Source organism: Streptomyces sp. NPDC058195 (assembly GCF_042883525.1).
Taxonomy (GTDB): Bacteria; Actinomycetota; Actinomycetes; order Streptomycetales; family Streptomycetaceae; genus Streptomyces.
Genome location: NZ_JBHVVM010000040.1, coordinates 1 through 53,214 on the forward strand (window position 1 = coordinate 1; position 53,214 = coordinate 53,214).

The following is a 53,214-nucleotide window of genomic DNA, read 5'->3' on the forward strand; positions in this document are numbered from 1 at the left end:
ATCGCTCGCCTCCACAACCTCACCCTCGCCGGATGACCGGGAAACAACGCTGATCAACCAGCATGCCGTAGATCATTTACGGGACAGCACTTAGGCAACGGATCTTGGTGTGAGTGGTGTTGTGACGGCGCCGGCCATCGTGGCGCCCATGATCCCGGTGTCGAGCACCGCAGCGATCTGCTGGTAGCTCTGGTTCTCCGGAAGGATACGTATGCGGCGGTCTTCGGGCGTCCGGAACCGTCAGGACACGGCGGTGTCCCAGGCCACCTCTCCCACCGGCGTCCAGGCCAGTCCCTGCCCGGTCCACCATCGGCCGTGACTGGCGACGCGGCGCGCAAAGTCGGCCCAGTCTCGGTCCTGCTGGGGCGACCAGGCCACCTCGGCGACGGCGGGCAGCCGCGGGAGCAACATGCGCTGGAGTTCGGCGCTCGTCGTGAGGGTCTCGGTCCACAGCGGGGCCTCGACCCCGACGATCGCGCCGTCCGGGAGGCCGGGCAGATAGCCGGCCGGATCCCAGTCGTACGCGTCGGGCAAGCCGATCCGCGCGGCCCAGTCGGTGCCGAGCGGTGTGTCGCCGTTGTACTTCATGTCCAGGTAGACGCGGTCGGCTGGGGACATCACGAGCCGGGCCCCGCCACGCGCGGCAGCCAGGACCGCCTCTTCGACCGCGGCACCGCCGTGACCGCGCGGGCGCCACACCTGGACGACGTCGACGGTGTCGGGTCCGGCGAGGGCGGCTTCGTCCCAGGCCATGGGCCTTTTGCCGTGGGCGCGTACGATGTCGCCAACCCGTCGCATGAAGCGGGCGTAGTCCTCGGCCCCGATGCGCAGCGCCTCGTCACCGCCCACGTGCAGCAGCGGCCCGGGGGTGAGCGCGGCCAGTTCCCGCACCACGGTGTCGACGAACTCGAACACGCGCTGCGATCCGGTGTCCACCTGGCTCAGCCCCACCTCCTGGACGGTGTACGGGAGGTGGCCGCTCTCGCCGGGCACCGCCAGGTTGGGGTACGCGGTGAGAGCGGCGTTCGTGTGGCCCGGCAGGTCGATCTCGGGCACGACGGTGATGTGGTGCGCCGCGGCGTGCGCGACGATCCGCCGGAAGTCCGCGGCGCTGTAGTGCCCGTCGGCGCCGCCCACCTTGGCGAGGCGCGGGAGGGCGCCGACGGCGATGCGCCAGCCCTGGTCGTCGGAGAGGTGGAGGTGGAGGTGGTTGAACTTGTATGCGGCCAACAAGTCGATGTAGCACAGGACTTGGGGGACGTCGAAGAAGTGTCGGGAGACGTCGAGCATGCCGCCGCGGTACGCGTACCGGGGCGCGTCCCTGATCTCGCCGAGGGGCGGCGCCTCGCCGAGCTGCGCGAGCGTGCGCACCCCGTGCAGCAGTCCAGCGGGGCCGCCGGCGGTGATGGTGACCCCGTCGGTGCCGGACACGAGCCGGTACGCCTCGGGGCCAGCCCCGGCACGGTCGTCGAGTCGCAGTTCGATGCGGCCGCCCGCCCCGGCGCCCGGCGCGACACCCCGCCCGTCGGTGTCGAGCCCGAGCAGCCGGGCCGCGGTCTCGGCCCCTTCCCCCACGACCCGGCGGGGCCGGGGCCCGGTGCCCCCGGCCCACGCGGTGTGCACGGGCCGGGGGATGAGGCCGGTCATTGCGAGACCGGCGGCAGCAGCGCCGCCAGCTCGTCCGGGGCGAACGCCCGCCTGCCGGGGGCAAACTGGAAGGACTCGGCGTACGCGACCTGCGCCGCCCGCTTCTCCCCGTACCGGGCGGTGAGCGCGTCGCGCATGCCCTCGCTCGCCTCGAACCAGGGGCTCCAGTGCTCCAGGATGTAGGCGCGGCGGCCGTCCCAGTCGTCGGCGGGCGGCACGGATCGCTCCTGGCCGTGGGAGGAGAACTCGTAGAACTGGCTGGCGTGCGCGTCGCAGCCGAGCAGCTTGCGCTCCAGGACGGGGGCCAGGTCGAGGGCGATGTCGTGGCGGTGCTGCTCCGCGGTCGCGTAGTCCGGCATCAGCAGGTAAAGCGGGGCCTTGGGCAGGGCGGGGACAGCGGGCAGGACGTTGTTCAGCTCGGTGAAGTGCATGGCATCGGCGAGGATCCGGCCGGCCGCGCGGTTGTCGGGGTGGCCGCCGCCGTCGGGGTGGAAGCCGACGACGACGTCGGCCCGCCAGCGGCGCACCGAGCGGATGACGCGTATGCGCAGGTCGAGCGTCGGCACCAGGGAGCCGTCATCGACGTCGTCGTAGATCTCGTACTCGGCGACGCCGAGCCGCTCGGCGGCGAGGTGGGCCTCGCGGGCGCGGCGGGCGACGAGTTCGGCGGCTCCGAGAATGGAGTGGCCGGCCGAACCGTTGGTCAGGGTGAGGAACTTGACGTGGTGTCCGGCCTCGGCGTACGCGGCGGCAAGACCGCCCGCGTACTCCTCGGGCTCGTCCGGGTGGGCGGCGACGACGATGATCTGGAGCGGGCGGGGGGCGGCGGCGGTGCGGGAGGTCAAGACGGCTCCTTCTGAGCGGGTGTTGCGGTGGCTTTGGTGGGCTGCGGTGCGGTCTGCAGGGCGGTGAGGTGGTCGGCTGAGCGGCGGATGAAGTCCAGCGCCCAGTCCTCGGTGGGCGGTTCGGGGTAGTAGGCGTCGAGGCCGGGCGTCTTGCCGGCCCGCATGCGCTCCTCGGACAGGTCGCAGAGGCGGACGAGTTCGAGGAGGTCGGACATCGGGAGGTCGGGGTGGGCGGCCTGCCAGCGCGGGTCGTGGAGCGGGATGCCGTTCCAGTCGCGGGCCATGGTGTTCTCGATGGTCAGGTTCAGCGGCGGCCCGTCGGCCCGGTGTGCGGCCAGGGCGTCGAGCACGGCGGCGAAGTCGATCACTCCGTCCCCGCAGGCCCGGATCTGGCGCTCCATGCCCGCGTCGGTGAAGGCGAGGACGACGTCGCGCATATGGGTCTGGTGGGTGTAGGGGGCGACGCGGCGGGCCGCAGCCACGGGGTCCTCGCCGCGGACGACGACGTTGGCGAGGTCGAGTGTGACGCCGACGGCGTCCGGGCCGACGGCCTCCACGAGCGCCACCACCTCGTGGGTAGTGATCTCCTCGTGGGTCTCCAGGTTGACCCGGCAGCCGTGGGCCCGCAGCACGGGCGCGAGACGTCTCAAATAGCGCTCGATCGCGGCGAGTTGTTCGTTCCAGGTGACATCGGTGCGGAACCGGTCGACGGCGCGCAGGCCCCAGCTGTGGCGCTGGTAGTTGGCCGTGTCGGCCCAGAGGTCGGTGATGCCGACGGCCGCCGCGGCCTCGATCATCCGGGTCATCCCGAGCAGGTGGTCGCCGTCGCCGAGATCGCGTACGGCGGTCTCCTCGGAGATGTTGTACGGGTTGACCTTGCCGAGACCGGCCTCCAGGTAGAGCCCGTCGGCGTCGGCCCGCGCCCGCAGGTCGGCGAGGCGGCCCGGGTCGAGGTCCGGGCTCATGTCGGTGATCTGCCGGAAGAAGACTCCGGCGTGTCCGAGCCGGCCTGTGGCGGCCAGCACCCCTTCGGGGCCGAGCCGTTCGGCGCCGGGGAACTTGCGTCCGCAGACGCCGACCCGCATCCGTGGGGCGTTCATACCGCGGTCACCTCCGGGGACATTGCGTACTGGTCGGCGGCCCGGTGGCAGCGGCTCCAGCGGCCGTCCGCGACCTCGGTGGCGCCGGGTTCCTCGGTGCGGCAGCGGTCCACGGCGAGCGGGCAGCGAACGGGCACCCGGTGGCGGCGGCCCCGGCGCGGGCCCGCTTGACGGGGACCGCGGCGCGGCGCGGGTCGGGAACCGAGCCGATGAGCAGGTCGGTGTAGGGGTGGGCGGGCCGGTCGACGACGGGGCCCGCGGGCCCGGACTCGACGACCTGTCCCGCGTACATCACGAGGATCCGGGCGCCGAGGTGGCGGGCGCTCGCGATGTCGTGGGTGATGTAGAGGAAGGCGGTGCCGCAAGCTGCCGGATGCGGAGATCTGCGGGCATTGAAAGAATTCTGGTGAGCTCCTCGGCCGCCCCTTCGAGCTGGTTGGTAGCGATTCTGGACTTGACGACGTCAATTCGGGCGAGGGCTTCGTCCCCGTACGAGCGCTCGTGAGCCGGGCCGTTCTCGTAAGCGGATATCGCTTCCTGGGCGTACCTTTCTGCCTCCTTGTATTCCCCGAGGAGGGTGTACGTTCCGCCCACGTAGTAGTGCTGCTTCGCTGTGGGAAAGGAGAGGATTCCCCCGAACTGGTCGAGGTGCTGGTCTGCGGTCGCGGGCTGCTGCTCTCGAGCGAGGCGCACTGTGTTCAAGGAGCTGAGGGCGAGGTCGCGGTTCCCGATGCGGGCCGCTGTCCGGGCCTGGATGGCGGCGATTCGTACGCGGGACTCGCCTGTGGGAGCGTTCTCGAGGGCGCCCTTGGTGTGGTTGACGGCTGAGTGGGGGTGGGCGGACCACTCGGCGATGAGTGCTGCTGTGCCCCGGGTCCAGGCCTTGAGCCCGTTGTGGTCGACGCGGTTCGCGAGTGTCCACGCTGTCTTGTATCTGCGCGTGGGCGGAGCTCTCGTCGCCGAGGGAGTGTTGCCAGCCCCCTGAAAGATTGGCCAGTTCGCTGATCAGTTGACTTGGGTAGCCTCGTTCGCCCCCTCCGCCCTGGTCCGACGGAGGGCCACATCTACCCTTTGTGAGCTCATTAGAGAATGTTCCATTGCAGAGACCTGTCTTGACAGCGAAGGCCGTCTACGCGCCGCGCAACTTCCTGGAGGCTACCTGGCGAATGGTGAACTTTCCGGGCATTCGTTGTGATCATCCGTAGCTCACGGATCGCGGACAGTGTCTCGAAACCTGACCAGTTCGTGACGTTCCAGCCGTAGGTCTCGGCGAAAGCCGAATGATGTGATTCACCATATCCGAAGCGCCGACAATGAACTTCCACAGTGACTAGATCCCACTCCGGTTGCCCGCTTGCCACGGTGTCCCAGTCACAGAGTACGGCGTCACCATTTCCGACATGGAGGGCATTCCGATGCTGCGGATCGCCTTGGATTATCCCTCCCGGGAGCTCGAATCTCACTGCCTGAAGGTCCGACTCAAGCCGGTCAGCATGCTTAGCGAGGAAGATCAGCGATTCCTCGGGAAGGCACGTGATCGCTTCGATCGACCGCCGGATTGCCGAAATGTTGTCATGGGCAGGCAGCGTCACAGGTGGCGTAGGCAGCGTGTGAAGTGCAAGAAGGGGCTTGGCCAGTTGTATAGCGGCGACTGGATGGGACGGCTGGTGCAGGTATTCCCAGAAGGTGATGGCGTGTTGGTCAACAACAACGGGCTGGTCGACCGGGTGCAGGGGAACGGTGGGGAATCCTGCTTCCAGAAGCCAGCGAACGAACGCGACCGTACGCGTCACGTCGTCTACGCGGGATCCGCGCCTTGCGATCTTGACAACAACCTTTTCCCTTTCGAGGAGAATGACCGCATTGGTGTGCCCTCGGAGCAATCGAGCGTCAGAGGAGTCAAGGCCAACGGTCATGCACCCTCGCTTCAGGAGTTGGTGCATTTCAGACTGCGAAAATCCGCCAGGAGCTAGAGACGTGTGTTTCATGAGCCCAGGCTCGCTGACAATACCTGCTGCTGTCACATCTGCCCGGGTGGCAGAGCGAGAATCTCGCGAAGTTCCCGTGCCGCACTGCTTGCTTGCGCACCAGGCGGCAGGGCTCCGATGACTTCACGGGCCCGCTCCTCCACGATCGACGTGCGGTGCTCGGGGATCATCCTGAGGTAGGTAGCACTCGCTAGCTGGCATGCCTCGGTTGGGTGCCGGTCATGCGCCAAGCACAGGGCTGCTTCGAAGTTGAGCAGTGCCGGATCGATCCCGGTCCTTCTCGGGTAGAGCAGGAGCGCCGCCTCCTGGACGCGCCGAGCTTGCCTGGTCCGGCCAAGAGCGGTCAAAGTCCCACTCTCGTAGAGCCGGAATCGTCTCTCCGGGAAGCCGAAGGCGTCATTGTCGATTGGTCCGCCAGCCCCGCTCTGCTCAAAAGCGATGGCAGCGTTCCGTAGGGCCGCTTCCGCACCCTCAACATCTCCCAGTTTCGCCAGGGCGCGTGCTTCCGCCGCAGAGGCGAAGGCCGCGGTCGCGCTGGGGCGGCCGCGACAGATGATCCGCGCCTCCCGGGAGAGAGTCACTGCAGCTTCCAGGGGCCCGTAGTAGAACGGAAGCATGGCGGCCTGTGCTCGAACTCGGGCTCGAAGCTCCGCATTGCCACTGTCGTCTGCGGCGTTACGCGCTGTGGCATACCAGCTCTGGGATCTGGTGAGGTGCCCCAGCTTCATGAGGGCATCGGCCATGAGAGTGGAGAGCACGGCCGTCAGTTCAGACAGCCAGACCTGAACCGCGGCTGGCTGCCGATGCCCAGCCAGGTGCTCAACCTCCGACAGGTGGCCAAGGAGATTCTTGATCATCGGTGCAGGCGGTGTATAGACGTACTGTTCTCGGGACCAAAATACCTGTTCATCGAGCAGGTCGAGTTGGGTCGCCGTGACGGTTCCCACCGCTAAGGTGCGGTCCACCAAGCGTCGAGCTGCATCGACTTGCTGTTCCAGCGAGTCGCCGGCGAATGAATCCTGGGTGACTGCTGCCAGCGTTGGGTGCTGTCCTGTCGGAACCAAGACCGGGGACGAAGTAGGCGCGAAACCCGCTGCGTGCCCAAGCCCCAGGTTCTGAGGCGTGCACTCGTAGAACTCGCACAGAAGCCTGACCGTCGCCGGACGTGGCTGGTGGCGATCAGTCTCCCAATGCCCCAACTGGTCACCGTCCACTCGGGGGCAATCCCTGCGTCCCGCTGCAAGAGCGTTCAATCCACCAGCAGCAAGCTTCAGCGTCAGGCCGCGGGCAAGACGGTGCGCACGCAGGCGGGACACAGCACAGTGGTCATGGATGGTCTGCGCGATCTCGCTGAAGGGCTCACCCTGGCGAGTCAGATCCACTCTTAGCCGCTTCGCGCAAGACAGACTATGAGGTGTGCGCTCCATCAAACCTCCTTGTCAGGACCGCTGCCCAGAAGACTAGTGGCTGCCCGGCAACAATCCTCGAAAATCAGTGACTTCACCATGAATCAGTGACTGAATCAGTGATCTCTCTCCTTCAAAGTGACTGATCAGTGAATCGTCACTGTTGCTCGGCGGCGGGCGCAAGGCAACCCTTGCAGACCTCAGAAGCTCAAGAGGCCGCTCATCAACCGGAAGTTGTCGTCCCGGTCCGTGAGCGTGCGGATGCCGTACCTGAACCAGAGGGCACGGCATCCGTCACTCAGATCCGGGAGGTTGAACGCGTTGACGGCATTGTTGAACCGGCAGTTGCAGAAGGCGTCGCCGCACGGTGGCCGGGCCGACCGGGATTCTCTGGAGTCTTCCTCCGCTGCCTTCAGACTCCGCCGACAGACCTGCCCGAGCTACCCGAGTCGCTACGCACATCAGCGTGGGCGGGTTGCGGCTGAAACCTCGGTGCTGACAGGAGAGTGCATGATCGTCGCCCTGGGCGGTCGCCCCCTCACCGGCAAAACCACCCTGGCAAGGATGCTGGCCAACGCTATGCCCGGCATCCTGCTCGACAGGGTGGCCCTGCAGCGGGCGCTCTTCCCGGAGCTGGCCACGGCCTCACCCGAGCTGAACGACAGGCTGTACGAGTGGCTCCTTCAGGCCGCAGCATGGCAGCTCGACAGCCAGCCGGGAGCTGTGATCGTGCTCGACGGCCGCCCCTTGACACGCAGACGAGATGTCCTGTCGCTGCGCAGGTTCGCGGCCGGCATCGGTCACCCGCTGCACATCGTCGAGTGCGTCTGTCCTGATGTGGTGGCTGCCCAGCGTGCCGAGCAAGCAAATGACCACGAGGCCCCGGTCGGGGGTCGGGACGAGTTGGCGGAGCTGATCCCGGAACCGAAGATTGCTGTCGACACCTCCCTGCCTACCGATCATTGCCTCGAGTTCGTGCTCGGAGAGATTGCCGGGGAGCGAGCGGGCGATCATTCAGAGTCGGCGGAAGAGTCGCGACTCCGGGGAGTTCGCGATGGATAGCTGCTGCAGCTTTACGCGCTGTCCCGGTCCCTAGCTTTCTCCATCAGGACCTGGCCACGATTGGTCCCGCTCTCTCGGCTCCGCTCCAGCACACCCTATGGAGCCCCGCCTACGACGAGGCCGCTCATGCCCGTCCACCGCGTCGTGTAGCCGCTCCTCCATGTAAGGACGTTCTCCATGTGCCGGCATTTCCCTCCCTGCCCCGCCGCCGACTCCAGTGACCGTGACGCCGCCCGCTTGACTGCGCACCACCCCGAGCAGGGCTGGAGCCAGTTGTGCAACGGCGTCGTCCTCTTCGAGGACACCGGGGAGCTGCTGCCCGACGGTCGGGCCATCGCGCCGCGCCGCCCCACGGCGACGTTGGTGGCTCCGCAGCTGCGGGAGGGGTAGCGGTGCTCGGGTATGTAGCACGTCCGCTAGGCCGAGATCTCGGCTCGGAGCTGGGACAGGGCCTGGGCGGCTGTGTGGTTGACCTCCGGCAGGGCGGCCGCGCTCGTTCGGACGACCCGCTGGAGTTGGTGCGGGAGTCGCTGGGCACGGGCCTCCTTTACCGCTTGGGTGAGCAGTTCGGCGGCTCCCTGGCGGTCTCCGCCGAGCAGGCGGACCTTTCCGGTGGTGATGAGCTCGATGACGCGCCATTGCGGTGCGATTGCCGTGGTAGGTGCTGGTGCCCCTCGCTCGGCGTGACGTATGGCCGCCCGGGTGCGGCCGGTGCCGAGCAGGCCCCTCAGCTCAATCTCGTGGAGGGCTACGGGGTTGACGAGGCTGGTGTGGTCGACCTGGTCGAGCAGTGTCTTCGCTTCCTGGACGGTCCGGTCGAACAGCGGCATGTTGCCGAGGTCGCCGACAGCGCGGGCGAGGAGCGGCAGGACCGCAGCCCGGCTTACGGGGTTGGGAGCGAGGGCCGCGGCTCTGGCAAGGCGACTGACGGCGCCGCCGGTGAGGCCGGCTTTGCGGAGTTCGTTGCCGTGCATACGCAGAGCTGTGGTGGTCAGCACGGGGTCGTCGAGGTATCCGACAACGCCGAGGCTTTTGGCCGTCCAGTGGGCGGCGGTGGCAAGGCGCTCTTCGGGAAGGACGTTTCCCAGGGCGGTGCCGAGCCCGAGGCGGGCGTCGGCGAGCAGTCGGAGTGCTTCTCGCTCGGTGTGCCCGTCGCGGGCGCGGGCTTCCAGGCGGGCGACGAGCGGCCACAGCTCGTCGACGGCTTCAGAGGCGTGTCCGGTCTGGCGTGCGAGCTCGGCAAGGCGGACGGTGGACTGACCGAACTGGAGCATCGCCTGGAAGTCAGTGTCGGTGAGGTCGGTGACGCCCAGGACGTGGGGGGACAGCGCGAGGCGGCTGGCGATGTGGCGCAGCGCGGCGACATCGCTGAGGCGGCGTTTGCCCAGCTCGATCGCGGAGACGTATGTCTTGTCGTAGCCGAGGAGGGCGCCGGTCTCAGCCTGGCTCTGGCCGCTGACGCGGCGGTGGAAGCGGATGATCGCCGCGAGGTCGCGGCTGGCGAGGACGCGCTGGGCTTCCGGTGTGGCCCACTGCCAGGCCGTGTACCGGTGCGAGGGCTGCAGCTTTTGGGGGCTGCTGTTGCGGTGCGTGGGCATGCGCGGCTACTTCTTGCGGGCGGTGTAGGTCGCGGCGACGGACCTCTTGTAGCCGTCAGGCATGGTCAGTGCGGGCACTTCGTGTTCGCTGAACAGGCCGATGCGCGAGTGCTCGTGGCTGACGACAGGGATCTGGTCTGGCGTGAGGACTGTGCAGGTGTAGGTGAGGATCAAAACTCTGCGTCCGGGAAGCGGTTCGTAGATCCACGTGTCCAGGAGGCTTCCGGCTCTTACCTTCCAGCCGGTCTCCTCCAGCAGTTCCCGTTCGACGGTCGCTTCGGGGCTGTGGTCGGCGGGGTTCGATCCGGTCGGCGGGCCGATCTCCAGGCGCCCGCCGGGCAGTTCCCACTCGTCCCGCTCGTTGTGCAGCAGGAGAACGCGCGCGTTGTGGTCCAGGGCCACGGCCTTGACCGAGACCGGCCAGAGCGAGGGTCGGTACGACATGCAGATCCCCTGGGGGCGGCGAGCGGATCGGTCCCCCGGACCGTAACAGGTCACTGCTGCGGCTGCGGAACGCGCGCCCGGATTGTCCGAGTCGACAATCTGTCGCTTTACCAGGCCCGGCTTCCCTCCGACTCTGATCACTCTGTGTCCGACTCTCCGAGGAGTACCGCTGTGCTGACGTGTGCCCGTCCTGCCGGACTTCAGTCCCTCCGGGAGCAGCCGATAGTCCCGGGCAATGACGCGGTTGTCGATCTGCTGCGCGAACGCGGTCTGGTCATGGTCGGCGGTCTGTGCTCCCAGGAAGCCGTTCTCTCGTTCTCCCGCCGGTTCATGACCCTGGTGCAGCACCGTGACAGCGGTCCCGACGGTCTGACGGTGATCCAGGACATCGGAGAACGAGCGCAGCTGCCCGGTCTGGCGGGTCTGGGGTGCGGTGACCTTGCCGCGCACACCGAGGGGTCGAGTATGGGCGAGCCGCCGCGGCTCCTGCTGCTGGTCTGTCTGGAGCAGCCGGACAGTGGAGGGGAAGTGGTCCTGACCGATGGGCGGGACGTGCACGCGTTCCTGTCCCGTAGGTACCCGGAGGCTGTGGAACTCATGAGCCGGCCGGGTGTCGCGTACTACGGCGATGGTGGAGGACGTCCGTCGCGGATATTCACTCACCACCCCGGCGGTCGGATTTCCGTTCGATTCCGGCAGGACGCGCTCGCGCAGTTCAACCCGGTGGTGCAGCACTGTCTGCCGCGCCTTCGCGAAGCCATCGAAGCCAGCCAGCGGGTCGTTGCCTTGTCTCCGGGACAGGGATACCTGCTCGACAACTATCGCTATCTCCACGGACGCAGAGCCTTCCGAGGAACGCGCGTGTGTCTGAGAGCCCTGGGAATACCGCGCTTCGCTCTCCGGCCCGGGTTCGACGCATGTGCTGACAGGAGGAATCGGTGAATTCCTATGCGAAATGGCCCCCGCTGGCCAGGGACACTCAGGCGCTGGTCACCGCCTACGAACAGGTCCTGAACTGGCTACTCCGCGTCGAGAATTCGATCGTGTCTGCAGACCGAGCCATCGCTGAACTGACGACGGACCCCAACACCCAGCTGGCCACGTACTGCTCGGCCTTCGATGCCGTCACGGTGCCGCACGCCGTCGGCATGGAGGCGATGGTCCTGTTCGGCCGCCAAAAACTGGGACCTGTGCCCTGCCTGGTCGCGGACTCGAGTCACGTCGTCCTCCTCGTCGAAGCGGGGACCGGACGGCCGCTGTCCGATCTGGCGGATTCCGTGACCGTCGCAGCGGGCCCCGGCGAGTCGCTGGCACTGCCTCCCACGACCGGGCTGCGCTGGGACACATTTCCCTGGAGTACCCAGGACTCCGCACCCTGTCCTCTGCCCGGGGGGCCATCCCTCCGTCCATGCCTGGCCGACGCGCTTCGCCTGCACGCTGGCGCCTGCGTTCCGTCCCCGCCTCTTGCCCCCGCATCTGTCGGTGCATCGTCCGAGATCTCCCGCCAGGGGGCCTTCCCGCCGCTGTCCTCCGCCAGGACGACGTAAACGGGCTCCCGGCCGTCTCTCAAGACGGCCACCGGGGCCGCGGCGGCAGCAACCGCTGTTTGCCGCCGCGGCCCCGGTGACTCCTCATCCATTCTTTCGCGATCCGCCCGGTGTTCCGGGCTCTCCCAAGCTCAGATCGGAATCCCATGCACCGCCGTATCGAGGACTACGCGCTCATCGGAGACATGCAGACTGCTGCCCTGGTCTGTCGTGACGGTTCGGTGGACTGGCTGTGCCTGCCGCGGTTCGATGGCGACGCAGTATTCGCCGGGATGCTTGGTGCCGAGGATCACGGCTTCTGGCGGATAGGCCCCTTCGTCATGGAGGGCGCGCCGGCGCCGTACGCCGACCGGCGCCGGTACCGCGGCGATTCCCTCATCCTGGATTCCGAGTGGGAGACCGCTGACGGCACGGTCCGCGTCACTGACTTCATGCCGCCCCGCGACGGGACGCCGCAGGCCATCCGGATCATCGAGGGTGTGTCCGGCAGCGTGGACATGGTCTCGGAGTACTGCCCACGATTCGGGTACGGGCAGCACCTGCCCTGGATCTACGAGTCCGACGGGCGCACAGTCGCGGTCAGCGGCCCCGACGCACTCTGGCTTGCCATCCCTGCCGAGGCGGAGAGCACGGAGAAGGACGGAACGGTGCGCAGCGCCTTCACCGTTGCCGCGGGCGATCGGCTGGTCTTCACTCTCGGCTGGCAGTCCTCCCACCGCGGGGCTCCCGATCTGCCTGACGGTTTCGCGGCTCTTACGGCGACGGAGGAGTTCTGGCGGGGCTGGGTCGCGCAGTGCACGTATGAGGGGCCCTACCGCGAGGCGGTGGTCCGTTCCCTGATCACGCTGAAGGCCCTGACGTACGCGCCGACCGGCGGGATCGTCGCCGCGCCCACGACGTCGCTGCCGGAGGAGATCGGCGGTGTGCGGAACTGGGACTACCGCTTCTGCTGGCTGCGTGACTCGGCGAACACCTTGTCCGCTCTGCTGCTCACCGGGTACGGGCAGGAGGCCGAGGCGTGGCGGCGGTGGCTGCTGCGGGCGGTGGCCGGTGATCCGGAGCGGCTCCAGATCATGTACGGGGTCGGCGGTGAGCGGGAGATGGCCGAGCGGGAGCTGTGCTGGCTGCCGGGGTATGAGAACTCGCGTCCGGTCCGGATTGGCAACGGTGCGGTTCACCAGCTCCAGCTGGATGTGCCCGGCGCGGTCGTCGAGACACTGTTCACAGCTCACGAGCGTGGTGTGGCGCGGTGCGACGAATCGGCCGTACTGATTGAACGGCTGGTCGGCTACGTCCGGCGGCACTGGCGGGAGCCCGACGACGGGATCTGGGAGGTGCGCGGCGGGCGGCGCGACTTCGTGCACTCCAAGGTGATGCTGTGGGTCGCGGTCGACCGGGCGGTGCGCTTGGTGGAGGACGGGGTCCTGGAGATGGACCTTGCCGAGCTGATGGCGCTGCGCGCGGAGATCCACGCGGATGTGTGTGCGCGGGGCTTCGACCCTGAGCGGAACACGTTCACCCAGTCCTACGGGTCGCGGGAGCTGGACGCCGCGCTGCTGCTGATACCCGCGGTCGAGTTCCTGCCGCCGGACGACCCCCGGGTGGTCGGCACGGTCGACGCGGTCATGCGGGAGCTCGCCACGCCCGACGGCCTGGTGCACCGCTACCGCACTGCCGGGCCCGAGGCCGGCGCCGATGGTCTGCCCGGGGACGAGGGGACGTTCCTGCTGTGCTCGTTCTGGCTGGTCGACGCGCTCGTCCTCACCGGCCGACGCGCCCAGGCACAGGCCCTGTTCGAGCACTTGCTGGAGCTGCGCAGCGATGTGGGTCTGCTGGCCGAGGAGTACGACCCGGTCGCTGGGCGGGGGCTGGGCAATTTTCCCCAGGCCTATTCGCATCTCAGCGCCGTCCTGAGCGCGGTCCGGCTGGCCGGGACCGAGCGGGAAGCGAGTGCGGCATGAGTGTTCTGCCCGTACTCGACCTCACCGACGATCTGCTGGGGACGGGCCGACCGGCCGGTGTGGTCGGCCAGCGCATGCCCGTCCAGCAGATGCTCCTGCCGGGTGTGACGGTGGGGTTCGGCAAGGAGCCCCCGGTCCGTGTACCGCCGGAGTTCGACGCGGTGCGGATCGGCCTTGGCGTGGCGCTCCCCGCGCTCAGATATCTGCTGGACACCGGCGCGCGGGTCGGCCCGTGCCTGGTCTGCCGCCAGCACAGCACCGTGCTCGTTCCGGTCCCCCTGGGGACCGCGGGGCGGTGGACGGCCCCCGGCTCCGAATGCCGCCCCAGCGCCACCCTCAACACTCTGGCTCTCGGTTCGAGCTGCCCGCCCGCGTGCCCTTCACGCTTCTGGATCACCTCGCACAGCCGCGGTAATAGCGCGGCGACGACCGACGGGGACCGGTTGGGCCATGGGTTGCACCATGCGATGGCCCTGCGGCGGTCGCCCGCGGTCCGCGACGGGAGATGTCCGGTCAGCGAGGCACGCTGCGCCTGATCACGAGAGCCGGAGCCGCGGCGACGAGATGACGAGACGTATGTCCGTTCAGGATTCTGACTGATGACGAGAGATCCATGACGATTCAGATAGCCACCCTCAGCGTCCTCCTCGCGGGCGTGCTGGTTTTCGTGGTGCGACTGAGCCGCTCCAGAGCAGAGGCTGTGCGCGCCCTGGCCGAAGCGGAGGAAGCCCGGCAGCAGGAGAAGGACCGGGCCGACACCGCGGAAACGAAGCGGCGCGAGGATTTGGTGTGGGAGGAGAAGCAGGCACACAAGGCGCGGGTACGGCACGAGGGTCTGCTGCGGGCGCTGCGTCAGCTGGTGGATGTGGACTTGCCAGCGGCCCTGCGCGGGGAGGTCGCGGTCGCGGGGAGCAGCGCCGTCGCCGATGAGGAGGTCGCCGCGGTGGTCGGGCAGGCTCTCGAACTGGCGGCGGCCGCCGGGAAGGAGGCCGCGGACCTGGAGACGGTCCGGCTCGCCGTGGTCGCTCTGGCGCGGCGGGTCCAGGCGGCCGCGCACCGGTCGCAGCAGCGCGTGGCCGGGTTGAGTGACGAGAACCCCGGCAATCCGTCTGTGACAGAGGCGTGCATGCGTCTTGACCATCTGGCCGCGCAGCAGGCCCGTCAGGCGGCCAGTCTGACGGTGCTGTGCGGTGAGGCTCCCGGTCAGCAGTGGACGTCGCCGCTGGCTCTGGTGGATGTGGCCCGGGCGGGCAGCGGGCGCATCGAGCCGTACTCCCGCGTCGATGTGGTCGGGGACCAGACCGTGGGGGTTGTCGCGGAGGCGGCCGAGGGCCTGATTCACATGGTGGCCGAGCTGCTGGCGAACGCGGCCCAGTCGTCGCCGCCCTCCTCGCGGGTGATGGTCCAGGTCACCACGGTGCAGCAGGGGGCGATCATCCAGATCGACGACTGCGGGGATGGTGTGACTGAGCACCAGCTGGCCGAGATGAGCGCGGTGGTGTCGGGCAATGTCCGGCGTGGGATCGCGGATCTGGGCGAGGTGCCGCAGATGGGCCTGGCCGTGGTTGGTGAGTACGTGCGCCGGCTGGGCCTGCACGCCGATGTGCAGATGTCGGTGTACGGGGGGCTGCGGGCGGTGGTCCGGATTCCCGAGCGCCTGGTGACGGAACTGCCGCTCAGTGTCCCTGCCGGGACGGCAACGAATGGCAGGGGCCTGGAAACGCGTGCCGCGAACGAGCAGCCCGGGGACCTTGATGGTCGTGGCCGGCACGCGCGTTCGGGAGGGCTTCCCACGCGGCGTTCGCGCCGCGGTGAGGCGGCACAGGTGGAGGAGACCGCCGCGCCGGAGGCTGTCACGGCGTCGGACGAGACGCCCGCGGCGGCCGGCGAGTGGATGAAGAACTACTTCGCGCCCGGAGAGCCGGCTGCGGATTCCAGTGACACGCACGGACCGAAGGGGTACTGACATGACGGCATCGACGGACCACGTGAATGATCCGGACTGGCTGCTGGGACCGATTCCGGAATTGCCGGGTGTACGTCACACCGTGCTCGTCACCAGCGACGGCCTGGTCAAGGCTCACTGCTCCGCCACGAACAGGGAGTTGGCGGAACGGACCGCCGCGTCGGTCTCCGGGCTGCAGTCCCTGGCAAAGGCGCTTGCCCGCGAGTACTCGTCGCCCGCCGTTCCTGAGGACGGCGCTCTCGTGGACGCACGTCCGGGCCATCAGGTGATCAGCATCACGGACGGTTGCATCTTCCTGCGGCCGGTCAAGGGGTCGGCCGTGCTCGCCGTGGTCACTGGTCCGGAGGTCGACCCGGGCCTGATCGCCCAGTTCATGCAGGAGCAGGTGCAGAAGGTGGGCGCTGCGATGACATCGCGCGCCAGGACCCCTGTCCCCGAGCATGGCTGACGTCGGGGAGGGCTACCAGGACCACCCCCTACGGCCCTATGTGCTCACGGGTGGCCGTGCCGAGGGACGCCTGCTCCGTGTCGAGGCGCTGCTGGTCGCCACGGGGTCAACCGCTCCGCTGCCGCCGACGGCGAGCCGTCAGACGCGGCAGCTGCTCGAGCTGTGCTCCCGGATGCATTCCCTCGTGGAGGCCGCAGCCCTGCTCGGGCTGCCGGTCAGTGTCGTCAGTGTGCTGGCCGCTGACCTCGTCGTTTCCAACCATCTGAGCTGGCGGGAGCCCATCCCCAAGGCTGACGCCGCCGACCGCGATCTGCTGCTTGAGGTGCTGCATGGTCTCCAGAAACTCTGACCGCTCCGGACTTCCCGCGACGACGACCAGCGCGGTCAAGATCCTCATTGCCGGTCCGCTCGGTGTCGGCAAAACGACTCTGGTGGGGTCCGTCAGCGAGATCACCCCGCTGCGCACCGAGGAGCCGATGACGGTCGCGAGCGTCGGAATCGACACCCCCAGCAGCCCGGCGAAGACCCACACGACCGTCGCGATGGACTTCGGGCGCATCACGGTGAGCGACACCACCGTTCTGTATGTGTTCGGCACGCCGGGGCAGCAGCGCTTCTGGAAAATGTGGGAGGGCCTGGCCGAGGGGGCCATAGGTGTGGTCGTCCTGGTCGACACCCGTGACCTGGCAGCCAGCTTTGACGTGATCGGCGAGCTGGAGGTGCACAAGCTGCCGTTCATCGTGGCGGTCAACGTCTTCCCGACCACACAGAAGCACACCCCCGAGGAGCTGCTGGCAGCACTGGACCTGCTACCCGGGACGCCCGTGGTGGAGTTCGCGGCCACCGACCGGAAGTCGTCGGTAAACACCCTCATCACCCTCGTGCAACACGCGCTCGGCTCGGACCTGTCCGCACCTTCTGTCCAGGAGACCGTATGACGACCCCGCCCTTGGCCTGCCTCGCGCACACGGCCGGCCGGCCGCTCCCGCTGTCCGGCATCACCGCCAGCACCAGCCTTCCGGACACCTACGCCCAACTGTGGGATGAGTGGGGGCCAGTGGCCCGTGTTGAGCTCGAGCCGGGCGTGAACGCCTGGCTGGTGATGGGGCACCAGGAGCTGCGGGCGCTCGTCCGCAACGAGCGGGTCTTCAGCCGCGACGCACGGAACTGGGCGGACTGGATCAACGGCGTCGTCAAACCCGATTCCGGGCTGGGGCCGATGATGTTCTACCGCGACAACGTCATCGGCGCCGACGGTCCCAAGCACCGGCGCCTACGCCGCCCGCTGGACGCCGCCCTGGCCGCCGTCGACCACCGCCAGGTACGCCGGGCGGTGGAACGCACGTGCCGCGAACGCATCGAGGTGTTCCGGCACCGCGGACATGCGGACCTGGTCGGTGAGTACTCCCAGAGCGTCGCGCTCCTCGCGCTCGCCGAGATGTCCGGCCTCAACCCGCAGGAAGGCCAGGACCTGCTGGCAGCTCTCGCCAAGCTGTTCGGGTCGGCCGATGACTCCCAGGAGGGCAACCAACAGTTCGAAGCCATCCTCGCCCAGCTGATACACGCCCGCCGGGCCGCCCCGGGAAAGGACCTGGCCACCGCCCTGGTCCAGCACCCCGACCTGCGCTCCCACAGCGAGATCCTGCAGTCCCTCGTCGTGCTCATCTCCGCCGGACAGCAGACCCTCTCTGCCTGGATCTCCCGGGCCCTGTGGCTCATGCTGACCGACCCCCGGTTCGAAAGCCGGCTGCGCGGTGGCCGCCTCGGCATCGACGACGCCCTGGACGACGTCCTGTGGCGCGACCCGCCCATGACCCACTTCCCCGCCCGCTACGCCCTGATGGACACCGAGCTCGGCGGGCGGCGGATCGCCCGCGGCGACGCCCTGATCCTCGGCCTGGCCGCCGCGAACGCCGATCCGCGGATCCACCCCGCCGGCATGGAACGGGAGATCGGGAACCGTTCCCACCTCGGATGGAGCGCGGGCCCGCACCGGTGCCCGGCCGAGACACCAGCCCGGCTGATCGCCCGGACCGCCGTCGAACAGGCCCTGCACGGACTGCCCGGCATCCGGCTCACCGGCACCGAATCGACCGCCCCGTCCCCCTGGATGCGCCACCTGGCATCCCTGCCCGTGGGCTTCACCCCGACCACCAGCCCCACCACCTGAACCGACCAACCAGTCCGCCCGCTCTCGCACCGTGCACCGGAGGTAGACCATGACAGCATCACACCGCACTGCACCGCACGTCCCTGTCCTGCGCCTGGACCCGACCGGCAAGGACCACCAGGGCGAAGCCGCACGGCTGCGCGAGCTCGGACCGGTCGTGAAGGTGATCCTGCCCGGCGAGGTGGAAGGCTGGGCCGTCACCACGCACCGCCTCCTCCACGAACTGGTGGCCAGCAACTCGGTCAGCAAGGACTGGCACCGGTGGACGGCCCTGCGCACCGGCCGGATCCCCGACGACTGGCCGCTGACCGGCATGGTCAAGGTCACCAACATGGTGACCGCCGACGGCGAGGGCCACCACCGCCTGCGCAGAGCCGTCACCCAGGTCCTCACACCCCAACGCGTCAGGGCCATGCGCCCGCAGATCACCACCCTCGCCCACCAGCTCGTCCGCGAACTGCCCCGCCACGCCGGCCCGGACGGTGTCGTCGACCTGCGCGCGCACCTGGCCTACCCCCTGCCCATGGCCGTCATCTGCGACGTCATCGGCATCCCCGGCCACCACCGGCCCCAGATGAGACACCTGGTCCAGAGCATCTTCGACACCACCGCCTCACCCGACGAGGTCATTTCCACCCAGCACCTCATCTACGCCCTCCTCGACCACGTCGTCGAGGAACGCCGCACGACGCCGGGCAATGACCTCGTCAGCGCCCTGATCTCCACCCAGACCGACAACCCGGACATCCTCAGCCACACCGAACTGACCGGCACCCTCTGGCTGATGATCTCCGCCGGCCACGAGACCACCCTCAGCCTCATCACCAACGCGCTGCGCGCCCTGCTCACCCACCCCGACCAGCTCGGCCTCGCCCTGAACTCCGACACCGATGTGTGGCCCGTCGTCGTCGAGGAGACGCTGCGCTGGGACGCGCCGATCGGGAACTTCCTTGCCCGCTACCCCACCGAGGACCTTCGCATAGGCGGCGTGACAATACCCGCCGGCGAAGCCGTCCTCGCCCCCTACAGCGCGGCCGGCCGCGACACCGCCCAGCACGGCGCCAACGCACACGAGTTCGACCTGACCCGCGTCCAGGAACGGCACCTGGCCTTCGGCGGCGGCCCCCACGTCTGCCTTGGGGCCCCCTCGCGCGGATGGAAGCCGCCGTCGCCCTCGAAGCCCTGTTCACCGCTTTCCCCGGCCTGTCCCTCGCCGCACCGCCCGACTCCCTGGTGCCCGTGCCGTCCCTGATCTCCAACTCCGTCCAGACCCTCCCCGCCCGCCTGAACGAGGCCCGCGCATGAACCGCCCCGCCCTCACCACAACCACACCCGCCCAAGGAGCCCGGCCGTGAACGCCCCCGCCCTCACCGCCCCCACGGGCCTCGGCGTCCCTGCGGGCATCACACCGTCCAGTGCCCGGCTCACCCACTGGCTCCTCGGCGGAGAACACCATCACCACCCCGCCGACCGGCTCCTGGGCACCGGCATACTCAAGGCGGCACCCTGGTTCGAAACCGCCGTCGAGACCGCACGCCGCTACGCGCACACCACCGTCCGCATGCTCACCGGCCGCGGAATCAAGCAATTCGTCGACCTGGGCAGCGGCCTGCCGACCCCCAACCCGCGTCTGCCGCCCACCTCCGTGTCCGCCGGCCCAGCCGCAACCGTCCTCCACATCGACGCGGACCCGTACGTCATCCGGCACGGCCCTGGCCTCCTGCCCGACGGAACCCGGCACCGCTTCCTGCACGCGGACCTGCGGAACATGCACCAGATCCTGCGGGAACTCCCGCTCCACGGCCTCGACCCGGCACAGCCCACGGCCTTCCTGATGCACAACGTCCTCGAGCAGATCCCCTCCGGCGCCGACGCCCGCGCGATCGTGACCCCGGTCCTCAGCCTGGCACCACCCGGCAGTGTCCTCTCCCTCACCCACGCCACCGCGGACCTGTGCCCGGACGGCTCGGCCGAGACCGCCGCCCGCTGCTTCACCACGGCCGGACTGCCCATGCAGCTACGGACCGCCACGGAGATACGCGGCCTCCTCGAACCACCAGCCCACCGCGCCTGGCACATCCGCGCCCCCGGCATCACAGCCGCGGCCGCCTACCACGCCACCCACACACGCACGCCCGCCCCCGCACATACCAGCGGCACCTACGCGGCCATCCTGGTCCACCCCGACGCCCCCCGCTGACCTACCAGACCAGCCGTGTCCGCCCCGGTGGTTCCCCGGCCCCTCCTACGTCCCGGGGAACCACCGGCCCAACATTCACACAAGAAGAGAGCCCACGCGTGACGACCCTCATGTCGGCGATGGACCGCGCTGTGACGGGCATCGCGCCGTCGACTGCCAGAATCATCCACTGGCTGCTCGACGGCGAAGGCCTCTACCATCCCGTCGACCGTGGTCTGGGTGCTGGCGTACTTGAGGTGGCGCCTTGGGCCGGGAATTCCCTGGAGGCCGCCCGTACCTACGCGCACGCCACCATCCGAGTCCTCCGAGCCCTCGGCTACAGGCAGTTCGTCGATCTGGGCAGCGGCCTGCCGACGCCCAGCCGGCGCTTCCCCCACACCGTCGCGTCCGCCGCGTCCCTCGGCCTGGACTTCAAGGTCCTCCACATCGACGCCGATCCGTACGTGATCAAGCACGGCCCGGGCCTCCTGCCCGACGTCTTCCAGAGCCACGGCTTCAGGCGAGCGGACCTGCGGGACACCGGTCAGATCCGTCATGCCCTTACGGCCTCCGACCTCGACCTCGAGCAGCCCACCGCGTTCCTGCTGCACAGCGTCCTGGACCAATTCCTCTCCGCCGCCGCCCGCGAGATCGTGTCCTCCGTCCTCGCGCTGGCACCGCCCGGCAGTGTCCTCTCCCTCACCCACGCCACCGCGGACCTGTGCCCGGACGGCTCGGCCGAGGCCGCCGCCAGGCTCTACACCAAGGCCGGACTGCCCAACCGGCCGCGAACCGCCGCGGAGGTACGCGATCTCCTCAAGCAGCCGGACCACTCCTCCTGGCTCATCCGCAACCCCGGTATCGCATGCGCAGCCGATTACCCCTCGCCGGACCAGGCGCACGCGTACGCGGTCATCCTTCAGCACGCCGACGCCTTGTGCTGACTACCCCGACCACGCTGGGTCCGCATGACGGACACAGCCTCCCCGGGGAACCTTTCCGGCCGTGCGGCCAGGCCACGTGCCGCACCACGAGGCCGGAAAGGCAGGCGCGCCCCGCGCCCCCGGTGGTCTCCCGTCCTACCCCCGGGAGGCCACCGGCCCCATCTGTTTCCCAGAGAGAAAGACAATCGTGACAGCCCATCAGCCCCTCCGGCACGCGCACCCGGGCGCTGCTGCCCCGCACCGGACCGCCTATTCCCCGACGAGCACCGGCTCCTCGGTCGGCCTGTTCATCGCCGGCGTCTACCTGCGCAGTCTGCGGATGTCCCGCGAGCTCGGCGTCGCGGCCGTCTGCAAGAAGGCCGCCCTGACACGCGGGAAGCTCCTCGGCGCCGAGAACGGCACTTACGCTCTGGGCCTGGACGAGATCACAGCCCTGCTCACCGGCCCATACAACATGCCGGAGCAGGTGTGCAGGGGCCTCGTGGATTTCCTCCAGGCCGCGGCCGATGCCGACCTGGTGGCCGGCGAGAGCGTGGTGGACACCGGCTCGGGCTGGCAGGGCCGTCTTGCCGCGCTCGAGCACCGCGCGACAGCGGCCGTCCTCTACACCCGGGAGCTTCCCGGGTTCCTTCGGGAGCCGGACCACACCTCGCCACTCGGTGGTTTCGGTGCCGGGATCCCGCGCCCCGGGATCATCGGCACGGACACGACAGTGATCACGGACGAGTCCGTGCTGGGCCGGCTGCCCCGCGATCCGGAACTGCGTCGCGCGCAGCTCCAGCGGTTGCTGGCCGCTGCTGACGACGACCGTGTCCAGCTGCGTCTGCTGCCGCATACCCACCTGCGCCGGGAGGCCGGCCCCCTCACGGAACTCATCGTCCCCGCCTCCGCCCCCGCTTCCGCCGATGACCTCTGGGTCTACATCACCGAGGCCGACGGGTCCGCGGTGTACGACGCCGGTCCCGCCGCGGAAGCCCGTCTGGGCGGCCTCGTCAACGGCGCCCTCACGGCTGCTCTGACAGCGGACGAGACACGCGTACGTCTGCGCGCGGCGGCAACGAGCACGCACCCCGTCGCCCCCGCCGGGGCCCCGTATGCCTCCGCTCACGCGGTCCCGCACACGGCTGGCCCGCAGACGGGAGTGGGTCAATGACCCCGCTGATTCACCCGGGGCACGGCTGGCCGGAGTGGAAGACCCGCCCGTGGCAAATCGCCCGGGCGTACGAGGGTGTCCCGCTCGTCGACGGCCTCCGCGCCCTTTCGCCGGGACTGCGGTCAAGCCGCGCACCAGGCCGCCGGGTGACGTCCCGCCGTCCCGCGAGCCTCATCCCATCGCCTCGCGTAACCGTTCCGACGACCCGTCCTTTATGCCCGCCCTTCTCCGAATCGAATGACATGCACAGCCTCACGCAGTCGCCGACGCTGGCGCAGGCCGCACGATGCCACGGTGTCCGCTCCCTCACGCCCGGCATGCGCCATGGTTGATCTCACGCGCGCCTACGCCTCGGCGTCAAAGCCCACCGCGCGCGCCTACCGCCGCCTAGGCGTGCTCCCTGTTGTCGACCTCGACGCCGAGCTCGTCACTGGTGTAAAAATTCTCCCCCGTCGTGCTGCGGCCTCCGCCCTGCGGACCATGAGCCGGGCCGGACTGCTGCTGAGGTGCGGTGAGCAGGAGCATCCGGTCCGCGGACCTCTGTACAGGCTCGGACCAGCTGCACGGGCCCATGCCCAGTCCCTGAGCAGGGCCTGCGGTGATGAGCCGGCCGGGCTGCTTCTCGACAGGGTGGCGAAATGGCTCGTGACCAATGCTGTGGCGGTCAGCGAGATGGTGACTTCCAGCCACGATCGGCTGAGTTGCTCCTACGCGAAGGCGCACCTGCGCATCGCATTCGCCACGCGGCACGATGCCTTCCAGTGGTTGGAGAGCCAGCACCGCAACTGCATGGCGGTGATCAGCGCCGCCGCGGAGGCGGGGCTGCACCGGCAGGTATGGCAGCTCGTCCACGCGATGCGGCCCTCCTGGCGGCAGCACCGCCGGTATCCGGACTGGATCACTGCGCACGAGCTCGCGGTGCGTTCCGCGATCGAGTGTGGCAACGCGAAGGCATACATGGTGCTGGCACTTTCTCTTGGTACCGCTCTGCGCTCGGCCGGCAGCCACGAGGCGGCACGGGGCCGGTTCAGTGATGTCCTGGAGATGTCCGCCGTCATCCTCGACCGGCGGGCAACTGCCCAGGCACTGCGCGGGATAGGGGCCACGCACTGCGCAGCCCGGCGCTTCGCCGACGCCCGCGCGTTCCTTGATCAGGCACTGCGGGTGAGTAAGGAGAACGGGTCATGGCGCGAAGTCGCACTCACCGACATCGTGCACGCGCGCATCGACATGTTCCAAGGACGGCATGCGGTCGCCGTCGAGCGACTCACGGCCGCGCAGAACCTGCTGACCACGGCCGGAGACCCTTACGAGGCCAGCCGGGCGAGGGCCTACCTGTCCCGTGCCTGCTGCCTGGCCGGTGACACCGTGTCCGCCCGGAAGTACGGGCGGGCGGCCCGGGAAGGGTTCCTGGCGTTCCTGGCCGGAGCACCTGACCTATGGTCCGCCCGCAGCCTGGAGTTCCTCGCCTTTGCCGAACTGGCCGCCCGTAATGCGCGGGCGGCACAGGATCTGATGGCTGATGCGCTGGCCGAGTACGAAGTGCTGAGCTCCACCGATGCCGCGAGGCTGCGGGCGCACCTGCTGAGAGTCCGCGCCACTGCACGCGCATCCGTTCCCTCGGCGGTTCCGGTCCCCGTGGGAGCAGCTTCGGCACCGGACGCGTCGGCGGCGCCGGACAACGGGAGGGCAGGTGCGCAATAGCGAGTTGACGGTCAGTACGCCGCACCCCGCCCGGATCGCGGACTGCCTCACAGACGGCACCGACAATTACGAAGCGGACCAGCACCTCGCAGGCCTGCTCGTGAAGGCCGCCCCGTGGCTGCCGCAGTCGGTGGCCGCCCACCGGCACTGCGCGCAGCGAGCCGTCGAGAGCATGGCCCGTGGGGGGATCTCACAGTTCCTTGATCTGGGGTGCGGTCTGCCCTACTCCGGCCCGGGGACGAGCCGGGGGCCACGGCACACCTACGAGGCGGCCAAGCCTTTCTGTACTCCGCACGTCGCATACGTCGACTGTGCCCGTCTGGTCACCGCGCACGCCCGCATGATGCTGGCCACCCGCTCCGGTACCGTCGCCGTCCAGGCCGATGTCCGACACGTCGAGAGCCTCCTGACGGACCGGGGCTTGACCGGCGTCATCGATACCCGGCGGCCCGTGGGCGTGGTGTGCCGCGATCTGCTGGCCTGGCTGACCGACCAGGAGGCCGCCGCACTGACCACTGGTCTCCACGACCGGCTGGCCCCCGGCAGTGCCCTGTTCGTGTCCCACGCCACCACCGAAACCGCGCCCGCCGCGATGCGGGAACTGACCCGCCTCTACGCCGGGTACAGCATCGTGTTCCGGCCCCGCCCGGCCGGTCAGATCGCACAACTCCTCGGACCGTGGACCATCGTCCGGCCGGGACTGGTCCCCTCCGACCAGTGGCCGGGGCAGGACACCGCCCGGCCAGAGCCCGGCCAGGGTCACGCCCACGCAGCCCTGGCCCTGCACCCGGCCCCCAACACACCCGTTCTCGCCGACCCCGGGTACGGCCCGGCCGCACCCGGCCACCCCTGACCCTCTGCTCATTACGCCTTGTCCGCACGTTGCGAATTGGATGATCATGCCCAGCCTCACGTCGGCGGCTCAGACAGCAAAGCCGCCCGGCCCCGGACTCCTCCCCGAAACCCCCGCCGGTCCGCTCGCTGCCGCGCACGTGCCCTACATGGCCCTGACCGAGGGCGAGGGAAAACTCCGGCTCGACCCGCGTCTGGTAGCCGGCGCCAACGGGTGGATCGAGCACCGCGACCCGACACCGTACGACCGGTATCCCGACTTCGACGTGCTGCTCGCGCAGACCACGGGACTGTTCCCGTCCGGCAGGCCTGACGGGAACCAGCTCTCCCCCTACCGGCAGGCCCACTGCATGGCCAACCTGCTGTGCCAGGGATGCGCCCGGCCCGCGGCACAGAACCCAAAGGGCTGGCCCCTGTGGGTGCTTCCCGCCACCACCAGCACCGGCGCGGCCGCCACCGCCACCGGGCTCACCGACATGCCACCGTCCTGTGCCCGCTGCGCCACCCACTGGTGCCCGCGGCTCGAGGAGCTCGGCCGTCGGCTGCTGTGGGTGGCCGAGGCCGACCTCGAAGGGGTCTACGGGATGTGGTTCCCGCGGGACATGGGCGGGATGGTGCCCGACCAGTTCGTCCCCTTCGAAAACGAGAGGCAGCTGTCGGCCGTCGTCGCGACCCGGTTCGTCCGCGACCTGCGGCGGGTGAACGAGGCGGACCCCGCGGATGTCGACGCCCTCGCCAGGCAGCAGGCCGGAACGGAGCGGTCCTCCGTCACATGCCCGCCCGAGCCCCGGAGCACGGGGAGAAACGCATGAATGGGCACCTGCTCGCCTGGAAGCTGACAGGGAAAAGCCGCGCCGCCCTCCAGACTCTCGCGGTCTGCGGGACCTGGGAAGAGGCCGCGGCCCGGTACGGGACCACCCAGGCGGCATTCCGCCGGACCATAGACGCGATAGCGCGCGGCCGGGGACTGACCAACACGCGCACGCTCATGCACCGGGCACTGCAGGACCGGCAGCTTCCGCGTCCACCGGTCGCGCGGCCTGCGATCACGCTGGTGCTGGCGGACCTGGCCGTGTGGCGGCATCTCGTCCTCGACGTGCCGGACACCGCGCTGGAGGAGGCCGTCGCGCTGATGACCGGTCTGCCGCGGGGTTTTGTGCGTGAAGCGCTGGTACGGCTCCGGGCGGCTGAGGACGAGCCCGGGTGGCGGACGGTCATGCGGGGGTGGCGCCGCGGTGTCCTCACCACGCGGTCCAGCGTGGTCGTGCTGGACCGCGGTGGAATGGGCCCTCGTTCACGGCACCGTCCCGCGCCGCGTGGCCTGCCGGTGGACCGGCTGCGTCTGGTCCCCGACGCGCGGGCCTGGAGGGGCCGGGCAGACGCCGCCGTCGGTGACGGGCCTGCGCCCGGATCCGTGGTCGTCACTGGGGTGGACTGCGGTCTCCTGCGAGTCGCCCCCGCCCTGTGCCGTCAGCTGCTTGAGCGCACACCCGCCGATCAGTGGGGACCGGTCATAGGGCACCCCGACGGTAACGCGGCTCTGCTGGTCACAGCCCCGCGGGCCATGGCGGCCGGATGGCGCGCCGGGGAGGGTGCCCGCATGTGGCGAGCCGGGGCACGGCTCGCCCTGCCCCCGCAGCATCCGGCCCGGCCCGGCAGCATGTACTGGGCGGTCTCCTGTCAGGCCCCTCCGTGGCGCGCCACCGGTCTGCGGACGCTGGAAGGTGCCCGGTGACCATGGCAAGCCCCGCTTCCGCGGTCGTCGGCGCGTTCCTGCGGGATGCGCGCGAACGCAGGATGATGCTGCCCGAGCAGTCGGCGGACCTCCTCCAGACCACATCGGAGACCGTGCGGGCCTGGGAGAGCGGTTACTGCAACCTCTCAATGGCACAGATCACCTCGCTGACCGGCCTGTACCGGTGCGCTGCGAGCCAGGGGGGACTGTGGCGGCTGCTGGAGCTCGGCACGAGGTATGAGACGGTCCGGGGTGGTATCGCGCGGCCCCGGCAAACCCGCCCACGTGGCAGCGGACCTGCCTTTTCCGCCGCCACCCTGCCCGACCCGCTCCACCTGGCAGAGAGCCTGCGGACCATGAAACCCGTGCCCGTCTGCGCCACCGCAGTACACGACGCCGCACAGACCGCACGTTTGTTTCGGCGGCTCCACCGTGTGGACCACGATGCCGTAGGTGGCCGAACGGGCCGCATACCCCGACGACGAACTCGTGCTCCGCCGCGCCGCGGTGACCGCGCACCTCCCCTGGCCTGATGCCACCGCCGGTGTCGTCTTCCAGGCGGACACGGTCACCGGAGGGGTCACCGTCGCCTGCCCTCCGCTTGTAGCACCCCCGCCCTGCACCGTGCATGCACCGGTCCAGGGCATCACATCACCGGCCTGCCCGGCCCATGCCATCAACATCAGGAGCCACCATGACCACTCACCACGATGCCGCCCACGCCGGACTGTCCCCGGACAGCGCCTTTGCGTACGCCCAGATCGCACTGCTGCCCGTCAAGGACGTTGACGCCTGCCTCGCGGCGGCCCTCTGCGGCACCGACCCGGACGCGGCCGCCATCACGCTCCGGTCCCTGACCTCCGCGGGCCTGCTGGAGGAATGCCCGGACGAAGCAGGCGCCGGTCCGCGCGGCCGCGTCTTCCGCTTCCCCTCCCCCGAACTCCGCCGCCAGGCCCAGGAGACCGCGCACCCGCACGGGCAGGACCAGCGCCTGGTCCTGGTACTCGGCTGGGCTCTGGCCGCCACTGCCGCGGCAGACGCCCTCATCACCCCCAGCCACCACCACACCCTCGGCCTCGAACCCGTAGCCCCGGACCACCCCGTCCGCCACACCGGCCCCGACGGCGCACTCGCCTGGCTCACGGCGCAGGGCGACAACCTCATCGCTCTCGTCCGCGCCGCACACACGGCCGGACACCACACCTACGTCTGGCGCACCGTCTACAGCATGTGGCCGTGGTGGCGGTCGGATGCCCGGCACGACTGGACCGATCTTCACACCCTGGCCCTGGACTCCCTCCGCCAGGACAGCACCGGCCCGGCCCTGGCCGAGCGGCACCTCCTCAACGCCCTCGGCCTCGCCCAGCGCGACAGCGGGGCCCTGGACCAGGCCGTGGAGACCTTCTACCACGTATTCCAACTGGCCCAGACCGACGTTCTCGGCACGGCCCAGGCATTCCACGAGCTGGGAGTCACCCACCTGAAGCAGCTCGACCTGGCCCAGGCGCAGCGGGTTCTCTCCCTCGCCCAGGATCTGTCGACGTCCGAGGGCTACGAGCGCGGAGTGGCCCTGAGCGACATCGCGCTGGGCGAGGTGGCTCTTGCGGAGGGCCGTCCCGAGGAGGCCCTGAGCCGGTTCGTGACGGCCCGGAATGCGCTCCTGGACGAGCCCGACCCGCACGACGCCGCCCGGGCTCTGGCGCACAAGGGTCGCGCACTCATCCAGCTGGGCTGTGTCCCGGACGCCGAGGAGGCTCTGCACGAGGCTCTCCTGGAGGTCCGGGCCGCCCAGGCACCGCACCTGGCCGCCCGGGTACTGGAGTGGCTCGGACAGGCCGCGGAGGCCAGCGACCGCCCCGCCGACGCCCGCACCTACTACACCCAGGCCCGCGAGCACTACCAGCCTCTGAACCCCGCGGACGCCGCCCGCGTCCAGGACCTCCTCACCCGCATGACCTGACCACTCGGCCCCGCCCCGAGCAGCTCCCGCGCCCTTCCCGATCACCGCCGCTGAGGAACCCGTGTACGTCATACGCGGGAACCCGACGGGACCGCGTGGCGCCTTGCCCGGTCCGTCGCCCTCGCCGCCACCCGCCGGGCGCCGGGCGCCGGAAAGCCCTCGTATGCAGGGCCACTGTGTCCGCCCCATCCGCAGGTCCGAACTCCCCGCCCCTACTGGCTCCGCTCACGCCGGGACATATCCACGCGGCACACCGGCACGTTCACGCTGCTCTTGAACGAAACCGGTCTGGAGCAGAGTTACGCGCCAACTGCCGCCCTGAGCCAACTCGCCAAGCAACCGTCGACCTTCATGCACCTCGCGGCACCGCAGACGTGGCCAGGCGCTGTCAGACCCTCACCACCGGGCCGATCCGCATACGCAACTGCCCCGAGGCAGCCTTCCGGCCGAGATCAGAGGAATTACAGGAATGCCTGCAGATGTAACCCCGCCTAATTCTGGCGGAATTACCAACCCTCGCTCTCGGAGACCAGAGCCGCCTGCCGGGAGAGGTCGAGCCACCCGTGCTGCAGAAATGGCAGTGCTCCATCAGTCAGCCGGATGCCCGCTGGAAAACCTGTCGAGCCTTTACCTCGAATCGATTGAAACAATTAAATCAACATTGAAGAACGAAGGAGTGAATCCAGACCCTCACGCCATTCCAGCGCCGGAGAAAATTGGAGTCGCAATAAAACAGCTGTACGCCCTGGAGCTCAGCATAGAACGCATTAGCTGGCTTTTCGGGTACTCGTACTGGAAAACGCGAAACACGCTTATCGGACTGAGCGTCAAGCCACGGAAGCGCGGATCGCGTCTGAAATCTGAAATAATAGAAAAGGACCTCGTGTGGATGCGTAAGAGCGGGATGAGTTATGAAGCCATTGCACGAAAGGTTGGAGTCTCACGTGAAACGGTGAGAACTCGACTCGCAGATGCACATTTCGCCCAGCAGGCCAAGTCACTCGTGCTCATTCCAGCGAAGACCCCCTTGCCCGGCTCAGCGGTCGCATTGCTGCGCCGCCAGGGATACACCAGCACGCAGATAACAGTGCTCACCGGCCGCTCCCACTCCTTCGTCGAACGCCACACGGCACTCGCGGGACTACCAGCACGGGCACTCCCCGACCCGCTGGAGAGTGACATTCCCAACATCGTCGATGTCTACCGGATTACCGCCTCAGCCAAGACGGCCTCAAATATCTTCCACATAAGCCAAAGCGCTATTTATCCCCGACTCCTGGAAGCCGGGCAGAATATTCTCTCTGCACCTGACCCGGATGCCACCCCTGTGCTCATCCCTGGAGACACTCCGCTGGACCGGGCAATCCGCAATGTACAGGAACAAGCATCTCACGGCCGGAGCGTTGGTGAAATTTCTGCGGCATTGCGCCTCACGGTCGCGAATGTCGTCAGCATCCTGCGTATCTACCGGAATGCAAATCGCCGGGAGGCCGAAGTTCTCTTCCGTCACAGTCAGGGAGAACACCCCGGTGTCATTTCCGTTCGAATGGGAATAAGGCTCGATCTGGTCCAAGAAATTATTGCCAGAAGAATTAGGCCCGGCGCATCCTGAAACACTGAGCTATTTCCAGCCTGACGGCGGTGGACGCGTGTTGTGGCTGAGCGCTTCGTTGCCGACTGCGTCCGGACGAAGCCAGCCACGTTGGAATCAACTGGGCGATCGATCCCGATCATGACAGGATGACGGTTCAGGACAGGGGAGGCGGGGCGGTATGGGGCTGGACTACAGCTATGAGATCTTCATGCCCCCTCGGAACGTTGCGAGAGCGCTGACCTGGCTGGCCGAGCTCGCCCCCCAAGGCCGCGAGACGCCGCCGCTTCCGGTGACCCTGCCGGGCGGAGAGCAGTTGATTGTGCCGTTCACCTCGAAGTTCAAGAGCGAACCGGTCGACTGTTCGGCAGGCGGCTCGCTCGAACTGGAAACCTCGATCGTCGTCGGCGTCGACGACGCGGTGCACGAGTTCTTCCTCCGCGATTCCGACAGAGTCGACGAGCAGGGACGGGTGTCGGTCGGATACATCTACCTGACGGTCAGGTTCTCCCCCGCATGGCACCCGAACTTTGCGTCGCTGCAGTTCACAGCCGCTACCTCGAGCATGAGCCGGATGTTCGTGCAGTCCGCGAGCGTCAGGAAGGTGTTCACCGACCTCACCGCCACCACCGGTGGCGTGTGCTGCCTCCTCGACACCGAAACCAACATCTTCGACATCTGCTGGCTCAACGGCGAGACGTTCAGTGGTGAGACTGTTCCCGGCACCCGTTTCTCGCACTTCCACGATCTCGTCGCCGCCTGGTGCGAGCCGGTGGAGTAGAACGGGGACGGCGCCCGCACGAGATACGGCGCACCTGCCCGGTCAACGTTCAACCGGCCAACTGAAGCCGGTGTAGGACTCCACCAGCGCGCCGAACCGGTTGCCGATGCGCTGGTAGCGGGGCCTGTCGGTCAGCGGGAGGGCCGCAGGGGCGCCGTGGGGTGCGCAGCCGACGGCGACCAGGCCGAGGCCGAGCCGTTGCGCCGCGTCGGCCAGGGCGTGCCGGGCGCCCGCCAGATGGCGGTGGGCCTGGCCGGCGGAGCGGCAGACCGGGGTGGCCGCCTCCAGTTGGAACCGGGTGATCTCCTCGGTCAGCGTGCCGTCGGCAGCGGGAGCGGCATCGCTGATGACGAGGGGGGCCAGGGCGGCGGGATGGCCCGTCTCCGGATTCAGCAGGAGGAACTCCTCCTCGACACCGAAGGTGAGCTGTCCGCCGTCGCTGCCCGGGTGCGGGGGATTGGTGCGGCCGTGTGCCATGCGCGACTCCGTTCCTGCGGGGTGGGAGACGCTTCCCCGCGTCGAAGGCTGCTGTCGTCGTGGCCGGTCCGGGTGAGGAGCTGCCATGGGTCCGAGCCACATTGGTGGGGGCGCACGTGCCTGACGGTGCGTCGGAGAACGTGGGGAGCCGGGTCAGGGTTGCATGTTCGGGCCGGGGTGACCAGGCCACCTTCCGCCATGGCGGTGCCGGCGCGTGCCGTCGGGTGAGGGCGCGGACGCCGTGGAAGATCGGAGAGCTCCCGGGAACGCTCGCTCTCCGCCTGGTCCGGTTCGCGGCCGTAGCCCCGGTAGAGCGCGGTGCGTAGGTCCGGGCGGTGGTAGAGGGTGCGTTGAGTGATCCGGAGGTAGTCCCGGCCGACGGCCTCGTAGCGGCTGGTCTCGAAGTCGATGACGCCCACCTCCGCCTGGGCGTCCCACAGGATGTTGCGGCTGGTGAAGTCGAGGTGGGAGGGCTGCGCCTGCTGAGGCGGGAGGGTTTCCAGCTGGTGAAGTGCCTCGTCGAGCACGTGAGGTTGGCGCGGTCGAGGGGGTGGGTGGTGTCGGTCGGCTGGGCGCGGATGTACGTGGCGCGGTCGGCGCCGAAGGCGGTCAGGACGGTGCGGGGTGTGGTGGTGTGGAAGCGGGCGAGCAGGGCGCCGGCCCGTTCGTAGGCGCGGTGCTCCTGCTTTCTGGTGAGAGTGAGGGACTGCAGAGGCCGGCCGGTGACCGCGGTCATCAGCAGCAGTTGCGCGTCCTCGTCGGCGTCGAGGAGTTGCGAGGCGCTCGCGCCGAGTGCCGGGGCCCAGCGGGTCAGGGCCGCGAGTTCCCGCCGGAAGCTGTCGGTGCTGGTGTTGGCCTTGAGGATCATCTGCCGTCCGTCGGTGGCTCGCAGGCGGAGCACCGTGGTGGATGTGCCGGGCCAGCTGTGGTCGGCGGCGACCTCGGCCGGCCCGGCCATCCTCGCTATCGCGGCGCTGTTCACGGCAGGTTCAGGAGGGTGAGGGCCTTCACGACGGCCTGGTCCGGGGTGAGCGCGGTGGTGTCGATCACCTCGGCCGGCTCGTCCAGCCAGGAGTCGTACGCCTGCTCGTAGACCTCGAGCTTGCGGCGCCGGAAGACTCGGACCTTCTCGCTGCGCTCCTCGTCGCCGGGGAACTCCATGCTGCCCTCGATGCGGGCCCGGATGGTGTCGGAGTCGGCGTGCAGAAGGAGGTGGTGGACCTCGATGCCGTCCTTGGCCAGGGCGTCAAAGATCTTGATGTGCCCGCAGCGGCACGCCGCGAGGGTGGTCTCGGCGCCGCGCCGGAAGCCGAGCGCCGAGCCGTGTCGAGCTGTCCGCAGGACCTGGGGTCGCCATCGACGAGCGGCGGTCGGCGGCCACGGCGCGGCTGGGCCCGTTGTTGAGGGAGGGGTCCTACTGGTTGACCGTGCCGCTGGATGGACGAGGCGGGGGGTGACGTGGCGGGTATGTGCGGTGTCGCCCTGTTACGCGACGGCGTGCAGTAGTTCGGGGACGCCGTCGGCCGTCCGGTAGGGGGTGAAGGCGGGGACCAGCTCGCGGACGAGCTGGACGCAGCGTGGTGCGCCGATCCGTTCGGCCAGGTGGAGCGCTTCGAGGGCGTCGGCCGCTGCCGCCTCCGGTTCCCGGCAGCTGAGGTGGCCCTGTGCGCGGTACGTGAGGAAGATGCCTCGGGTCTTGTCGCGGCTGGCCGGAAGCAGGGCCTGGCCTTCGGCGATGAGGCTGTGTGCCCGAGTGGTGTCTCCGAGATCGAGCAGGCAGCGGCCCGAGTCCACGGCTACGTCGGAGGTGGATAGCCAGGAGCACCACGCGGGTACCGGATCGGGCGACGGCAGGCCGAGAAGGTGCTCGGCGGCGTTCAGGGTGCGCAGGGTCGCTCGGCTCTCGCCCTGGGCCGCGAGGGCGCGGGCGAGGCGGAGGTGGAGCAGGGACCGGGCGGCCGGGTGCCGGGTGCGTGTCAGGGCCCGTTCCAGGATGCGGGCGGCCGTGCGGGGATCGTTGCGCCAGGATGCCTGGTAGGCCAGGTCGCTCAGGAGCGCGGCGCCCATGTCGTGGTCGCCGCCTGCGTGTGCGCTGTGGAGGGCGGCGATCCAGAACCGGCCGGCTTCACCGTGGCGCCCCTGGTCGAAGCGGTGCCAGGCGGCAGTCTGTGCGAGGATCGCGGCCAGTGCGTGAAGGCGGAGGCCGACGGGCGGGGCGTAGCAGCCTTCGGCGATCAGGTCGGTCACGGTGGCCAGGTATGCGTCGATCAGCGGGGCCGTGTGCTGGCGTTCCTGGGTGGGCAGACTCGTCAGCCGGGCACTGGTTTCCTCCAGCACGACGACGGTCTCTTCGCCGATCGAGTTGCCTGGGGAGCGCAGGGGGCGTTGGCTGGTCTGGGCCCACGCCTCGGTAGTGGCCCAGGTGCTGGCCAGGGTGATCAGGGCTGCACCGGAGATCGTGGACAGGATGGTGCGGCGGGATCGATCCATTGGTGCTCTCATTGCCTCTCGCAGGGCTGGCACGGTGCTGGACGACCCCAGGGGGACCACGCCGACATCGGGCAGCCAGTTCGGCCACGCCTTGGTGTCGATGCTCTCAAGCGGGATCCCGAACACCTCGGCGATGTACTCCTGGGAATCCCGGTCGGGTATGACCCCCTCGACTTCCCACTTGTAGACGCGCTGCTTGGTCGTACCGGAACGCAGGCCGCGGCGTTCAGCCACCGCGCATATCTCTCGAGCGAGATCTACGCCGGTCATTCCCCGCGCTACGCGTACCCGTGCCAGAGGGTGGTTGTTCTGAGTCACTCCGTCATCAAATCAGCAGCATCCATGTCGAGGGTAGGTACACGCCGGACGGGATGACCGGCGGGATGACCGTCAACTCCTATCTCCGTCTGCGCAGTTGTCCGACACTCGATCACCTCAGCTATTCGTGTGCTGCCGGCACTGCCGGGCGGCTACACGGAGGCCCCTATCGGAGATCGGCCGTCCCGGTGCCATGCCCCGGGATCCCCAACCGTGTTCGCCGACGTGCTCGTCGGCTCGTGCTGGAGGAATCGATGAACGTTTCAAGGGCGCTGGTTTCCTGCGGCCGTCCGGCTCCTGCGATCCGGTCGGTCGGCACGGCCGTCGCGGGCCGCGCCTATTCTCAGCCGGACCTTCTGGAGCACTTCGGTGTCTCCGATCCGAAGATCGCCCGCCTGTTCCGTGCCAGCGGGATTCGGCGCCGGTTCCTGACGCTCCCCACGCCGGGGCCCGACGGCCGTCAGGCCGAGGAGAGTCCGGGGGACCTGCGGGACAAGCACCAGCGGGTCGCACTCGAGATGGGCGGCCAGGCGATCCGCACCTGCCTGGATCGGGCCGCATTCGGCCCTGAGGAGGTGGGTTATTTGTGCTGTGTGACGACGACGGGGCTACTCACTCCCGGGCTGAGCGCGCTGTTGCTGCGGGACATGCAGCTGCCGGCGTCGGCCCAGCGCCTCGACATCGTGGGAATGGGATGCCACGCGGCCATGAACGCACTGGCGGCCGCAAGAGCCTGGTGCATGGCCAACCCGGAAGCCGTCGCCGTGGTGCTGTGCGCCGAGGTCTGCTCGGCCGCATATGTCTACGACTCGACGGTGCGTACCGCGGTGGTCAACTCCCTTTTCGGTGACGGTGCGGCCGCCGTGGCGCTCACCTGTCGGCCAGCCGGCGCCGCCAGGGAGCGGGACGGCGGTCCCAGGCCGGTGCCGCGTCTGCTGTCGTCGGCCAGCCGGGTGATCGTGGAAGCCGCGGAGGCTATGCGTTACGACTGGGACGACCGGCAGGGGAGGCTCTCCTTCTTCCTCGACCCGCAGATCCCCTACGTCATCGGGGCGCATGTGGAAGAGGTCGTCGACCGTCTCCTCGCCGGTGCGGGCCTGCGCCGCAGCGCCGTTCGCCACTGGCTGGTGCACGGTGGCGGCAAGAAGGTCGTCGACGCGGTGCGGGTGAACCTGCGCCTGACCCGGCACGACGTGCGGCACACGATGGGGGTGCTGCGGGACTACGGGAACCTCTCCAGCGGCTCCGTGCTGTTCTCCTACGAGCGCCTGGTCGAGGAAGGCGCCGCCCGGGAGGGGGACTACGGAGTGGTCATGGCCATGGGCCCGGGTTCGGCGATCGAAACGGCCCTGGTCCGGTGGGAGAAGGAGGCGTGATGAAGGAGAAGGTCATGCGGGCCGGTGAGGTGCTGGACGTCGAGATCGACGGCAGGAGGGGGCTGACCGCGCAGCTCGTCGCGGCCGTCAGTGCCGTCTGTGACCGGGCGGAGGACCACGGGGCGGCCGTCGTGATGCTGACGGTCCGGGGCGGGACCGGGGATGATGCCCCGCTCCCGGACATCGCTCTGCTCACGAAGTGGGAAGGGGCCCTGCGGCGGCTGGAGCGGCTCCCGGCCGCCTCGGTGGCGGCGATGTGGGGGCCGTGTGCCGGGGTGGCCCTTGACACGGCACTGGCGGCGGACTACCGCATCGCGCATCCGGAAGCGGAACTGGTGCCGCAGGACGCGTCCGGTGACATCTGGCCGGGAATGGCGCTGTACCGGATGGGTCGTCTGTCCCAACGGGCCCCGGTACGGAGGGCGGTGCTGTTCGGCACGCCGGTGGGGGCGGACGACGCCCTGACGGCAGGCCTCGTGGACGAGGTGACGCAGGATCCGGTGTCGGCCGCAGGGCAGCTCGTTGCGCGGCTGACCGGTGTGTGGGGGCCGGATCTCGCGATCCGGCGGGACCTGCTGCGGGGTGCCGGCGCCGAGTTCGAGGCAGCGCTCGGCGGGCACCTGGCGGCCTGCGACCGCGTCCTGCGCCATCGGACCGGCAGCGGCTCCGCCTCCTCGTAACCCCCGGATCGGATCACCGGCCGGAAAGCCTCACCCTCAGTCCCGTACCGGCAGGCAACTTCCGTACACCAGTGGGCTCCTGCAGTGCCCCAGCGAGTTCGTCCCCTCAACAAGGAGAACGTCATGCGTGTGCTCGTCACCGGCGGCGCCGGCTTCATCGGATCGCACTACGTCCACCACGTCCTGTCCACCACCGCCGACCACGTCACCGTCCTGGACGCCCTCACCTACGCCGGCTCCGTGGAAAACCTGCGCCCGGACCTCTCATCGGACCGGCTGACGTTCGTCAAGGGCAACATCCTGGACAGCGACCTGGTCGACAGCCTTATGGCCACGCACGACGCGGTGGTGCATTTCGCGGCCGAGTCGCACGTCGACCGCTCGCTCCTGGCCGGCAGCCACTTCCTCACCGTGAACGTCCTGGGCACCGAATGCCTCCTGGAGGCCGCGCGCCGACACCAGGTGGAGAAGTTCGTCCACGTCTCCACCGACGAAGTCTACGGCCCGCTGCTCACGGGGAGCGCGGCCGAGGACGCCCTCCTGCGGCCCACCGTGCCCTACGCCGCGTCGAAAGCCGCGAGCGATCTGGTGGCACTGTCCGCCCACGCGACCCACGGCGTGCCGGTCTGCGTCACCCGCTCCTCGAACAACTACGGCCCCCGCCAGCACCCCGAGAAGGTCATCCCGCGCTTCGTGACCAGGCTGCTCAAGGGCGAGCGGGTCGGGCTCCACGGGCGCGGCGAGCACATCCGCAACTGGGTCCACGTCTGTGACAACGTCGCCGGCATCGACCTCGTCCTGCGCCGTGGAACGCCGGGCGAGGTCTACAACCTGGGCGGCGGCACCGACCTCACCAGCCAGCAGCTGACCCAGCACATCCTCCGTGCCTGCGGTGCCGACTGGGACCTCGTCGACTACATCCCCGACCGCCGGTCCAACGACCGGCGCTACGCCATGACGTGGGGCAAGGCGGCGCGGCTGGGCTACCGCCCCGTCCGCGAGTTCGAAGACGGGCTGACGCAGACCGTCAACTGGTACCGGGCGGCAACCGGCCGGTGGGCATCCCCTCACCGCAACACCGGTACCCCATGCCCCGCCTACTGACGCCCCGCCCCGGTCTCGCCGCCGCGACCCGACCCGCCCCTCCTGGAACAGCCGCATCTGAAGGAGACTCATGCCCGCCTCGTCCATCAGCACCGCCACTCCGGACGCGGTGCGCCGCAACGCGCGCCCCTACCTGCACGGGCCGGAAACGGCCGCCATGGCAGCGGCCGTGGAAGCCGGCCAGTACGGCCACGGCCCCCAGGCGGACCTGTTCGAGCAGGAACTCGCCCACTACCTGGGGGTGCCCGATGTCGTCGCCGTCTCCTCCGCCACCGTGGGAATCCACCTCGCGCTCCAGGCATGCGGTGTCGGCCCGGGCACCGAGGTGATCGTCCCCTCCCAGACGTTCGCCGCCACGATCCAGCCGATCGTCGCGCTGGGAGCCGCCCCCCGCTTCATCGACCACGCCCCCGGCACCCTGTGCGTGGAGCCGCAGGCCGTGCGGGAGGCCATCACCCCGGCCACACGCGCGGTCCTGCCCGTCCTCTACGGCGGACGGCCGGTCGACCTCTCCGCCATCGCCACCGAACTGCGAAGCCGGAACATCCACATCGTGGAGGACGCCGCGCAGGCGTTCGGATCCCGGCGGACCGATCAGCCCGCCCGCACAACGGTTTACTCCTTCGGACCGATCAAACAGCTGACAGCGCTGGTCGGCGGAGCCGTCGTCCCGCGCAGCGGCCAGGAGGCCGAAACCCTCCGCCAGATGCGCTTCCTCGGCATCACCAGCTCCCAGACCGACCGCATCCGCACCACGACCTACAGCGTCCGGGGCCCCGGTCTGCGCGGTGTCCTGCCGGACATCAACGCAGCGGTCGGCCGCGTCCAGCTGGCACGGTTCAACGAGGTCGCGGCCCTGCGGACCGCTCTGTGGAAGGCGTACGCACAGGCTCTGCACGGTGCCTCCGGTGTCGCTCTTGTCGATGCCGGCGAGGATGCCGTCCCGTTCAACTGCGTCGTCCGCGTGTCCGGCCGTGACCGTGTCCACCGGATCATGCGGGACAGGGGAATCGGTGTGGGTGTCCACTACCCGCCCAACCACCTGCAGCCGGCGTTCGCCCAGTGGACCCGGCCCCTGCCCGTCACCGAACAGGCCGCCCGGGAGATCCTCAGCCTGCCCTTCCACCCGGCCATGACCCCCGACGACGCCCGGTGGACGGCCGGCGCACTCCTCGACGCCCTGGCCGGAAGGAGCGCGCAATGACCGCACCCTGCGACACCACGGCCCCGCTGCGGCGTCTTCTGGTGACCGGCGTGGGCGGGGCCCCCGGCCTCGACCTCGCCGCCTGCCTGGCCTCTGCCGGCCATACCGTGATGGGCACCGACTCCAACCCCCTGGCGCCCGGACTGATCATCCCGGGCATCTCCTCCCGCGTCGTCGCCCGCGCCGACAGCCCGGACTACAAGGACGACCTTCGCTCCCTGCTCACCGGCTTCCGCCCCGACGCCATCATCTCGGGCGTCGAACGCGAACTGCCGCTCCTCATCACCATGCAGGGCGAACTCGACGCGGCAGGCATCCGGACATGGCTGCCCTCACCCGCCACCGCCACCACCACCCTGGACAAGGCCCTCTTCCACCAGGCCGTCACCGCCGCAGGTATCCCCACCCCCCTCACCGCCCTCCCGGACGCCCTGTCCACACTCCCCGCATCCGACGGACTCGTCGTCAAGCCCCGCCGGGGGCAAGGATCCAAGGACGTCCACTTCTGCACCACCCACGAGCAGGCCGCGGTGCTGTGCGAACTGGTCACAGACCCGATCGTGCAACAGCGCATCACCGGCCAGGAATTCAGCGCCGACTGCCTCGTCGACCGAGACGGCCACGCCTCCGTCGTTCTGCGCCGCCGCCTCCTGGTCCACGGCGGCATGTCGATGGTCGCCTCCACCTTCCAGCACGAGCAGGCAACAAGGCTGGTCAAAGCCACCCTCACGGCCATCGGCGCCACCGGCCCCTGCGACGTCCAGGGCTTCCTCACCACCGGTCACCCCGACCCCGTCGTGATCACCGAGGTCAACCACCGCCTCGCCGCCGGATTCCGGCTCAGCGAAGCCGCCGGCGCCGACCTCGTCGGCCAGACCCTCCGCGGCCTCTTCGGCCTCCCCGTAGATCACCACCGCCTGGCCTACCGACCCGACGTCCACCTCACCAAGTACGTCGCCGAACTCTCCACCCAGCCCAGAACCCACCCGGTGAGGAGCCACCCGTGACACACCGACTGCCCACGCGCCTGACCGGCCACAACCTGACGCTGCGCCCCTTCTGCCCTGCCGACAGGCCGCTCATCGCCCAGGCCCTCGACGACGTGGAGATCATCCAGTGGGCCACTGGCGCCCACCTGCAGTCACTGCCCGCCGACGAGCGCGCCGAGCGGTGGCTGTCCACCCGCCTTGCCGCCTGGTCCGACGGGATCCCCCAGTTCGCGATCGCCGATCCCCGCACCGACCGCCTCACCGGCTACATCGGCCTGCGCCGCATCGACAACGGCAACGCCGAAGTCGGCAGCTGGATCGCACCATGGGCCCGCAGGCAGGGCCTCGCGGCGAACGCGCTGCTGACCGCCGCGCGGTGGGCGCTGACCCCCGCCGCGCGCGGCGGCCTGGGCCTCCACCGCATCGCCCTGCACCACTCCACCGGCAACCCGGCCTCATGCACGGTCGCGGCCAGGGCCGGACTCCTCCTTGAGGGCGTCATGCGGGATGCCGCCACCGACCACACCGGCACCCGCTACGACTCCCACCTCCACGCCCGACTGGCTACCGACCCCGAGCCGGACGAGCGCGTTCCCGCTCTGCCGCGGCCATGAGCGTGGGACCATTCCCGAACCCGCCGGCACCCCGCCCCCACTCGCTTCATACCGAGGTCCATCCTGTGCCCAGCCGATCCGAACTCCGCTCCCTGCTCACCTCCTACCTCACCCGGCACCCCGACGAGAGCGACCGCCTCGCCCCCGTGGAAGCCGCCCTGGACACCACCCACGGCTCTCCGATGACCTGCACTGCCGTAGTGGTCAGCCCCGACCGCCAAGTCCTTCACGTGCCCACCCCCACCGGGCCGGGACTGCCGAGCACCAGGCCCGAGAGCGGCGACCGCGGCCCTCTGTCCACGGCCCTGCGCGCGGTCCACGAGCAGACCGGCATCCGCCCGGCCGACCTCTGCCTCACCCCGCAGTACCTCCGCATCCCGATCGACATCGCCCCGGCCCCCGCCTCGATCACCACGACACCGGACGTACCGGTCGCCGATCTCCGCTTCGCCTTCTACCTCGCGCACACCCCCGGCACCACCGAGACATCCTGGGGATCCCTGGCAGACGCCTGCCTCGCGGAACTCGGGAGCAAGGCGGCCGTGCTGAACGGCCAGGCCGCCCCGCTGAACACCTCGGCACTGATTTACAACTCGCGCGGGGAGTACCTCCTGCACCTGCGGGACATGCGGGAGGGCATCTGGGCCCCGGGGTGCTGGGCCCTGCCGGGCGGCGGCCACGAGCCCGGCGACCGCGCACCCGAGGACACGATCCGGCGCGAGCTCCAGGAGGAGGCCGGCATCGTTCCCGAACGGCTGGAGAAGCTTCTCGACACGGGGATCCAGGACTCCGACGGCCTGACCATGCCGGTCCGGACCTACGCCGCCCTCTGGAACGGCGACCCGAGCCGCCTCCACCTGACCGAGGGCGTCATGCTGGCATGGTTCCCTCCGGACACTGTGCCCCGCCTCCGACTCGGCGGAGACATCCTCGACCTGATCCACCGCCACACGCGCACCCCCGCACACGGATAGGCCGCCCCCGCTCCCGGGCGACAACGCCAAGGCCCTGCCAGGAGCTGACCCCCGCACCCCTGTGCCGGGCTCCCCGTGACATCGGCTACCGGATTGAAAACGGCCCCGCCTACGCCAGGGGTGCACCTGGCCCGCGCCCCCAGGCCCCTGGCACCGTCGCTCCTCAGTGCTGTCCCCGGGATTGTCCGGCCTGCCCTCCGTGGGGCGCCGGAGTATGCCGCGCCAGATCTGGTAGACCCTGCAGTGATGAATAACGGACATATCTCTTCAAGTGAGGCTCTTCCTTTTCCGCGGGCGAGAAGCGGTCTGAACGAAGAGGCATTTGTCACCGAACATCACGTCGCTACCAACTGGATTCAGGCCCAGGAGCAGGCGCTGAGCGAAGTCTTTCTGGCCGAGGGACGAAAAGAGCTGCCCGTGGACGACTACGTTCAATGGCGCAGACAGCAGCAGCTCAGACTGGGAGAGTCCCGCCGGGCGTGGACGGATGCCCTCGCCGAGGCCGGCTGGAGGACGAACAGGACCTGGGCGTACCTACGCCCCGACCTGCTGGACGAGTACGACGTGGAGCATGCCGAGAATCCGCCCGGGCTGCCCTTTGAGGAGAAGGTGACGTCCACGCTGAGCGTTTGGTGGCGCTGCGGTCGCGACGAGGATCACCGGTGGAGGACTTCGGTCAACAATCGTCATGCCGTCGGCACGGGATGTCCCCGGTGCGCGAAGAAGGGGGTCTCGCGCAGGGAGCAGGAGATCTTCGTGGCCCTGCGCGAGAGGTATGCGTCGCTGGAGAGCCCGGCTTCGGTCCCGCGGTGCCGAAACAGCAGCGGTGGGCGACGAATCCGAGCCTGGAGAGTCGACATGCTCCTGCCCGGGACGCCGGCGGTAGTAGTGGAGTACGACGGCGCGTACTGGCACAAGGGCCGGATGCAGGCGGACAGCGACAAGACCGCCGATCTGACGGCCTCGGGCTGTGTCGTGATCCGGGTACGCGAATCCCCCCTGCCCCCAATCACGCCCAACGACATCGTGTGTGCGCAGGGACTGCCAGCCCATGAGGTGGCGGAGCTGGTGCATCAGAGGATCAGCAAGCTCGTCCCGGACAGCCCTCCGAGCGAGAGAGCTTCGACCTCTTCTGAGGCCTTGCATCTGACGGAGCAGTTGGGCCTGTTCACCGGAGACCCGGCTGCGGACAGCGACGCAACGGCGACACGGGCCAGTGCGCCGGCCGTGCCCGGGGCTCACGCGAAGGCCGTCACCGCGGCGCTGGTTCGGGACATGCTCCTTGCGGTGCACGAAACGCAGGTGCGTCAGGACTGGGTGCTCGGCACGCAGCAGGAAATTGACCTGATCGTCCCCCACGCCCTGCATGAGATGAAGTACGGCCTGGGGAGGGTTCAATCCCTGGCCAGGGCCGCAGTCCATGTCCTCAGGCAGGCCTCAGCGTTCCGCGGGAAAACGCATATGCCAGTGGCAATTTCCGTTTACCGTGATGCCTGGCCTGTCGTTTCTCATCCGAGCTGGCCCGGACCCCTATGCCGAGATGTTCCCGATCTCCGATGATGACTGAGATCCCTCACGTCACGGGCGCTCGTGCTTGACTGGGAGACGAGTCACTGAGGTCGTTCTCCGCGAAGGCGGCAGAAGTGCTGGTAGAGCGGGTCGTGGGTGCCGAGGGTGATGTAGATCCGGGCGAATCGTCGGCTCAGTTCAGTGGTCGTGGCCAGATAGATCTCTGCTCAGCGTCCCCGTCACGCTGATGCCTGGGTCGTGGCGTCGGTAGGTGCGGGGGAGAGAGACCTCCGTGAGCTTGCCGTCGTACAGCATCCACAGACCGAAGCAGTCGTCTTCCTCGTCGCGGACCAGGACCTGCACGGAGTGCGGGTCGGGCCACGGCAAGGACTCCAGCTGGGGCAGCAGCCCGCGCCAGTTGTGCCGGATGAACTGGATGACCCAGGCGTAGCACTCCGCCGAGCCGGAGCCTGTGCCCTCGAAGACGGAGTCGTCGACGCGGGTAAAGCACTGGTACCACTCCCGCTCCGGATCGGGGCGGGTCAGCGGCTCCATCACGGCTTCGGCGTGCCGGGCGAGGACGATGACCTCCGCGTATCTGCTCATGCCGCCCAGTGTGTCGCGCCCAGGTCGAGCTGCGGGCGTTTCCGGGTCAATCATCCGCTCCGGCCACGGCGTACCTGACCCCGCCGCCGAGGTGCGTGCCGTTCAGGCGCGGCGGCGGTACGAGGAACGGCGGGCCGCGGCGCTCGGGGGCACCGCACGGATCGCGCGCCAGGGACCGCCGTTCGTCGTCGCCGTCGCGGGACGGTCCCGACTAGGACATCACGAGGTGCGTCACCGGTCTCACCTGCGGCGGTCCGCGCCGGGCGGCCTGCCGCCGTGACGGGCTGACGGTGAAAGGGCGGGATGGCGCGGGATCTGGGCCTGGACGAGGTCGTCGACCACTTCACGCTGAACAGCGAGGAGACCCTCTGGCTGCGCAACAAGACCGGCGCCACCCGGCTCGGGTTCGTTATCTGGAGTCCTTGAGCCCCCGTCCATCACGTGCAGCACGTACGAGTGAAGGGCAGTCCGCTTCGTCGTGGATGGGATTACCTTCCGTCATCCACCACGGATAAGCGGGAGGTTCCATGCGCGTACAGCGCGTACTGATGCCGGACTCGGACGCCGAGTCGTGGACCGTACTCGGGGACGACCACGTGCCCGTCGCGCCGATCGAGCGCTACCTGTCCTACCTGTCGGCGGTCGAGAAGTCGCCGAACACAGTCAAGGCGTACGCCCGCGACCTGAAGGACTGGTTCGCCTACCTTGGCGGGCGGGGGCTGCGCTGGCAGGCGGTGGCGTTGGAGGACGTCGCCGGGTTCGTGGCCTGGCTGCGGCTACCGCCGCTGGCTCGGGAGGGCAAGGTCGTGGTGCTGCCCTCGGTGGACCACCACTGCGCGGAGTCCAGCGTGAACCGCAAGCTTGCCGCGCTGTCGTCGTTCTGCGAGTTCCACGCCCGTCACGGGGTTCCGCTCGGCGGTCTGATGGTGACGATGCGGCCCGCCGGCCGCCGTGGCCGCGGCAGTTCGTACAAGCCGTTCCTGGAACACATCGCCAAGAGCCGTCCGCAGAAGGCCCGCACGATCCGACTGCGGCAACCGGTCCGGCGGCCGTCGGTACTGTCCGCCGAGGACGCCCAGACCATTCTGGACGCATGTGAGCATCTGCGGGACCGGCTGCTGTTCGCGCTGCTGCTGGACACCGGCCTGCGGATCGGCGAGGCCCTGGGCCTGCGGCATGAGGACATCACGCTGGCCGAACGACAGGTGAGCGTCATCCCGCGCCCGAACGCGAACCGGGTCCGGGCCAAGGCTGGCCGCTCCCGGGACGTCCCGGCCAGCGCAGAGCTGATGCGGCTGTATGCCGATTACCTCAACCGGGAGTACGGCGCCCTCGACTCGGACTACGTGTTCGTCAATCTCTGGGGCCGTCCGCTCACCTACTCCGCCACCTACGACCTGGTGATTCGGCTCCGGCGCCGCACCGGCATCGACTTCGAACCGCACCAGTTCCGGCACACCTACGCCACCTGGCTACTGCGCAAGGGCGCTGGTATGGAGAGCGTGAAAGAGCTCCTCGGACACGCATCGATCACCACCACGATCGACACGTACGGTCACCTCACGGTCGAAGACGCCCGTCGGACACTGGAGGCCGCGGGCTGGTTCAACGGCCGGGAGGTGCAGCTGTGACCGTCACGCCTCTCTCTGTAGTTCCGTTTGGCCGAGCCGGGCTGCTGGAGGAACTACAGGCTGCCGTCCGCCCGGAATTCCGTGTCGACGTGCTGCTTCCTGACCCTGATGACCCGGTGCTGGGCTGGAAGCGCTGCCCAATCCCGGACTGCAACCGTGCCGCGCACGAAAAGGGCATGTGCACCGGACATGCCCAGCGGTGGCGCCGGGTCGGAAGTCCGGACACCGCTGTGTTCCTGGCCGATCCTGGGCCGCGACTCCGCGGCGTCGCCGAACTCACGCACTGCACCGTCAGCGGCTGCCGTTTCGGGGCCGCCGGCAAGGGACTCTGCTCGCGGCATCGCGACAAGTGGTCCCGCTCCGGCAGCACCGATTCCTTTGCCTGGGCGGCCTCAGCGTCGCCGCTGCCGGGCACCGACCGCACCGAGTGCGCCCTGCCGACGTGCACGTTGTGGGTGGAGAACCAGGCGAACGCGTTCTGCAAGAGCCATCATGTCCGGTGGCGCCAGGACGGAGACCCGCCCGTCGAGGACTTCATCACCGAGTACCAGTCCTTCGGCCTGCCCCGGGTGGATTTCCGCGGTCTCGCGCCTCAGCTCAAGCTGGAGTTCCAGCACGCCGTCCAGGCCCGCCGGGATGCGCAGACCGTCACCGCCCCGGCCCGCCTGATCGCAGCCGCCATCCGCCGGGCCCAGGATGAGCGCGTCACTTCCCTGCTCGACTACTCCGCCGAGCGGTGGCACCGGGTCGGCCTACCAGCAACCGGGAGGGTCCGGCGGCTACGGCAAGCGCGTCGAGGCATTCCTGCTCTTCGCCCGGGACGCGGTGGAGACCCTGCGCGACGGCACCGGCTGGGAAGTCGAATACGCCCGCGACGTCTGGCGGCTGGGCAAACTGAACGGACTCAACCGCAGTGCCAGCCGACCCCGCCCGCGCAGTGAGCTGCGATTCGACCGCCTCGCTCAGCCCTGGCTGCGAGCCCTCGCGAAGCGATGGATCAGACTGCGGTTGTCGTCCGGCCTGAACGTCAGCACGGTCACGGGCGACATGCAGGCCCTGACCCGGTTCAGCGAGTTCGTCACGGTCGTCGGCCCCGCCGTTCGCGGCCTGGGTGACGTCGACCGGCCCCTGCTGGAGCGCTACTTGGCCTGGCTGACCGATCTTCCCGGCGGGCTCAGCTCGAACGAGAGCCGCGTCAACGGCCTGCACCTGTTCTTCCAGGGCATCCGCCAGCACGGCTGGGACCACTCCCTGCCGACCAGCGCCGCGTTCTTCACCGGCGATTGTCCCCGCCGTCGCTCCCGTCTGGCCCGCCATCTCGCGGAGCACATCATGACCCAGGTCGAACAGCCCGCGAACCTCGACCAGTGGACCGACCCCTCAGCCCGGCTGATCACGCTTATTCTCGTCCGCTGCGGCCTACGGGTCTCCGACGCCTGCACCATCCGCTTCGACTGCCTGCTGCACGACGGCCAACGCGCCCCCTACCTGCGCTATTTCAACAACAAGATGAGCCGTGAGGCCGCCGTTCCCATCGACGAAGAGATTGAGGCAGAGATCCGGTCTCAGCAGCAGCGTGTCCTGGAGCGCTGGCCGGACGGCAACCCGCACCTCTTCCCCCGGCTGAAGGGCAACGCCAGCGGGAAGCACCACTTCCCCCCAGACACCTACCGGCAGATGCTCAAACGCTGGCTCACCCAGTGCGACGTCCGGGACGAGAACGGCCTCCCCGTCCACCTGACCCCGCACCAGTGGCGCCATACCTTCGCCACCCGGCTGATCAACCGCGATGTCCCGCAGGAAGTCGTGCGCGTCCTCCTCGACCACGACTCGCACCAGATGACGGCCCACTACGCACGGATCACCGACCAGACAGTCCGGCGCCACTGGGAAGCCGCCACCAAGATCAACATCCAGGGGGAACGGGTCGCTCTCGGCCCTGACGGGCCGCTGGCCCAGGCCGAATGGGCCAAGACCCGCTACGGAATCGCCACCCAGGCCTTGCCCAACGGCTACTGCGGACTTCCCGTTCAAAAGACGTGTCCGCATGCCAATGCGTGCCTGACCTGCCCGGTCTTCGTCACCGGCCCCGAGTTCCTGCCCGAGCTCCAGGCCCAGCGAGGACGGACCCTCACTCTCATCGACAACGCCAAGGGCTGCGGCCACCAGCGGGTGGCGGAGATGAACGAGCAGGTCCTGATCAACCTGGACCGGATGATCGGCGAGCTCGACGCCGACGGAGACGCGCCGGAGGCCGCGGATGCGGGCTGACAACTCCCAACACGTCGTCGACGCGGCCCGGCAGCGGGCAGCCGCAACCCGTTCCCGGGCCGTCGCCGCATTGCGGCGCATGGACGCTACCGGACAGCCCGTCAGCTTCGAAGCCGTCGCCCGAGAGGCCGGCGTCTCACGGTCGTGGCTCTATACGCAGTCTGACCTGCGGGCCGAGATCAGCCGACTTCGCGAGCGTCGCGACTCGGTTCGGACGATGCCCCAGGTTCCCGCTCAACAACGCGCCTCGCACAGCTCCCTTCTCAGGCGACTGGAGGCTGCGACCGCCCGCAATCGCCACCTGGAGAAGGAGAATCAGCAGCTTCGTGAACAGATCGCGCGTTCGTACGGTGAACTACGCACAACGAAGAACCACGTGACAGAAGCCGGAGAACACTGATGAGCAGCCAGGCCCGCATCGCGTTCAGCAAGAACTGCGAGGACGTCGATCGCCTGCTGGAGATACATGCAGACATCACCGGAGACGCCCCAGGCCGCCGCTGGAAGGTCGAGTCCCTTCATAAGTCGGCCATCGTGCTCCTGACTGCTTTCTGGGAGGCGTTCTGCGAAGACCTTGCTGCGGAAGCGCTCACTCACCTCGTTGATCACGCACCTGATGCAAGCGCTCTTCCCCAGCCGCTTCAGCAGCTGGTGGCCAAGGAGCTGAAGGCTGACAAGCATGACCTCGCGATCTGGCAGCTCGCGGGAGACGGGTGGCGCACGGTCCTGTCTTCCCGGCTCCAGCGTCTACAGGAGGAACGCAACCGCAAGCTCAACACTCCTAAAACGCCGCAGATCAACGACCTCTTCAGCCGTGCAGTGGGCATCGAAGACGTCTCGAAGAAGTGGTACTGGCCTGGCATGACGGTGGAGAGGGCTCAGGACAAACTCAACGACTTCATCACGCTCAGAGGCGAGATCGCGCATCGAGGATCGGCAGCCAACAGTGTTACGAAGCCCCAGGTCAACGAGTACTACAACCACGTCACTCGCCTGGTTGACCGAACGGAGAAGCACGTCGCCGTTGAGATCAGCCAGTCCACAGGGCAAGCCCCCTGGCCGGAGGACGAGTAACTCGCCCGAGTGAATCCGCAGGTGAAAATTCCATCGGGCATGGAGCCTGCTCAGCGTCTTCTCGCCGCCGATGGTCCTACGTCAAACACAGTGTCCGCGTGACAGAGGGCCTGGTCAGAGGCACGTCCCGTTAGCCAACTGAAGATAAGGTTCGCGGTGCAGATGAAATTCCTGCTCTGGCGCGGCCGGTTCCCGAAAATGCGCCTGGAACTGCCGCGCGACGCGGTCGCGCACATCGCCCGCCAGGTCGACGTCGACCCCGGCGAGCTGGCCGCGTACGACCTCCACTGCCCGGACCGCCCAGCGCCACCGCACCGAGCTGCGGGAGCTGACCGGCTGGCACGAGTGCACTCGCACCGACATGGTGAAGCTCACCTCGTGGCTGGTTGATGAGATCTGGCACGACGAGCGCCGCGAGGAGCCGATCCGCGCCGAACTGCTCAAGCAGATGCGCATCGACCTGATCGAGCCGCCCACGACCGACCAGGTCACCACCATCATCCGCTCCGCCCTGCACCATGCCGAGGAACGCGCGGTCGAAGAGGCCGCCGCCCGGCTGGCACTGGCCGATGGGTGCACGCGGCGGCTGGACGCCCTGGTCTTCACCGACACCGTCGGCGACCAGGACGACGAACCCGGGGACGAGGAGGCCGAGGACATCGAGGCGGTCTTGTCGCAGATCAAGGCCCACCCCGGAAACGTCAGCCTGAACTCCCTACTGGACGAGATAGCCAAGCTGAAGCAGGTCCGCGCCCTGTCAGTCCCGGCTGACGCCTTCGCCCGGATCGGGCCGCAGATCATCGACGCCTGGCGGGCCAGAGCCGCGGCGTCCTCCCCCAGCCACCTTCGGCGCTTCGCTCCCGAGGTACGGCATGTGTTGCTCGCCGCGCTGGTCTTCCGCCGCGAGCGGGAGATCACCGACACCCTGGTGGAACTGCTGAACTCCACCGTGCACCGCATCAACGCCCGCGCCGAGAAGAAGGTCACCGAGCACTTCGTCGCCGAGTTCACCCGGGTCCGCGGCAAGTCCGGCCTGCTCGGGAAGATCGCCGATGCCTCCCTCGGCCGCCCCGAGGGCACCGTGCGTGACGTGGTCTATCCGGCGGCCGGTGGAGAGAAGACGCTGCGGGACCTCACTTGTGCCTGCTGCGTCACCCGCCTCAGCCATGCAACAGGCGTGCCAGTACCGCGCCCGCAGCATCTCGTGATCATCAGGGCCAAACCCTCGAACGCGGACGAAAACCGGATCGGCATACGCGTCCCCCGACCGGAAACCTGCGGTGTCGACCCGTGGGACTGGCCTGGTGGGCCGTGCAGGGACAGGTGTGCGCGGCCCATGCTGCCCTCAGTGTGCGCGGGCCAGGGCGCTGGCCCGTCGCGGCCAGAGCGAGATGCGCACCGGAACGTCGGACTGTCTGCCCGCCGCATCGGCCGCTGGGTCGTCGCCGAACCCCACGCACCGGTCACCAGTGCTTCAAGCCATTCTGTAAAAACGCCCTCGCCAGTGGCTCCGCCGGCCGGTTGAATCTCCCCTGGCTGTGCTGCGGACGGGCCCGTCCGCAGCACAGCCCCATGTCCAACCCATCGCACTACGCACAGGACCACTCGAGCTGAACGAGGAGAACGGTTAGTGAGAAGCGCTACGCGAGTGAGACGCCGGAGACCCCTCATCCTGGGCCTGGTTGCTTCTCTCCTCCTTCTGAGCTGCGGGACAGAGCCGAGCCAGGCCATCGAAACGGCAGGGGCAAGTGACGTCACGACTGAACCCGCCTCGGGGCGGGCAGGCCAGCCTGAACCTGACCACATCTCATTCGAACCCGACGGACCCGTGGTCCTCACCGGTCGCGTCGTGGGTGAAAAAACGCTGGATGACGCTGAGTTCTTTCTGATGGCGGATCCGGATCCGGCAACCGTCACAGACTTGAAGCCGGGCGACACCGTGCGCCGCCTGGAGTTCCCCACCAAGTCGGTGGTCACCGAAGGGAACGAGTTCGCTGTCCGGCTGAAGAGAAGCGACATCACGAACCAGGACTACATATCCGACGACAACCGTGTCCAGTTCGTATTCGGTGTCCTCATACCGGGAGAGGGGAAGCGGGACAAGTACGCCGAGACCGGGGCAACCGTCGAGTACACAGGGGGAACGCCCGGCATCATTCCCTGGGCAGACCCACTCACCACGCCAGAGGGCGTGGACAAGTTCCTGCCGGAACACGAACTGCGCCCGGTGTTCCGAGAGGTAGAGCCAAGGGAGCCTCTTCCCTCTCAAGTCAGACCCACCACCGCAAGCCCCGCCACATTGCAGGAATATATCCCTCCCTGTCAGACGAAAAGATTTCTGAAAGATGCGGATGTTTGGGCGTACATAGGCGAGACCTACCCCGTCGGCGAAGGCACCGGAGGCATGACCTTCGAAAGCGACGCGGAAGTTACCTTCGAGGCTGCGGCAAGTCTCGGCGGCTGGTCAGTGGAGAAGACTGCCACCATTAAAAATGGAACCTCTGCACAGTGGGACCCCAAGGGGTGGGCCCGCAAATACATGGTGGAAATACGCTACAAAAATTACCAGTGCTCGTACGAAGGGAAAGACCAGGCCTTTATTTGGGCGCTTTGGGAGCCGACCGAACCTGCTGGCGGCACCAATGACGAAAGAATCGAGAGGCCTGACTGGGTCGGCAGTAGCATAGAAAATTGCTCAGAGGTCACCTCCAGCGAGTGGAACAGATACGGCGAAACGGGTGGCTCTGATGGGATCAGCTGGGAGGGGACACTGTCCCCTGACGCCAAGAAGACGCTGGATATAGGTATCGATCTCGGCGTGAAGCGCAAATGGTCCACTTCCGCCACGATCACCTACAAGATGAGCGCGGGAGTCAATCAACTCTGCGGCATTGACGAAAAGCCGGGCCTCGCCAGCAAGATCGCTCAGTACTCTGTGGTCAAGCACAGGGTGTGCTCAAATTTCGAATGGCCTGTGGCGAAGCAGGTTGAATCCAAGGCGCCACCGGAGAATAAGTTCCTCGATTACGCGAAGGGCACCCCGGACGGCTGGACAGGTGGTGACTCGACCTACTCTGCCCGACTCCCTGACGGGCGATTGCTGTGGATGTTTTCTGACACCTTCCTGGGGCCACTCAACTCGAACGGCACGCGGCCTACCAGTGCACCTCTGGTCAATAATACCTTCGTCGTCCAAGATGGTGACAATTTGCATACCATTACCGGAGGTACGAAGGAGGACCCGCGGGCGATCATGCCGAATGACGACCCCTATCGCTGGTACTGGCTCGGTGACGGAATGGTCGGTGACGTCCAGCTGAATGGCGAAGAGCGGCCGACGAATCGCCTCCAGGTGATCTTTCACCAGTGGCACAGATACGACCCCACCGACGACTGGGGATTTGCACTCGAGAAACTGGTGCTCGCCACTTTCGACCTCAACAATCTCAACCAGCCAATAGATATAAAAGAACTTCCGTCCGACGTCGACCCCGAAATCGGCAGGGCTGAAATTCAGTGGGGATCCGCAATCCTTCCTGCCTCGCAAAGCGGTGACGGCTACACCTACATCTACGGAGTGGACGACGCACCCATTGACAAGAAGATGAGAATCGCACGCGTCAAGGGAACTGATCTCACAAAAACCCACAAGTGGGTGTTCCTGAACAAGGAGAAGAACGCATGGATGGGCGAAGAGTCGCAAGGTAGCGACATCATGGTCGGTGTCGGTAACGAGTTTAGCGTCACCAAATGGCGCGATCAGTTTGTCCTGATCAGCCAGGACAGCACCGAAGCGTTCAGTCGGAAAATCCGCCTGTGGGCAGCTTGTGACCCCTTCGCCGGCTTCGGCTTCACTCCGGGCCAGGAGGTTGTATACGAGATGCCGGAAACCGGTTTGTGGGGGAGCTATGAAGACGGGAATGTCTACGCGTACAATGCCCACGTTCACGATACCCTGTCCTCGGGTGACCGCTTGACGCTTTCCTATAATGTCAACAGCCTGGACACCACTGTCGGAACAGAAGGCGCGCACTACAAAGATCCGAGCATCTACAAGCCGAGGTTCGTTTCCTTTACTCTCGTGCCGCGCACCTCGCTGAACGCATCAGAACGAGAAACTTCGGCGCCGAGGAAAGCCCCGCCACAGACGGCCGATCAAAACTAACTGATCGTTTCAAAATGGGGCGAGCGTTTCTGCTTCTCATCGGGCAGAGCCAGGAGCGTTTTCCAACCTCACGCTGATGCGTGGTGAAGGACGAGGACGGCCTTCACGACGTCGGTGATCCGGTTGGTGCTGCAGCGGAGCTTCCGCAGGAGACGCCACCCCTTGAGGGTGGCCATGGCCTGCTCGCCAAGGCAGCGGATCTTGGCGTGGGTGGTGTGGTGGCGGCGCTTCCATCTCTTGAGCCGGCGGCCCCGAAACGGTACCCGGACGGGTCCGCCGGCGCCTTGATACGCCTTGTCCGCCCAACACTTGAGCCCTGCTTCGGTGAGGGCTTCGATGATCCCGTGCTGTCGCGCGGCGGCCAGGTCGTGAGTCGAGCCGGGCAGAGCCGGCGAGGCCCAGAGCAACCGTCCGAACGGATCGGTCAGGACCTGCGAGCAGGGCCTGTCGCGAGGCGGGAAGACGCCGCCACCGCGTCCCGATCTCCTGCCGCCTGGTCTTCAGCCGCCCGGTCAGGAACCGCAGGGTGCGATTGGACAGATCGATCGAGGATGGGTAAGGGCTGTCCCGTAACTGCTGGTCAGGGGTGAGATGATCTTGCGATGGCTGGTGTGATCACGGCGTCGGAGTCGTCCTGGATAGCCCCGTTCA

General features: G+C 68.4%; 52 protein-coding genes and 3 pseudogenes. 39 read left to right on the forward strand and 16 right to left on the reverse strand.

Going from position 1 to position 53,214, the window contains the following annotated elements; translation table 11 throughout:
- Positions 1–240: 240 nt before the first annotated feature.
- From ACFVWY_RS32740 to ACFVWY_RS32770, 7 genes are all read right to left on the reverse strand, one after another.
- Positions 241–1,647 carry a family 20 glycosylhydrolase gene (locus ACFVWY_RS32740; protein ID WP_389878549.1) on the reverse strand — a complete coding sequence of 469 codons (1,407 nt, stop codon included), beginning with the start codon at positions 1,645–1,647 and terminating at the stop codon, positions 241–243.
- A complete protein-coding gene (locus tag ACFVWY_RS32745; protein WP_389878550.1) occupies positions 1,644–2,492 on the reverse strand; it encodes a PIG-L deacetylase family protein in 849 nt (282 codons plus the stop codon). Before ACFVWY_RS32745 ends, ACFVWY_RS32740 begins: the two co-directional genes overlap by 4 nt.
- Positions 2,489–3,592 carry a sugar phosphate isomerase/epimerase family protein gene (locus tag ACFVWY_RS32750; RefSeq protein WP_389878551.1) on the reverse strand — a complete coding sequence of 368 codons (1,104 nt, stop codon included), beginning with the start codon at positions 3,590–3,592 and terminating at the stop codon, positions 2,489–2,491. Before ACFVWY_RS32750 ends, ACFVWY_RS32745 begins: the two co-directional genes overlap by 4 nt.
- Positions 3,593–3,599: 7 nt before the next feature.
- Positions 3,600–3,884, reverse strand: coding sequence for a hypothetical protein (locus tag ACFVWY_RS32755; protein WP_389878552.1), 285 nt, complete (start codon positions 3,882–3,884; stop codon positions 3,600–3,602).
- Complete coding sequence (locus ACFVWY_RS32760; RefSeq protein ID WP_389878553.1) at positions 3,884–4,294, reverse strand: hypothetical protein; 411 nt, start codon at positions 4,292–4,294, stop codon at positions 3,884–3,886. Before ACFVWY_RS32760 ends, ACFVWY_RS32755 begins: the two co-directional genes overlap by 1 nt.
- Positions 4,295–4,674: 380 nt before the next feature.
- A complete protein-coding gene (locus tag ACFVWY_RS32765) occupies positions 4,675–5,580 on the reverse strand; it encodes a phosphotransferase family protein (protein ID WP_389878554.1) in 906 nt (301 codons plus the stop codon).
- Between the two features lie 32 nt (positions 5,581–5,612).
- The gene (locus ACFVWY_RS32770) at positions 5,613–7,007 is read right to left on the reverse strand and encodes a helix-turn-helix domain-containing protein (RefSeq protein WP_389878555.1); all 1,395 of its coding nucleotides are present in this window, start codon (positions 7,005–7,007) and stop codon (positions 5,613–5,615) included.
- A 489-nt stretch (positions 7,008–7,496) separates the two neighbouring features.
- Here ACFVWY_RS32770 and ACFVWY_RS32775 point away from each other — a divergent pair, with 489 nt between their 5' ends.
- Positions 7,497–8,048, forward strand: a complete 552-nt coding sequence (locus ACFVWY_RS32775; protein WP_389878556.1) for an AAA family ATPase — start codon at positions 7,497–7,499, stop codon at positions 8,046–8,048.
- Between the two features lie 177 nt (positions 8,049–8,225).
- Entirely contained in the window at positions 8,226–8,438 is a 213-nt protein-coding gene (locus ACFVWY_RS32780; RefSeq protein WP_389878557.1) for a DUF5999 family protein, read from the forward strand.
- Between the two features lie 26 nt (positions 8,439–8,464).
- Here the strand turns inward: ACFVWY_RS32780 and ACFVWY_RS32785 are convergent, their stop codons facing one another.
- Both ACFVWY_RS32785 and ACFVWY_RS32790 read right to left on the reverse strand, forming a co-directional pair.
- Positions 8,465–9,646 (reverse strand): helix-turn-helix domain-containing protein, encoded by a 1,182-nt coding sequence (locus ACFVWY_RS32785; protein ID WP_389878558.1) that lies wholly within the window; start codon positions 9,644–9,646, stop codon positions 8,465–8,467.
- Positions 9,647–9,652: 6 nt separating this feature from the next.
- A complete protein-coding gene (locus ACFVWY_RS32790; RefSeq protein ID WP_389878559.1) occupies positions 9,653–10,090 on the reverse strand; it encodes an NUDIX domain-containing protein in 438 nt (145 codons plus the stop codon).
- A 171-nt stretch (positions 10,091–10,261) separates the two neighbouring features.
- On the opposite strand from ACFVWY_RS32790, the gene ACFVWY_RS32795 reads away from it, so the two are divergent.
- From ACFVWY_RS32795 to ACFVWY_RS32855, 13 genes are all read left to right on the forward strand, one after another.
- Entirely contained in the window at positions 10,262–11,032 is a 771-nt protein-coding gene (locus tag ACFVWY_RS32795) for a TauD/TfdA family dioxygenase (protein ID WP_389878560.1), read from the forward strand.
- On the forward strand, positions 11,029–11,637 hold the full coding sequence (locus tag ACFVWY_RS32800; protein ID WP_389878561.1) for a hypothetical protein: 609 nt from the start codon (positions 11,029–11,031) through the stop codon (positions 11,635–11,637). The genes ACFVWY_RS32795 and ACFVWY_RS32800 overlap by 4 nt, the downstream gene beginning before the upstream one ends.
- 146 nt (positions 11,638–11,783) lie before the next feature.
- A complete protein-coding gene (locus ACFVWY_RS32805) occupies positions 11,784–13,598 on the forward strand; it encodes a glycoside hydrolase family 15 protein (RefSeq protein WP_389878562.1) in 1,815 nt (604 codons plus the stop codon).
- The gene (locus tag ACFVWY_RS32810; protein ID WP_389878563.1) at positions 13,595–14,134 is read left to right on the forward strand and encodes a hypothetical protein; all 540 of its coding nucleotides are present in this window, start codon (positions 13,595–13,597) and stop codon (positions 14,132–14,134) included. Before ACFVWY_RS32805 ends, ACFVWY_RS32810 begins: the two co-directional genes overlap by 4 nt.
- Positions 14,135–14,211: 77 nt before the next feature.
- On the forward strand, positions 14,212–15,564 hold the full coding sequence (locus tag ACFVWY_RS32815) for an ATP-binding protein (RefSeq protein WP_389878564.1): 1,353 nt from the start codon (positions 14,212–14,214) through the stop codon (positions 15,562–15,564).
- A 1-nt stretch (position 15,565) separates the two neighbouring features.
- The gene (locus tag ACFVWY_RS32820) at positions 15,566–16,012 is read left to right on the forward strand and encodes a roadblock/LC7 domain-containing protein (RefSeq protein WP_389878565.1); all 447 of its coding nucleotides are present in this window, start codon (positions 15,566–15,568) and stop codon (positions 16,010–16,012) included.
- Positions 16,005–16,361 (forward strand): DUF742 domain-containing protein, encoded by a 357-nt coding sequence (locus ACFVWY_RS32825; protein ID WP_389878566.1) that lies wholly within the window; start codon positions 16,005–16,007, stop codon positions 16,359–16,361. The genes ACFVWY_RS32820 and ACFVWY_RS32825 overlap by 8 nt, the downstream gene beginning before the upstream one ends.
- The gene (locus ACFVWY_RS32830) at positions 16,342–16,950 is read left to right on the forward strand and encodes an ATP/GTP-binding protein (RefSeq protein WP_389878567.1); all 609 of its coding nucleotides are present in this window, start codon (positions 16,342–16,344) and stop codon (positions 16,948–16,950) included. Before ACFVWY_RS32825 ends, ACFVWY_RS32830 begins: the two co-directional genes overlap by 20 nt.
- On the forward strand, positions 16,947–18,182 hold the full coding sequence (locus ACFVWY_RS32835; protein WP_389878568.1) for a cytochrome P450: 1,236 nt from the start codon (positions 16,947–16,949) through the stop codon (positions 18,180–18,182). The genes ACFVWY_RS32830 and ACFVWY_RS32835 overlap by 4 nt, the downstream gene beginning before the upstream one ends.
- Positions 18,183–18,231: 49 nt before the next feature.
- Positions 18,232–19,434 (forward strand): cytochrome P450, encoded by a 1,203-nt coding sequence (locus tag ACFVWY_RS32840; protein WP_389878569.1) that lies wholly within the window; start codon positions 18,232–18,234, stop codon positions 19,432–19,434.
- A 99-nt stretch (positions 19,435–19,533) separates the two neighbouring features.
- A complete protein-coding gene (locus tag ACFVWY_RS32845) occupies positions 19,534–20,382 on the forward strand; it encodes an SAM-dependent methyltransferase (protein WP_389878570.1) in 849 nt (282 codons plus the stop codon).
- Positions 20,383–20,480: 98 nt separating this feature from the next.
- The gene (locus ACFVWY_RS32850; protein ID WP_389878571.1) at positions 20,481–21,305 is read left to right on the forward strand and encodes an SAM-dependent methyltransferase; all 825 of its coding nucleotides are present in this window, start codon (positions 20,481–20,483) and stop codon (positions 21,303–21,305) included.
- Between the two features lie 187 nt (positions 21,306–21,492).
- A complete protein-coding gene (locus ACFVWY_RS32855; protein ID WP_389878572.1) occupies positions 21,493–22,458 on the forward strand; it encodes a Scr1 family TA system antitoxin-like transcriptional regulator in 966 nt (321 codons plus the stop codon).
- 387 nt (positions 22,459–22,845) lie between these two features.
- On the opposite strand, the gene ACFVWY_RS32860 is transcribed toward ACFVWY_RS32855, so the two are convergent.
- Positions 22,846–23,031 carry a hypothetical protein gene (locus tag ACFVWY_RS32860; protein WP_389878573.1) on the reverse strand — a complete coding sequence of 62 codons (186 nt, stop codon included), beginning with the start codon at positions 23,029–23,031 and terminating at the stop codon, positions 22,846–22,848.
- A 72-nt stretch (positions 23,032–23,103) separates the two neighbouring features.
- Here ACFVWY_RS32860 and ACFVWY_RS32865 point away from each other — a divergent pair, with 72 nt between their 5' ends.
- The 7 genes from ACFVWY_RS32865 to ACFVWY_RS32895 all read left to right on the forward strand — a co-directional run bounded on the left by ACFVWY_RS32865 (position 23,104) and on the right by ACFVWY_RS32895 (position 31,081).
- Positions 23,104–24,162 (forward strand): tetratricopeptide repeat protein, encoded by a 1,059-nt coding sequence (locus ACFVWY_RS32865; protein ID WP_389878574.1) that lies wholly within the window; start codon positions 23,104–23,106, stop codon positions 24,160–24,162.
- A 4-nt stretch (positions 24,163–24,166) separates the two neighbouring features.
- Positions 24,167–25,015: an SAM-dependent methyltransferase gene (locus tag ACFVWY_RS32870; RefSeq protein ID WP_389878575.1), complete on the forward strand. Its 849-nt coding sequence runs from the start codon at positions 24,167–24,169 to the stop codon at positions 25,013–25,015.
- A gap of 46 nt (positions 25,016–25,061) precedes the next feature.
- Complete coding sequence (locus ACFVWY_RS32875; protein WP_389878576.1) at positions 25,062–25,826, forward strand: hypothetical protein; 765 nt, start codon at positions 25,062–25,064, stop codon at positions 25,824–25,826.
- A complete protein-coding gene (locus ACFVWY_RS32880) occupies positions 25,823–26,749 on the forward strand; it encodes a hypothetical protein (protein ID WP_389878577.1) in 927 nt (308 codons plus the stop codon). The genes ACFVWY_RS32875 and ACFVWY_RS32880 overlap by 4 nt, the downstream gene beginning before the upstream one ends.
- A gap of 694 nt (positions 26,750–27,443) precedes the next feature.
- Positions 27,444–28,709 carry a tetratricopeptide repeat protein gene (locus tag ACFVWY_RS32885; protein WP_389878578.1) on the forward strand — a complete coding sequence of 422 codons (1,266 nt, stop codon included), beginning with the start codon at positions 27,444–27,446 and terminating at the stop codon, positions 28,707–28,709.
- Between the two features lie 574 nt (positions 28,710–29,283).
- A complete protein-coding gene (locus ACFVWY_RS32890) occupies positions 29,284–30,321 on the forward strand; it encodes a hypothetical protein (RefSeq protein WP_389878579.1) in 1,038 nt (345 codons plus the stop codon).
- A 160-nt stretch (positions 30,322–30,481) separates the two neighbouring features.
- Positions 30,482–31,081 carry a hypothetical protein gene (locus ACFVWY_RS32895; RefSeq protein WP_383916854.1) on the forward strand — a complete coding sequence of 200 codons (600 nt, stop codon included), beginning with the start codon at positions 30,482–30,484 and terminating at the stop codon, positions 31,079–31,081.
- Positions 31,082–31,123: 42 nt separating this feature from the next.
- Here the strand turns inward: ACFVWY_RS32895 and ACFVWY_RS32900 are convergent, their stop codons facing one another.
- Positions 31,124–31,558, reverse strand: coding sequence for a glutamate-cysteine ligase family protein (locus tag ACFVWY_RS32900; RefSeq protein WP_389878580.1), 435 nt, complete (start codon positions 31,556–31,558; stop codon positions 31,124–31,126).
- A gap of 350 nt (positions 31,559–31,908) precedes the next feature.
- On the opposite strand from ACFVWY_RS32900, the gene ACFVWY_RS32905 reads away from it, so the two are divergent.
- On the forward strand, positions 31,909–32,229 hold the full coding sequence (locus ACFVWY_RS32905) for a hypothetical protein (RefSeq protein ID WP_389878581.1): 321 nt from the start codon (positions 31,909–31,911) through the stop codon (positions 32,227–32,229).
- Here ACFVWY_RS32905 and ACFVWY_RS32910 read toward each other — a convergent pair.
- The 3 genes and pseudogenes from ACFVWY_RS32910 to ACFVWY_RS32920 form a co-directional block, all read right to left on the reverse strand.
- Positions 32,187–32,516: pseudogene (locus ACFVWY_RS32910) on the reverse strand (phosphotransferase); the annotation flags it as partial. The gene ACFVWY_RS32905 and the pseudogene ACFVWY_RS32910 overlap by 43 nt on opposite strands.
- Before the next feature lie 20 nt (positions 32,517–32,536).
- Positions 32,537–32,719, reverse strand: a complete 183-nt coding sequence (locus ACFVWY_RS32915; RefSeq protein ID WP_389878582.1) for a hypothetical protein — start codon at positions 32,717–32,719, stop codon at positions 32,537–32,539.
- 324 nt (positions 32,720–33,043) lie between these two features.
- Positions 33,044–34,282, reverse strand: coding sequence for an XRE family transcriptional regulator (locus ACFVWY_RS32920; RefSeq protein ID WP_389878583.1), 1,239 nt, complete (start codon positions 34,280–34,282; stop codon positions 33,044–33,046).
- A 338-nt stretch (positions 34,283–34,620) separates the two neighbouring features.
- Here ACFVWY_RS32920 and dpgA point away from each other — a divergent pair, with 338 nt between their 5' ends.
- The 8 genes from dpgA to ACFVWY_RS32960 all read left to right on the forward strand — a co-directional run bounded on the left by dpgA (position 34,621) and on the right by ACFVWY_RS32960 (position 42,867).
- Positions 34,621–35,742: a 3,5-dihydroxyphenylacetyl-CoA synthase DpgA gene (dpgA, locus tag ACFVWY_RS32925; RefSeq protein ID WP_389878600.1), complete on the forward strand. Its 1,122-nt coding sequence runs from the start codon at positions 34,621–34,623 to the stop codon at positions 35,740–35,742.
- Positions 35,742–36,422, forward strand: coding sequence for an enoyl-CoA-hydratase DpgB (dpgB, locus tag ACFVWY_RS32930; protein WP_389878584.1), 681 nt, complete (start codon positions 35,742–35,744; stop codon positions 36,420–36,422). The genes dpgA and dpgB overlap by 1 nt, the downstream gene beginning before the upstream one ends.
- A gap of 123 nt (positions 36,423–36,545) precedes the next feature.
- On the forward strand, positions 36,546–37,526 hold the full coding sequence (locus ACFVWY_RS32935) for a dTDP-glucose 4,6-dehydratase (RefSeq protein WP_389878586.1): 981 nt from the start codon (positions 36,546–36,548) through the stop codon (positions 37,524–37,526).
- A gap of 70 nt (positions 37,527–37,596) precedes the next feature.
- Positions 37,597–38,730, forward strand: coding sequence for a DegT/DnrJ/EryC1/StrS family aminotransferase (locus tag ACFVWY_RS32940; protein WP_389878587.1), 1,134 nt, complete (start codon positions 37,597–37,599; stop codon positions 38,728–38,730).
- Positions 38,727–39,737 carry an ATP-grasp domain-containing protein gene (locus ACFVWY_RS32945; RefSeq protein ID WP_389878588.1) on the forward strand — a complete coding sequence of 337 codons (1,011 nt, stop codon included), beginning with the start codon at positions 38,727–38,729 and terminating at the stop codon, positions 39,735–39,737. Before ACFVWY_RS32940 ends, ACFVWY_RS32945 begins: the two co-directional genes overlap by 4 nt.
- Positions 39,734–40,333, forward strand: coding sequence for a GNAT family N-acetyltransferase (locus tag ACFVWY_RS32950; RefSeq protein WP_389878589.1), 600 nt, complete (start codon positions 39,734–39,736; stop codon positions 40,331–40,333). The genes ACFVWY_RS32945 and ACFVWY_RS32950 overlap by 4 nt, the downstream gene beginning before the upstream one ends.
- A 65-nt stretch (positions 40,334–40,398) precedes the next feature.
- Positions 40,399–41,307, forward strand: a complete 909-nt coding sequence (locus tag ACFVWY_RS32955) for an NUDIX domain-containing protein (RefSeq protein ID WP_389878590.1) — start codon at positions 40,399–40,401, stop codon at positions 41,305–41,307.
- Positions 41,308–41,553: 246 nt separating this feature from the next.
- Entirely contained in the window at positions 41,554–42,867 is a 1,314-nt protein-coding gene (locus ACFVWY_RS32960) for a zinc-ribbon domain-containing protein (RefSeq protein ID WP_389878591.1), read from the forward strand.
- A gap of 147 nt (positions 42,868–43,014) precedes the next feature.
- On the opposite strand, the gene ACFVWY_RS32965 is transcribed toward ACFVWY_RS32960, so the two are convergent.
- Entirely contained in the window at positions 43,015–43,422 is a 408-nt protein-coding gene (locus tag ACFVWY_RS32965; RefSeq protein WP_389878592.1) for a hypothetical protein, read from the reverse strand.
- Between the two features lie 303 nt (positions 43,423–43,725).
- Here ACFVWY_RS32965 and ACFVWY_RS32970 point away from each other — a divergent pair, with 303 nt between their 5' ends.
- From ACFVWY_RS32970 to ACFVWY_RS33005, 8 genes and pseudogenes are all read left to right on the forward strand, one after another.
- Entirely contained in the window at positions 43,726–43,848 is a 123-nt protein-coding gene (locus ACFVWY_RS32970; RefSeq protein ID WP_389878593.1) for a hypothetical protein, read from the forward strand.
- Between the two features lie 101 nt (positions 43,849–43,949).
- Positions 43,950–45,053 (forward strand): tyrosine-type recombinase/integrase, encoded by a 1,104-nt coding sequence (locus tag ACFVWY_RS32975; protein WP_389878594.1) that lies wholly within the window; start codon positions 43,950–43,952, stop codon positions 45,051–45,053.
- Between the two features lie 696 nt (positions 45,054–45,749).
- The gene (locus ACFVWY_RS32980; RefSeq protein WP_389878595.1) at positions 45,750–47,324 is read left to right on the forward strand and encodes a tyrosine-type recombinase/integrase; all 1,575 of its coding nucleotides are present in this window, start codon (positions 45,750–45,752) and stop codon (positions 47,322–47,324) included.
- Positions 47,314–47,724, forward strand: a complete 411-nt coding sequence (locus ACFVWY_RS32985) for a DUF6262 family protein (RefSeq protein WP_389878596.1) — start codon at positions 47,314–47,316, stop codon at positions 47,722–47,724. Before ACFVWY_RS32980 ends, ACFVWY_RS32985 begins: the two co-directional genes overlap by 11 nt.
- Positions 47,724–48,398, forward strand: coding sequence for a HEPN domain-containing protein (locus ACFVWY_RS32990; protein ID WP_389878597.1), 675 nt, complete (start codon positions 47,724–47,726; stop codon positions 48,396–48,398). Before ACFVWY_RS32985 ends, ACFVWY_RS32990 begins: the two co-directional genes overlap by 1 nt.
- A 162-nt stretch (positions 48,399–48,560) precedes the next feature.
- Complete coding sequence (locus ACFVWY_RS32995) at positions 48,561–48,788, forward strand: hypothetical protein (RefSeq protein WP_389878598.1); 228 nt, start codon at positions 48,561–48,563, stop codon at positions 48,786–48,788.
- A pseudogene (locus ACFVWY_RS33000) lies at positions 48,715–49,923 on the forward strand (hypothetical protein); the annotation flags it as partial. The gene ACFVWY_RS32995 and the pseudogene ACFVWY_RS33000, both read left to right, overlap by 74 nt.
- A 303-nt stretch (positions 49,924–50,226) precedes the next feature.
- Positions 50,227–52,563 carry a hypothetical protein gene (locus ACFVWY_RS33005; protein WP_389878599.1) on the forward strand — a complete coding sequence of 779 codons (2,337 nt, stop codon included), beginning with the start codon at positions 50,227–50,229 and terminating at the stop codon, positions 52,561–52,563.
- A 68-nt stretch (positions 52,564–52,631) separates the two neighbouring features.
- Here the strand turns inward: ACFVWY_RS33005 and ACFVWY_RS33010 are convergent.
- Positions 52,632–53,109 (reverse strand): annotated as a pseudogene (locus ACFVWY_RS33010) (transposase family protein).
- Positions 53,110–53,214 lie beyond the last annotated feature (105 nt).

What these genes read in the sequence shown, in the direction of transcription:
- ACFVWY_RS32740 (WP_389878549.1), bottom strand. Translation starts at nt 1,647, where the DNA reads ATGACCGGCCTCATCCCCCGGCCCGTGCACACCGCGTGGGCCGGGGGC.
- ACFVWY_RS32750 (WP_389878551.1), bottom strand. Translation starts at nt 3,592, where the DNA reads ATGAACGCCCCACGGATGCGGGTCGGCGTCTGCGGACGCAAGTTCCCC.
- ACFVWY_RS32755 (WP_389878552.1), bottom strand. Translation starts at nt 3,884, where the DNA reads ATGTACGCGGGACAGGTCGTCGAGTCCGGGCCCGCGGGCCCCGTCGTC.
- ACFVWY_RS32765 (WP_389878554.1), bottom strand. Translation starts at nt 5,580, where the DNA reads ATGAAACACACGTCTCTAGCTCCTGGCGGATTTTCGCAGTCTGAAATG.
- ACFVWY_RS32770 (WP_389878555.1), bottom strand. Translation starts at nt 7,007, where the DNA reads ATGGAGCGCACACCTCATAGTCTGTCTTGCGCGAAGCGGCTAAGAGTG.
- ACFVWY_RS32775 (WP_389878556.1), top strand. Translation starts at nt 7,497, where the DNA reads ATGATCGTCGCCCTGGGCGGTCGCCCCCTCACCGGCAAAACCACCCTG.
- ACFVWY_RS32780 (WP_389878557.1), top strand. Translation starts at nt 8,226, where the DNA reads ATGTGCCGGCATTTCCCTCCCTGCCCCGCCGCCGACTCCAGTGACCGT.
- ACFVWY_RS32785 (WP_389878558.1), bottom strand. Translation starts at nt 9,646, where the DNA reads ATGCCCACGCACCGCAACAGCAGCCCCCAAAAGCTGCAGCCCTCGCAC.
- ACFVWY_RS32790 (WP_389878559.1), bottom strand. Translation starts at nt 10,090, where the DNA reads ATGTCGTACCGACCCTCGCTCTGGCCGGTCTCGGTCAAGGCCGTGGCC.
- ACFVWY_RS32805 (WP_389878562.1), top strand. Translation starts at nt 11,784, where the DNA reads ATGCACCGCCGTATCGAGGACTACGCGCTCATCGGAGACATGCAGACT.
- ACFVWY_RS32810 (WP_389878563.1), top strand. Translation starts at nt 13,595, where the DNA reads ATGAGTGTTCTGCCCGTACTCGACCTCACCGACGATCTGCTGGGGACG.
- ACFVWY_RS32815 (WP_389878564.1), top strand. Translation starts at nt 14,212, where the DNA reads ATGACGATTCAGATAGCCACCCTCAGCGTCCTCCTCGCGGGCGTGCTG.
- ACFVWY_RS32820 (WP_389878565.1), top strand. Translation starts at nt 15,566, where the DNA reads ATGACGGCATCGACGGACCACGTGAATGATCCGGACTGGCTGCTGGGA.
- ACFVWY_RS32825 (WP_389878566.1), top strand. Translation starts at nt 16,005, where the DNA reads ATGGCTGACGTCGGGGAGGGCTACCAGGACCACCCCCTACGGCCCTAT.
- ACFVWY_RS32830 (WP_389878567.1), top strand. Translation starts at nt 16,342, where the DNA reads ATGGTCTCCAGAAACTCTGACCGCTCCGGACTTCCCGCGACGACGACC.
- ACFVWY_RS32835 (WP_389878568.1), top strand. Translation starts at nt 16,947, where the DNA reads ATGACGACCCCGCCCTTGGCCTGCCTCGCGCACACGGCCGGCCGGCCG.
- ACFVWY_RS32840 (WP_389878569.1), top strand. Translation starts at nt 18,232, where the DNA reads ATGACAGCATCACACCGCACTGCACCGCACGTCCCTGTCCTGCGCCTG.
- ACFVWY_RS32860 (WP_389878573.1), bottom strand. Translation starts at nt 23,031, where the DNA reads ATGGGCCCGTGCAGCTGGTCCGAGCCTGTACAGAGGTCCGCGGACCGG.
- ACFVWY_RS32875 (WP_389878576.1), top strand. Translation starts at nt 25,062, where the DNA reads ATGCCCAGCCTCACGTCGGCGGCTCAGACAGCAAAGCCGCCCGGCCCC.
- ACFVWY_RS32880 (WP_389878577.1), top strand. Translation starts at nt 25,823, where the DNA reads ATGAATGGGCACCTGCTCGCCTGGAAGCTGACAGGGAAAAGCCGCGCC.
- ACFVWY_RS32885 (WP_389878578.1), top strand. Translation starts at nt 27,444, where the DNA reads ATGACCACTCACCACGATGCCGCCCACGCCGGACTGTCCCCGGACAGC.
- ACFVWY_RS32890 (WP_389878579.1), top strand. Translation starts at nt 29,284, where the DNA reads ATGGCAGTGCTCCATCAGTCAGCCGGATGCCCGCTGGAAAACCTGTCG.
- ACFVWY_RS32895 (WP_383916854.1), top strand. Translation starts at nt 30,482, where the DNA reads ATGGGGCTGGACTACAGCTATGAGATCTTCATGCCCCCTCGGAACGTT.
- ACFVWY_RS32900 (WP_389878580.1), bottom strand. Translation starts at nt 31,558, where the DNA reads ATGGCACACGGCCGCACCAATCCCCCGCACCCGGGCAGCGACGGCGGA.
- ACFVWY_RS32915 (WP_389878582.1), bottom strand. Translation starts at nt 32,719, where the DNA reads ATGGAGTTCCCCGGCGACGAGGAGCGCAGCGAGAAGGTCCGAGTCTTC.
- dpgA (WP_389878600.1), top strand. Translation starts at nt 34,621, where the DNA reads ATGAACGTTTCAAGGGCGCTGGTTTCCTGCGGCCGTCCGGCTCCTGCG.
- dpgB (WP_389878584.1), top strand. Translation starts at nt 35,742, where the DNA reads ATGAAGGAGAAGGTCATGCGGGCCGGTGAGGTGCTGGACGTCGAGATC.
- ACFVWY_RS32935 (WP_389878586.1), top strand. Translation starts at nt 36,546, where the DNA reads ATGCGTGTGCTCGTCACCGGCGGCGCCGGCTTCATCGGATCGCACTAC.
- ACFVWY_RS32940 (WP_389878587.1), top strand. Translation starts at nt 37,597, where the DNA reads ATGCCCGCCTCGTCCATCAGCACCGCCACTCCGGACGCGGTGCGCCGC.
- ACFVWY_RS32945 (WP_389878588.1), top strand. Translation starts at nt 38,727, where the DNA reads ATGACCGCACCCTGCGACACCACGGCCCCGCTGCGGCGTCTTCTGGTG.
- ACFVWY_RS32960 (WP_389878591.1), top strand. Translation starts at nt 41,554, where the DNA reads ATGAATAACGGACATATCTCTTCAAGTGAGGCTCTTCCTTTTCCGCGG.
- ACFVWY_RS32965 (WP_389878592.1), bottom strand. Translation starts at nt 43,422, where the DNA reads ATGAGCAGATACGCGGAGGTCATCGTCCTCGCCCGGCACGCCGAAGCC.
- ACFVWY_RS32970 (WP_389878593.1), top strand. Translation starts at nt 43,726, where the DNA reads ATGGCGCGGGATCTGGGCCTGGACGAGGTCGTCGACCACTTCACGCTG.
- ACFVWY_RS32975 (WP_389878594.1), top strand. Translation starts at nt 43,950, where the DNA reads ATGCGCGTACAGCGCGTACTGATGCCGGACTCGGACGCCGAGTCGTGG.
- ACFVWY_RS32980 (WP_389878595.1), top strand. Translation starts at nt 45,750, where the DNA reads ATGAGCGCGTCACTTCCCTGCTCGACTACTCCGCCGAGCGGTGGCACC.
- ACFVWY_RS32985 (WP_389878596.1), top strand. Translation starts at nt 47,314, where the DNA reads ATGCGGGCTGACAACTCCCAACACGTCGTCGACGCGGCCCGGCAGCGG.
- ACFVWY_RS32990 (WP_389878597.1), top strand. Translation starts at nt 47,724, where the DNA reads ATGAGCAGCCAGGCCCGCATCGCGTTCAGCAAGAACTGCGAGGACGTC.
- ACFVWY_RS32995 (WP_389878598.1), top strand. Translation starts at nt 48,561, where the DNA reads ATGAAATTCCTGCTCTGGCGCGGCCGGTTCCCGAAAATGCGCCTGGAA.